The organism is Streptomyces sp. NPDC048269 (genome assembly GCF_040652395.1).
Taxonomy (GTDB): domain Bacteria; phylum Actinomycetota; class Actinomycetes; order Streptomycetales; family Streptomycetaceae; genus Streptomyces.
In genome coordinates this window covers 57,015-114,685 of record NZ_JBEZLW010000016.1, presented here as the reverse complement: position 1 = coordinate 114,685, position 57,671 = coordinate 57,015, and the positions used below count along the sequence as shown (strand labels likewise).

Here is a 57,671-nt window from a genome sequence, read left to right as displayed (position 1 = left end):
CGCGCTGACCGGCGTGCTCGTCGCCCTCTTCCGGCGCTTCGAGGCCCCGGCCCCGGTCCCGGCTCCGGCCGCGGGCCGCAGCCCCAGCACCGCCGGCCCCGGCAACGGCCCCCGCGCCGCCGCCGGCATCACCCTCTGCCTGCTCGGCGTCCTCGCACTGTCCATGACCGGCCTCGGGGGCCTGCTCGACGGTCACACCGCCACCCTCATCGCCGTCCCGGTCACCGCGCCCGCCGCGATCGTCATGGCACTGGGCGGCTGGCTCCTGGTGGAACGGTCGGCGTCCTCCCGGAGCGTTAGGCTGAGGGGCTGATCCATAAACCCTTACCTGGAGCGCGTCTGATGGCCGTCAATCTGGTCAATGTCGAGGCAGTCAGCAAGGTGTACGGCACACGTACCCTGCTCGACGGCATCTCCCTCGGCGTGTCCGAGGGGGACCGGATCGGTGTCGTCGGCCGCAACGGCGACGGGAAGACCACCCTCATCCGGATGCTCGCCAAGCTGGAGGAGCCCGACAGCGGCCGCGTCACCCAGAACAGCGGCCTGCGCATGGGCGTCCTCACCCAGCACGACTCCCTCGATCCCGCGGCCACGATCCGCCACGAGATCATCCGGGACATGGCCGACCACGAATGGGCCGGCAACGCCAAGATCCGTGACGTGCTGACCGGCCTGTTCGGCGGACTCGACCTGCCCGGCTTCGGGCAGGGCCTCGACACCGTCATCGGCCCGCTCTCCGGCGGCGAGCGCCGCCGCATCGCCCTCGCCAAGCTGCTCATCGCCGACCAGGACCTCCTGGTCCTCGACGAGCCCACCAACCACCTCGACGTCGAGGGCATCGCCTGGCTGGCCGGACACCTCCAGGAACGGCGCTCCGCCCTCGTCTGCGTCACCCACGACCGCTGGTTCCTCGACCAGGTCTGCACCCGCATGTGGGACGTGCAGCGCGGCGACGTGCACGAGTACGAGGGCGGCTACAGCGACTACGTCTTCGCCCGCGCCGAGCGCGAGCGGATCGCCGCCACCGAGGAGTCCAAGCGGCAGAACCTGATGCGCAAGGAACTGGCCTGGCTGCGCCGCGGCGCCCCGGCCCGGACCTCCAAGCCCCGCTACCGCATCGAGGCCGCCAACGAGCTCATCGCCGACGTGCCGCCGCCGCGCGACCGCTCCGAGCTGATGCGCTTCGCCAACGCCCGCCTCGGCAAGACCGTGTTCGAGCTGGAGGACGTGACCGTCCAGGCCGGCCCGAAGACGCTCCTGAAGCACCTCACCTGGCACCTGGGCCCCGGCGACCGCATCGGTCTCGTCGGCGTCAACGGCGCGGGCAAGACCTCCCTGTTGCGCGCCCTCGCAGAGGCCGCCCGCACCCAGGGCGAGACCCAGCCCGCCGCCGGCAAGGTCACCGTCGGCAAGACCGTCAAGCTGGCCTACCTCTCCCAGGAGGTCGGCGAACTCGACCCGTCCCTGCGCGTCCTGGAGGCCGTCCAGCGCGTCCGCGACCGCGTCGACCTCGGCAAGGGCCGCGAGATGACGGCGGGCCAGCTGTGCGAGCAGTTCGGCTTCACCAAGGAGAAGCAGTGGACGCCGGTCGGCGACCTCTCCGGCGGTGAGCGGCGCCGGCTGCAGATCCTGCGCCTGCTGATGGACGAGCCCAACGTCCTCTTCCTCGACGAGCCCACCAACGACCTCGACATCGAAACCCTGACCCAGCTGGAGGACCTCCTCGACGGCTGGCCCGGCTCGATGATCGTGATCTCCCACGACCGGTTCTTCATCGAGCGCACCACCGACACCGTGATGGCTCTGCTCGGCGACGCGAGCCTGCGGATGCTGCCGCGCGGCCTGGACGAGTACCTGGAGCGCCGCCGGCGGATGATCGAGGCGGCCGCCCCGGCGCCCGTCCCGGCCGCCGCCGCGGCGAAGTCCACCGCCTCCGGGGACTCCCGCGCCGCGAAGAAGGAGCTCCAGAAGATCGAGCGGCAGCTGAACAAGCTCTCCGACCGCGAGAGCAGCCTGCACGCCCAGATCGCCGAGAACTCCACCGACTACGACAAGGTGGCCAAGCTCGACGCGGAACTCCGGGAACTCCTCGCGGACCGCGACGATTTGGAGATGCGCTGGCTGGAGCTGGCCGAGGAGGCGTAGCCTCCGGCCGCCCCCGGGCGGCCAACTGGCCGGATAACGGCGGCGTCACGGGCCGGTCCTCCCTTGGGAACAGGGGGCGGACCGGCCCGGCGTCAGGCCTGCGTGAGTGATAGAAAGGTCATCCTCCCCGACTTCTGACACCGAAGGTACGCGCTGATGACCGAGCCGCCCCAGCCGCCGAACCAGCCGCCGACACCTTCCGGTTACGGACACCTGCCCGGCCCGCCGCCGCAGGCCGGATACGGATATCCGCAGCAGGGCGAGAACCCGTACGCGCAGCAGCCCCCCACCGTCCCGCAGCAGCCCTCCGCCGTCCCGCAGCAGCCGGCCCACTACCCGCCGCCGCCCGCCGGTATGCCGGGAATGCCGCCGCCCCCGGGCCTGCCGGGCATGCCGCAGCCCTCTTCCGGCATGACGCCGAAGAAGAAGCTGACCGTGCTGATCGCCGCCTCGGTCGCCGCCGTCCTCGTCGTAGGGACCGTCGCGTACGTCGGCTTCTTCAAGGACGACGAGCACCCCAAGCCGCCCGTCGCGCAGGAGTCCACGTCCCCCGACGCCAAGCCCTCCGGCTCCCCTTCCGTCGACGAGGGCGACGGCAGCGGCAACGGAGCCGCGGACGCCGACCTCAACTCCGCGCGCAAGCAGGGCGAGGACAGGGTCCTGTGGCTCAAGACCGCCAAGGTCGACGGGCCCGGCATCGGCGTCGACACCAAGGGCCAGTGGGTCGTCGGCGACACCGTGGCCAAAACCGTCTGGAAGAACCTCACCGGCTACGGCGCGGCCGACGGCAAGGAGAAGTGGACGATCTCCTTCCCCGGTGACATCTGCGCTGTCACGGACCAGATGACCGCCGACGCCAAGACCGTCGTCATGTTCAAGAACGGCGAGAGCGACAGCGCCGAGTGCAACCAGATGCGCATGGTCGACCTCAAGACGGGCAAGGAGGGCTGGACGAAGGAGGTGCCCAAGGAGGGCATGTTCGACCTCTCCGCCGGTCCCAGCCTGAGCCTCACCGCAGACTCCGTCTCCGTCAACCGGGTCACCCGCGCCAGCGTCTTCAAGGTCAGCACCGGGGACAAGCTCTTCGCGACCCCGGCCGAGGGCTGCATGATCAGCTCCTACCTCGGGGGCAACGGCAAGATGATCGGCATCGCCACCTGCCAGGACGCCGACCACACCGTCGAGGTCAAGGACGCCGACCCGGCCACCGGCAAGTCGACCTGGTCCTTCCGGCTCCCCAAGGACTTCACGGTCACCAGCGTCTACTCGGTGGACCCGCTCGTCCTCGACATCGGCAACGAGCAGAAGAAGGAGCGCTCCATCGTGGTCCTCGGACCCGACGGGAAGCAGCGTGCCACCGTCACCGGCGAAGGCAGCTTCGCGACCGGCTGCAAAAGCTTCCTCAGCCGCTCCTACCAGGGCTGCGCCGCCGGCCTGGTGGACTCCAACACGCTCTACCTGCCCACGTCGACGCAAGCCGGCACCGGCAACGAGATCGTCGCCTTCGACCTGGCCTCCGGCAAGGCCAAGTGGCGCACCCCGGCAGGGGACAAGCGCACCCTGACCCCGGTCAAGGCCGCGAACGGGCAGCTGATCGCCTACCGCAAGGCCGAGTACGACAAGGGCGGCGAGATCCTCTCGATCCCGGCCGCCGGCGGCGAGCCCACCGCGCTCCTGCGACACCCGTCCGGCCCGGCCGCTCCGGTCGAGAGCTCCTTCTACTCCCCGAAGGCCGACTACGTGGACGGGCGGTTCTTCCTCTCCGTCACACATCTGCTCGCCCGGGGCAAGGACGAGAAGTTCCTGATGGTCTTCGGCAAGTGAACGCGTCCACCGAGCCGCCCACCGAGAGGCAGTAGTAACGCATGAGTACCCCGCCGCCCCCCAGCCAGCCGCCGTCCGGCGGCTTCGGAGCGCCGCAGGATCCGCCCCCGGCCCCCGCCGGGGGAACCCCCACCCCTGGCGGGTTCGGTAAGCCGCCGTCGCCGCCCGTACCCCCGGCGCCCCCGCAGCAGCCGCCCGCGCCCCCGCAGCAGCCGCCGGCCGCGCCGCAGCAGCAGCAGCCGCCGGCCGCGCCGCCCGCCGCGCAGCCCGCGTACGGCTACCCGCAGCAGCCCGGCCCCGGCTACGGATACCCGCAGCAGCCCGGCACGCCGCCGCCCTTCGGGCCGCCCACCACGCCCATGTACTCCGCCCAGCCCCCGGCCGGCGGCGCGGGCGGCGGCGGCAACGACAAGCGCAACCAGCTGATGATCGTCGGCGCAGCCCTCCTGGCCATCGTCCTCATCGTCGGCGGCGGCTTCTGGTACGTCTCCGGCGACGGCGACGGCAAGAAGGACACCGCGAACAGCGGTCCCGCCAAACCGGGCGAGGACAAGGGCCAGGCCGGCCCGGGCGGCAGCGAGAAGGTGCCCGCCAACCCCAAGTCGAAGGTGCTGGTCAACCAGCCCAGCCCGACGCCGGAGGAGATGTTCCAGGTCCCCGGTTCCTGGCTGACCGACTCCACCTACGTCAAGTCCGATGTGTCGAAGATCGTCGGCTACAACCTCGTCGACGGCGGCAAGAAGTGGGAGGTGCCGCTCCCGGGCGAACTCTGCGGCGCCACCCCCCACGTCACCGCAAACAAGTCGGCGGTGCTCTTCAGGCCCGCGCAGAGCACGCCGGAGAACAAGTACCCGCCGTGCACCGAGGTCGGCGTCATCGACCTGGAAGCCGGCAAGCTCGTCTGGACCGGCAACGCCAAGAGCGCCGCCACCGGCGACAAGCCCGCCTCCTACTACGAGATCACCCTCAGCGGGCAGACCGTCGCCGCAGGCGGTGCCTCGGGCGGCGCCGCCTGGAACCTCGCCGACGGCAAGTCGCTGTGGGTGCCCAAGACGGACGGCGAAGGCTGCCGCGACGCCGGCTACGCCGGTGGCGAGGCCCTCGCCGTCATCCGCAAGTGCGGCCAGAGCCCCAACTACACCCTCTACGCACAGGTCCTCGACCCTGCGACCGGTGCGCCGCAGTCCACGTACAAGCTCTCCGCGGGCATCGAGAACGCCAGCATCGTCGCCACCAAGCCCCTGATCGTCGCCGCCGACGTCGGCAAGACCGCCAAGAACGCCAGCGGCGTCAGCGACCTCTTCGTCATCGACCCCGCCGGCCAGCTGAAGGCGCGCATCTCGCTCTCCTCCGGCAACTTCGGCGGTGAGTGCAACACCGAGGTCGAGAAGTGCTCCGGCTTCGTCGTCGGCAACGGCAAGCTCTACCTGCCGTCTTACGAGCACCAGGGCCAGGACCCCTACGGCAAGACCAACGAGCTGCTCTCCTTCGACCTGGAGACCGGCAAGCAGACCAGCGACCGCGCAGACGCGGGCGAGCGGTACCAGCTGTACCCGCTGCGCATGGACGGGTCGAACATCATCGTCTACAAGGACCCCCCGTACGACAAGGGCGGCCAGATCGTCAGCATCGACGGCAAGACGATGAAGGAAACCGTCCTGATGGAGAACCCTTCGGACAAGGCGACCCAGCGCATCGAGACGGCCTACCTGCCCGACCACCACGAGTACCGCTACCACAACGGCAAGCTCTTCATCGCCCGTACGTCGGTCAAGAAGCCGTACTCCGCCACGTCCGACCCGGAGTACATCTTCACCGCCTTCACCGCGAGCTGACCGCCGCGTCCAGGAAGCCCCCGGAAGGTCCGCCTTCCGGGGGCTTCTGCGCGGTATCCGCCTCGCACCGTCGAACAAGCGTGTAGCTTGCCGGGTCAGAAGGGTGGGGGGTGGGGGCCGCAATGGGCGTACGGGTCGTGGTGGTCGACGAGCACCGGCTGCTGGCCGAGGCGCTCGCCTCGGCGTTGAAACTGCGCGGCCACCGGGTGCTCGCCGCCGCCGCCCCGGCCGCGGGAGCCGCCGAGCTGGTCGTCGGACGCGCCCCGGAGGTCTGCCTCTTCGGCACCGCCACCCCCGCCGAGCCCGGCGTCTTCGAGCCCGTCGTCCGGATCAAGCGCGAGCGCCCCCAGATCGCCGTCGTCGTCCTGGGCCCGGTGCCCAGCCCGCGCGGGATCGCGGCCGCCTTCGCCGCCGGCGCCTCGGGGTACGTACGCCACGACGAGCGCATCGAGGGCGTGGAACGGGCGCTGGCCAAGGCCAGGGCGGGTGAGGTGGCGATCGCCCCGCAACTGCTGCAGGGCGCCTTCGCGGAGCTCCTCAACCCCTCCGCCCAGCCCGACGACGAGGGCAGCCGGCTGCTGCGGCTGCTCACGCCCCGCGAGGTGGAGGTGCTGGTCCGGGTTGCCGAAGGCGAGGACACCCGGCTCATCGCCGCGGGCATGGCCATCGCGCCGAGCACCGCCCGCACCCACGTGCAGCGGGTGCTGATGAAGCTGGGCGTGGGCTCCCGGCTGGAGGCGGCCGCGCTGGCCGCCCGTACCGGCCTGCTGGACCGGGCGGTGCCGGTGCAGCCGTCCGCCGCCGCCCAGGCCTGACGGGAGCCGATTTCCCCGCGGGCGCCGAATCGGGTAAGCCAGTGTCTGCATGCGCAGGCATCCGGCGCGTGGTCCCCCGCGAGAGGCAGTAGGCGAGTGAGCAAGACGCCAGTTCACAAATACCTGGTAACCGGCGGCGCCGGATACGTCGGCAGCGTGGTCGCGGCCCACCTCCTGGAGGCGGGTCACGAGGTCACCGTCCTCGACGACCTCAGCACCGGCTTCCGCGTCGGAGTCCCGGCGGGCGCCACCTTCATCGAGGGCCGGATCCAGGACGCCGCCTCGTACCTGGACTCCTCCTACGACGCGGTACTGCACTTCGCGGCCTCCTCGCAGGTCGGCGAGTCCGTGGTGGACCCGGGCAAGTACTGGGAGAACAACGTCGGCGGCACCCTCGCCCTGCTCGCCGCCATGCGCGGTGCGGGCGTGCGCAAGCTGGTGTTCTCCTCCACCGCCGCCACCTACGGGGAACCGACGGAGGGCCTGCTGACGGAGGCCTCGGTGACCGCGCCCACCAACCCGTACGGGGCCTCGAAGCTGGCCGTGGACCACATGATCGCGGGGGAGTGCGTGGCGCACGGCCTGGCCGCGGTGTCCCTGCGCTACTTCAACGTGGCGGGCGCGTACGGGGAGTTCGGCGAGCGGCACAGCCCCGAGACCCACCTGATCCCGCTGGTCCTCCAGGTCGCCCTGGGCGAGCGGGAGTCGATCTCGGTGTTCGGCGAGGACTACCCGACCCCGGACGGCACCTGCGTACGCGACTACATCCACGTCGCGGACCTGGCGGAAGCCCACCTGGCGGCGCTGGAGGCGGCCGTCGCCGGCGAGCACCTGATCTGCAACCTGGGCAACGGCGCCGGGTTCTCGGTCCGCGAGGTCGTCGAGACCGTCCGCAAGGTGACCGGACGGGAGATCCCCGAAGTGATCGCCCCGCGCCGGGCAGGCGACCCGGCCATGCTGGTCGCCTCCGCCCGCACCGCCCACGAGCGGCTGGGGTGGACCCCGAGCCGTTCGGACCTCACCGGCATCATCACGGACGCGTGGAACTTCGCCCGGACGCACACCTCCTGAACCACCGGTGTCCACCCGCACCACCGCTTTCCCCGCACGCCCTCCGACCCTCGGGTACGGGGGGCGTGCGCATCTGCGCCACGCGCTGGCGTCGGGCGCTCTGCGCGGGCGCCCGGCGTGCACACGCCGAGTGAAACGCGCACCGTGCAACTGCCCGTGGCACACACCGGTCCGGAGGCCGTCATCCGGACCATCGGGCCGGTGAAAACAAGCCACCAGAAAGGCTGTTCAGCACGCCTGCCCCGGAAAATCGCGGGAAAAACTTCTGCTATTCGGCCAACCCGCGAGCCCCCCGCCCCCTACGCTGATGCGTGACACCGGTGGGGGCCGGTGTTGATTCAGGGGTCGAGACAAGTCGGGTACGACGTCCGCTCCGGGGTAGTGCAGAGATGTCACGGCGGCGGCCGCGGCGGCTGCGGATCACCCGGTCCGGGCGCCGTACCCGCCGTCGTCCGTTCCCCGACCCTTGGGGGTTTTGTGGCTCGTATCCGGGTTCTCGTGGTCGACGATCACCGCATCTTCGCCGAATCGCTCGCGGCCGCGCTCGCGGCCGAGCCGGACGTGGACGTGTCCGCGGCCGGCAGCGGCCCCGCCGCGCTGCGCTGTCTCGAACGCGCGGCGGCCGAGGGCCGCCGCTTCGACGTCATGCTGGTCGACGCCGATCTCGGCGCCGTCGCCGGGGCCGTCGGCGGAGTGCCGGGCGGTGTGCCCGGCCAGCGGGAGCCCGGTGCCGGATCCGGGCCCCCGCCCGCGTCGGACGGGATCGCACTGGTCGCCGGGGTACGGGTGTCCCACCCCGGCGTGCGCACGGTCGTCCTCGCCGAACGCGACGACCCCCGCCGGGCGGCCCTCGCGCTGCAGGCGGGAGCCTCGGGCTGGGTGGCGAAGGACTGCTCGCTCTCGCGGCTGCTGGCCGTCATCCGCGGTGTCCTGCGCGAGGAGACCCACCTGCCGCCCGCGCTGCTCACCGGTGTCCTGCGCGAACTGACCGCGGCGCGCAAGCACCGCACGGACAGCGAACGGCTGGTCGAGTCGCTCACCCCGCGCGAGCACGAGGTGCTGCGCTGCATGGTGGCCGGGCTGGGCCGCAAGGACGTGGCGGCGCGGCTGTTCCTGTCCCCGCACACCGTCCGCACCCACATGCAGAACGTGCTGGGCAAGCTGGGGGTGCACTCCACCCTCGCCGCGGTCGCGCTGGCCCGGCGGGCGGGCGTGCGGCCCGCCGACCTAGCCGGGGATGTTGTCGAACGGAGCGGTCAACTGGCGTAGCAGCGCGGCGAGATCGCCGCGCTGGTTCCGCGAGAGCTGGGCCAGGATCGCCCGTTCCTGGGCCAGCAGGCCGGCGAGGGCCTGGTCGGCGCGGTCCCGGCCCTCGGGCGTCAGCCGCACCAGGACCCCGCGGCGGTCGCTGGGGTCGGGCAGCCGCTCGACGAGGCCCTTCTTGGCGAGCCGGTCGATGCGGTTGGTCATCGTGCCGGAGGTGACCAGGGTCTGCGTCAGCAACTGGCCCGGAGAGAGCTGGTAGGGCGCGCCCGCGCGCCGCAGCGAGGTCAGGACGTCGAACTCCCACGGCTCCAGGCCGTGCTCGGAGAAGGCCAGCCGACGCGCCCGGTCGAGGTGGCGCGCGAGCCTGCTGACGCGGCTCAGCACCTCGAGCGGTTCCACGTCGAGGTCAGGGCGCTCCCGCCGCCATGCCGCTACAAGTCGGTCGACCTCGTCCTCCATGCCGATCAGTGTAAGGGGTCTGTCGACATGAAGTCTCTTCACGTCATGTATCTCGTGATCAAGTATCTTGACATCGAGATATAAATGGCGCGACCATGGGGCATGGAGGGGCCGGAACTGATTCCGCTTCCGACCGACCCGCCAGCAGGGAGGCTCGAACATGTATTCCGACAGGGCACAGGCCGGCATCCCCACGGCCACCGCCCCCTCCGCCCCCACCTGGGATCCCCAGCAGTACCTCAGGCACGCCGGCCACCGCACCCGCCCCTTCCTGGACCTCCTGACCCGCATACCCGAACTCCCCACCCGGCCCGCCCGCATCGCCGACCTCGGCTGCGGCCCCGGCAATGCCACCGCCCTCCTCGCCGGACGCTGGCCCGAGGCCCGCATCACCGGCTTCGACCTGTCCCCGGAGATGCTCCACCGCGCCACCACGGAATACGCGGGCCCCACCACAGGCGGCGGCAGCCTCGACTTCCGCCACGGAGACCTCGCCACCTGGCTGCCCGACGAGCCCTACGACCTGATCGTTTCCAATGCCGCCCTCCAGTGGGTCCCCAGCCACCCCGGTTCCTTCGGCGCCTGGATCAACGGCCTGCGCCCCGGCGGCACCTTCGCCTTCCAGATTCCCGGCAACTTCACCGCGCCCAGCCACGCCCTGCTCGCCGAGCTCTGCGACACCCCGCGCTGGCGGGCCCGCCTCGCCGGGCACGGCGCCCGCTACGTCCATCTGCTCGAACCCGCCGAATACCTCGCCCGGTTCACCGAACTCGGCTGCGCCGTGGACGTCTGGGAAACCACTTACCACCAGCTGCTCCAAGGCCCCGACCCGGTGCTCGACTGGGTCAAGGGCACCGCCCTGCGCCCCGTCCTCACCGCCCTCGGCGAAGACCACGAAGCCGTGGACGCCTTCCTCGCCGAGTACCGCGACCGGCTGCGAGCGGCCTACCCGCCCGGGCCGCGCGGCACCGCCTTCCCGTTCCGCAGGATCTTCGCCGTCGCCCGCAAGGAGGCCTGACCGTGCTCACCGCCGTCGACCACGTCCAACTCGCCGCGCCACCCGGGTCGGAGGACCGGCTCCGCGCCTTCTACACGGACGTACTCGGCATGGAAGAGATCCCCAAACCGCCCGTCCTCGCCGCCCGGGGCGGCTGCTGGTTCGCCGCCGGCCCGGTGCAGCTGCACCTCGGTGTCGAAGAGGACTTCCGGCCCGCCCGCAAAGCCCACCCGGGACTGAGGGTGACCGGCATCGTCGCGTACGCGAGCAGACTGCAGGAGCGCGGTGCCGAGGTCGTCTGGGACGAGCACCTGCCGGGCCACCGCCGCTTCTACTCGCAGGACCCGGTGGGCAACCGGCTCGAATTCCTGGAGCCGCACAGCCCGGATCCGCACAGCCCGGATCCGCACAGCCCGGAACCGCACAGCCCGGAACCGACCGGCTGACGCCGACAGGCTGAGACGCGCCGGCTGACACGGACCACACGACGGCGCCCCGCCACCGGATCTCCGGCGGCGGGGCGCCGTCGTACGGACCGTACGCGTGCGGGGCTCAGCTCTTGCGGCGGCCCACCAGCTGCGGCTTCGACTCCAGCCCGTCCAGCCCGTGCCAGGCCAGATTCACCAGATGCGCCGCCACCTCCGCCTTCTTCGGGCGACGGACGTCCAGCCACCACTGCCCGGTCAGCGCCACCATCCCCACCAGCGCCTGCGCGTACAGCGGGGCCAGCTTCGGGTCGAAGCCCCGGGCCTTGAACTCCAGGCCCAGGATGTCCTCCACCTGCGTGGCGATGTCACTGATCAGCGAGGCGAACGTGCCCGTCGACTGGGCCACGGGGGAGTCCCGTACGAGGATCCGGAAGCCGTCCGTATAGGACTCGATGTAGTCCAGCAGCGCGAACGCCGCCTGCTCCAGCAGCTCCCGCGGATGCCCGGCCGTCAGCGCGCCCGTCACCCCGTCCAGCAGCTGGCGCATCTCCCGGTCCACGACGACCGCGTACAGGCCCTCCTTGCCCCCGAAGTGCTCGTACACCACCGGCTTGGACACCCCGGCCTTCGCCGCGATCTCCTCCACCGACGTGCCTTCGAAGCCCTTCTCGGCGAAAAGGGTCCGGCCGATGTCCAGCAGTTGCTGGCGCCGCTCCGCGCCCGTCATCCTCACCCGGCGGCCGCGCCTGGGCTTGTCGCTGCTGGAATTACCGCCGTCGATCGCCACACCCCCCATCATGCCGCGTTCGGCTCGTTTTCCCTGCGCCGGGCGTCGATGCGGTCGGCCGACGGCCAGCGCACGTCCGTGGCCCAGCCCAGCTGCTCGAACCAGCGGATCAGCCGCGCACTGGAGTCGATCTGGCCGCGCAGCACCCCGTGCCGGGCCGAGGTCGGATCGGCGTGGTGCAGGTTGTGCCAGGACTCCCCGCACGACAGCACCGCCAGCCACCACACGTTGCCCGAACGGTCCCGGGACTTGAACGGCCGCTTGCCCACCGCATGACAGATCGAGTTGATCGACCACGTCACGTGGTGCAGCAGCGAGACCCGCACCAGCGAGCCCCAGAAGAACGCCGTGAACGCCCCCCACCAGGACATCGTCACCAGACCGCCCACCAGCGGCGGGATCGCCAGCGACACCATCGTCCAGAAGACGAAGTCACGCGAGACGCGCCGGATCGCCGGATCCTTGATCAGGTCGGGGGCGTACTTCTGCTGATCGGTCTGCTCCTCGTCGAAGAGCCAGCCGATGTGCGCCCACCACAGACCCTTCAGCAGCGCCGGCAGCGTCTCGCCGAACCGCCACGGCGAATGCGGGTCACCCTCGTGATCCGAGAACTTGTGGTGCTTGCGGTGGTCCGCCACCCAGCGCACCAGCGGGCCCTCCACCGCCATCGAACCCACCACCGCGAGGGCGATCCGCAGCGGCCGCTTCGCCTTGAAGGAACCGTGCGTGAAATAGCGGTGGAAGCCGATGGTGATCCCGTGGCAGGCCAGGAAATACATGAAGACCATCAAACCGAGGTCCAGCCAGCTCACCCCCCAGCCCCAGGCCAGCGGAATCGCCGCCAGCAGCGCCAGGAACGGAACGGTGATGAACAGCAGGAGGGCGATCTGCTCGATGGACCGCTTCTGCTCGCCGCCGAGCGTCGCGGACGGCGTGGACGGAGTGGACGTGCCGGAGGACGCGGACGCGCCCTCGACCAGATCGGGACTGGTGTTCATGGGTGTCCCCTGAGGGGTGAGGAGGGTGGGGGTGAGGAGCGGACAGGTGCCTGATCACGGACCTACGGACCCGTAACCTACGGCATCGTAAGTATCGCAAAGCCCGGAGCCGGGGCAACAGGACCACGGCCGGGGCGGACGGGCGACGACGAGGCGACCGGACAACGGCGGCCCGATGACCCCGCACCGTGCGCCGCTAGCCGTTCACTAGCCGCCTGATGAGACATTTGCCCAGGCACGCGCCTCGGACACCTATCCTGGTCCCGTCGGACAGCGCGGTCCGCACGGGCAGCCCGAGCTGCGCACCAGGAACGGAGATCCCCCCGGAAGAGTCCGGGAGCGGCATCCCCGCGCACGGCCGGCAGCCCACCGCCCAGTAGCGCTCGAACACTGCAAGGAGCCGCACCTGTGAGCAGTGCTGACCAGGCCCCCCAGGGCCAGGCCCCCGTCACCCCGGCCGCCACCGCCAACGCGGAACTGCGGGCCGACATCCGCCGGCTCGGCGACCTCCTCGGGGAGACCCTCGTCCGCCAGGAGGGCCAGGACCTCCTCGACCTCGTCGAACGCGTCCGCGCCCTCACCCGCACCGACGGCGAGGCCGCCGCCGCCCTCCTCGGCGACACCGACCTGGAGACCGCCGCCAAGCTGGTGCGCGCCTTCTCCACCTACTTCCACCTCGCCAACGTCACCGAGCAGGTGCACCGCGGCAAGGAACTGCGCGCCCACCGCGCCGCCGAAGGCGGGCTCCTCGCCCGCACCGCCGACATGCTCAAGGACGCCGACCCCGAGCACCTGCGCGAGACGGTCAAGAACCTCAACGTCCGCCCCGTCTTCACCGCGCACCCCACCGAGGCGGCCCGCCGCAGCGTCCTCAACAAGCTGCGCCGCATCGCTGCCCTGCTGGAAGAGCCCGTCACCGGCGCCGGCGACCGCCGCCGCCACGACCTGCGCCTCGCCGAGAACATCGACCTCGTCTGGCAGACCGACGAACTGCGCGTGGTCCGCCCCGAGCCCGCCGACGAGGCCCGCAACGCCATCTACTACCTCGACGAGCTCCACGCAGGCGCCGTCGGCGACGTACTCGAAGACCTCGCCGCCGAACTCCAGCGCGTCGGCATCGAGCTCCCCGCCGGCACCCGCCCCCTGACCTTCGGCACCTGGATCGGCGGCGACCGCGACGGCAACCCCAACGTCACCCCCGACGTCACCCGCGACGTGCTCATCCTCCAGCACGAACACGGCATCACCGACGCCCTCGAACTCATCGACTTCCTGCGCGGGCTGCTGTCCAACTCCATCCGCTACACCGGCGCCACCGAAGAACTCCTCGCCTCCCTCCAGGCCGACCTCGAACGCCTCCCCGAGATCAGCCCGCGCTACAAGCGGCTGAACGCCGAAGAGCCGTACCGCCTCAAGGCCACCTGCATCCGGCAAAAGCTCCTCAACACCCGCGAACGCCTCGCCAAGGGCATCCCCCACGAGGAAGGCCGCGACTACCTCGGCACCGCCGAGCTGCTCACCGACCTCACCCTCATCCAGACCTCCCTGCGCGAACACCGCGGCGCACTCTTCGCCGACGGCCGCATGGACCGCACCATCCGCACCCTCGCCGCCTTCGGCCTCCAGCTCGCCACCATGGACGTACGCGAACACGCCGACGCCCACCACCACGCGCTCGGCCAGCTCTTCGACCGGCTCGGCGAGGAGTCCTGGCGCTACGCCGACATGCCCCGCGACTACCGCGGCAAGCTCCTCGCCAAGGAACTCCGCTCGCGCCGCCCGCTGGCCCCCACCCCCGCCCCCCTCGACGCCGCCGGACACAAGACCCTCGGCGTCTTCCTCGCCATCAAGGACGCCTTCGAAAAGTTCGGCCCCGAAGTCATCGAGTCCTACATCATCTCGATGTGCCAGGGAGCCGACGACGTCTTCGCCGCCGCAGTCCTCGCCCGCGAAGCCGGACTCATCGACCTCCACGGCGGCTGGGCCAAGATCGGCATCGTCCCGCTCCTGGAAACCACCGACGAACTGCGCGCCGCCGACGTCATCCTCGACGAGATGCTCGCCGACCCCTCCTACCGCCGCCTGGTCTCCCTGCGCGGAGACGTCCAGGAGGTCATGCTCGGCTACTCCGACTCCTCCAAGTTCGGCGGCATCACCACCAGCCAGTGGGAGATCCACCGCGCCCAGCGCCGGCTCCGCGACGTCGCCCACCGCTACGGCGTCCGGCTGCGCCTCTTCCACGGCCGCGGCGGCACCGTCGGCCGCGGCGGCGGCCCCTCGCACGACGCGATCCTCGCCCAGCCCTGGGGCACCCTGGAAGGCGAGATCAAGGTCACCGAACAGGGCGAGGTCATCTCCGACAAGTACCTCGTCCCCTCCCTGGCCCGCGAAAACCTCGAACTGACCGTTGCGGCCACCCTGCAGGCCTCCGCCCTGCACACCGCGCCCCGCCAGTCCGACGAGGCCCTCGCCCGCTGGGACGCGGCCATGGACACCGTCTCCGACGCCGCGCACGCCGCGTACCGCGCACTCGTCGAAGACCCCGACCTGCCCGCCTACTTCTTCGCCGCGACCCCCGTCGACCAGCTCGCCGACCTCCACCTCGGCTCCCGGCCCTCCCGCCGCCCCGACTCCGGCGCCGGCCTCGACGGCCTGCGCGCCATCCCGTGGGTCTTCGGCTGGACCCAGTCCCGCCAGATCGTCCCCGGCTGGTACGGAGTCGGCTCCGGCCTCAAGGCCCTGCGCGAAGCCGGCCAGGGAGACGTCCTCGCCGAAATGGGCGAACGCTGGCACTTCTTCCGCAACTTCCTGTCCAACGTCGAAATGACCCTGGCCAAGACCGACCTGCGGATCGCCCGCCACTACGTCGACACCCTCGTACCCGACCACCTCAAGCACGTCTTCACCCGCATCGAGGCCGAACACGAGCTCACCGTCCGCGAGGTCCTGCGCATCACCGGCGGCGAGGAACTCCTGGACTCCCACCCGGTGCTCCAGCAGACCTTCGCCGTACGCGACGCCTACCTGGACCCCATCTCCTACCTCCAGGTGTCCCTGCTCGCCCGCCAGCGCGCCGCAGCCGCCCGCGGCGAGGAACCGGACCCGCTGCTCGCCCGCGCCCTGCTGCTCACCGTCAACGGCGTCGCCGCGGGCCTGCGCAACACCGGCTGAATCCGCCACCGCCCGCAGACACGGCGAAGCCCCCGCACCGACCGACGGTGCGGGGGCTTCCCCGTACGGGCTACCCGGGTACGGCTACTGCTGAGCGCGACGGCGGCGGACCACCAGCACCCCACCGGCAGCGACCAGCGCGACGGCCAGCGCCGAGACCAGGGCGACCGGCAGGCTCGACCCGGTGTGGGCCAGGTCGCCGGTGACCGGAGCCGGAGAACTCGCCGTGGCGCTCGGCGCACCCGACGGCGTACCGCCGGCGCTCTGACCCGGAGTCACCGACCCCGAGGGCGAGACCGACTGCGACGGCGTCTTCGACGGCGTACCCGAGGCCGTGCTCGACGGCGTACCGGACGGAGTCTTCGAAGGCGTCCGCGAAGGGGTCCCGCTCGGCGTCACCGAAGCCGGGCACGTGTGCGACAGGTTGAACCACTGCACCGAACCGCCCTCGACCTCGGCGGAGGCGGCCGTCAGCTTGGCACCCGGCTCGGAGGCCACGTACGCGTGCTTGTCCGACGGCGGGCCGAACACGGTCACGACCTTCTGGCCGCCCGGCTCGAACGTCACCGTCAGCTTCTTGAAGGTGGTGGAGTTGCCCGGCAGCACGAAGTGCCAGCCGTCCTGGGAGGACGGGATGTCCGCACACTTGGCCTCGTTCTCGACACCCTGCGACGTGGCGGTGAGGGGGAGGGCCTGGTGCACCGGAATCGTGTACGAGTCCGTCGCGAAGGCGGGGGCGGCACCCGCCGCGAGGACGAGGGATGCCGCGACCGGAAGGGCGGTCGTTGCCCAACGGAGTCTGTTCATGGGCATGGTGGTACCTCTGATGACGCTGGGAGGAATGGGCCGGTTGGGGGGCGGCGGCTCAGCATGCTGAGAGCCACCCGGCCCGGTCAAGAGGCATCCGACAGTCTTCGTCCGGGCATGGCCCGCCGCGCATCGTTTGTCCGAAGTAACGATCCGCGTACGAGACCGACCGCTCAGGAGTTGTACGCCGACTGCGCGCGCTCCAGCCCCTCCTGGATCAGGCACTCCACCGCGTCGGCCGCCCGGTCCACGAACCAGTCCAGCTCCTTGCGCTCCGTGGAGGAGAAGTCCTTCAGCACGAAGTCCGCGACCTGCATCCGCCCCGGCGGCCGGCCGATCCCGCAGCGCACCCGGTGGTAGTCCGGACCCATCGACTTCGTCATCGACTTCAGACCGTTGTGACCGTTGTCCCCGCCACCCAGCTTCAGACGCAGCGTCGGGTAGTCGATGTCCAGCTCGTCGTGGATCGCGACGATCCGCTCCACCGGCACCTTGTAGAAGTCGCGCAGGGCCGTCACCGGCCCCCCCGACAGGTTCATGTACGTCATCGGCTTCGCCAGCACCACCCGGCGGTTCGCCGGCCCCGGCGCGCCGATACGGCCCTCGACCACCTGGGCCCGGGCCTTGTGCGCCTTGAACTTCCCGCGGATCCGCTCCGCGAGGAGGTCGGCCACCATGAAACCGATGTTGTGGCGGTTGCCCGCGTACTCGGGGCCCGGATTCCCGAGGCCGACGATCAGCCAGGGCGCCGCGTCGTCCGACATCAAAAGCTCCTTAGGTCCTGAGGTCCTGAACGAAGACGACCGCCGTCCCGCTCCAGTGGAGCCGGACGGCGGTCGCTCAGCAACTGCTGAGGGGAGAGGGTGAGGCTCAGGCCTCGGTGCCCTCGGCGGCCTCGGCGGCCGGCTCCTCGGCCTGCGGGGCGACGACCTGCAGGACGGCGATGTCACCGTCGACGGCCAGCGTGGTGCCGGACGGCAGGACCAGGTCCTTGGCGTGAATGGTGGCACCGGCCTCCAGGCCCTCGATCGAGACGGTGACCTCGGTCGGGATGTGGGTGGCCTCGGCCTCGACGGAAACGGTGTTCTGGAGGGTCTCCAGCATGTTGCCGCCGGCGGCCAGCTCGCCCTCGGTGACGATCGCGACGTCGACGGTGACCTTCTCGCCCTTCTTGACGATCAGGAAGTCGACGTGGGAGATCGAGCGCTTCAGCGGGTGCTTCTGCACGGCCTTCGGGATGACCAGCTCGGTGCCGCCGTCCTTGATGTCCAGGGAGATCAGGACGTTCGGGGTGCGCAGCGCCAGCTGAAGGGCGTGGGCGTCGACGTTGACGTGCTTCGGGTCGGTGCCGTGGCCGTAGATGACGGCGGGGGTCAGGGCGTCACGACGGGCCTGACGGGCAGCACCCTTGCCGAAGTCGGTGCGGGACTGGGCGGCAAGCTTGATCTCGGACATGCTCACTCCTCGTGGGGTGACGGAAATGGACGGAAGTCACCCGGCCGAAACGGCCTGCTACGAAGAGCGCGTCGATAACGGAGCATCCGTACCGGAAACAGGTACGGCCTCCCTCGCCGAGCAACTCATGGAGTGTACCCGGCGGGGGAGGCCGCACCAAAAGGATCTACCGCGGAGCGGTTACTGCTGCTCTTCGAACAGGCTGGTGACCGAGCCGTCCTCGAAGACCTCGCGCACCGCGCGCGCGATCATCGGGGCGATCGACAGCACCGTGATCTTGTCGAGCTCCAGGTCGGACGGGTCCGGCAGGGTGTTCGTGAAGACGAACTCGCTGACCTTGGAGTTCTTCAGACGGTCCGCCGCCGGCCCCGACAGGATGCCGTGCGTGGCCGTCACGATGACGTCCTCCGCGCCGTGCGCGAACAGCGCGTCAGCCGCGGCACAGATCGTGCCACCCGTGTCGATCATGTCGTCGACCAGGACGCAGACACGGCCCTTGACCTCACCGACGACCTCGTGGACGGTCACCTGATTGGCGACGTCCTTGTCACGGCGCTTGTGCACGATCGCCAGCGGCGCGTCCAGACGATCGCACCAGCGGTCGGCCACGCGCACGCGGCCGGCGTCCGGGGAGACGATCGTCAGCTTGGTGCGGTCCACCTTGGCGCCCACGTAGTCCGCGAGGACGTTCAGGGCCGACAGGTGGTCCACCGGGCCGTCGAAGAAGCCCTGGATCTGGTCCGTGTGCAGGTCGACCGTGAGGATGCGGTCCGCACCCGCAGTCTTCAGCAGGTCGGCGACCAGACGCGCCGAGATCGGCTCGCGGCCCTTGTGCTTCTTGTCCTGGCGGGCGTACCCGTAGGACGGGACGATCACGGTGATGGAGCGTGCCGACGCGCGCTTCAGCGCGTCGATCATGATCAGCTGCTCCATGATCCACTTGTTGATCGGAGCCGTGTGGCTCTGGATCAGGAAGCAGTCCGCGCCACGAGCCGACTCCTGGAAGCGGACGTAGATCTCACCGTTCGCGAAGTCGAAAGCCTTGGTCGGCACGAGGCCGACTCCCAGCTGGTGCGCGACCTCCTCGGCCAGCTCGGGGTGGGCGCGGCCGGAGAAGAGCATCAGCTTCTTCTCGCCGGTCGTCTTGATCCCGGTCACAGCACTGTCTCCTCAGACGTGTTGAAAGCTGCTCGCCCCCATGTGCGTCCGTCCCGCACACGGTGAGCCAGCCGAATTGCGTGCACCTATCACGGTACGCCGTCCCTGGCGTACCCGTTTCCGGTCAGTTCACCTCAACGGCCGTCGGAGTCCACCTGGACCGCCGACTGAGCCGCCGTCGCGGCAGCGCTTCCCGGACGCTTGCGGGCCACCCAGCCCTCGATATTCCGCTGCTGGCCACGGGCCACGGCCAGCGCACCGGGCGGTACGTCCTTCGTGATCACGGACCCGGCAGCCGTGTAGGCACCGTCCCCGATGGTGACCGGCGCCACAAACATGTTGTCCGAGCCCGTCTTGCAGTGCGAGCCGACAGTGGTGTGGTGCTTGTGCTCACCGTCGTAGTTCACGAAGACGCTCGCCGCGCCGATGTTGGTGTACTCGCCGATCGTCGCGTCACCCACGTACGACAGGTGCGGCACCTTGGTGCCCTCGCCGATCGTCGCGTTCTTCATCTCCACGTACGTGCCGGCCTTGGCCTTCGAACCGAGGCTCGTCCCGGGACGCAGGTACGCGAACGGCCCCACCGAGGCCAGCTCGCCGATGACGGCGCCGTCGGCCACCGTGTTGTCCACGCGCGCCCCCCGGCCCACCTGGGTGTCCTTCAGCCGCGTGTGCGGGCCGACCTCGGCCCCCTCGGCGATGTGGGTGGCGCCGAGGAGCTGCGTCCCCGGGTGGACCAGGGCGTCCTGCCCGAAGGTCACGGTGACGTCCACGAACGTGCTGGCGGGGTCGACGACCGTCACACCCGCGAGCATGGCCTGCTCCAGCAGCCGCGCGTTCAGCAGGGCGCGGGCCTCGGCGAGCTGCACCCGGTTGTTGATCCCGAGGATCTGACGGTGATCGCTGCCGACGGCCGCACCGACGCGGTGACCGGCCTCGCGGAGGATCCCCAGCACATCGGTGAGGTACTCCTCGCCCTGGCTGTTGTCGGTGCGCACCTTGCCGAGCGCGTCGGCGAGCAGGGCGCCGTCGAAGGCGAACACGCCGGAGTTGATCTCGCGGATCGCACGCTGGGCGGCGGTGGCGTCCTTGTGCTCGACGATGGCGGTCACGGCGCCGCCGGCGTCCCGGACGATCCGCCCGTAGCCCGTGGAGTCCGGCACCTCGGCGGTGAGCACGGTGACGGCGTTGCCGTCGGCCTCGTGGGTCGCCGCGAGCTGCCTGAGGGTCTCGCCGGTCAGCAGCGGGGTGTCGCCACAGACGACGATCACGGTGCCGTCGACGACCCCGCCGAGCTCTTCGAGGGCCATCCGGACGGCGTGCCCGGTCCCGTTCTGCTCGTACTGGACGGCCGTGCGGACGCCGGCGTCGATCGCGCCGAGGTGCGCGGTGACCTGCTCCCGGGCGTGCCCGACGACCACGACGAGGTGCGCGGGGTCCAGCTCACGGGAGGCGGCGACGACGTGACCGACGAGCGAGCGCCCGCAGATCTCGTGCAGGACCTTGGGAGTGGCCGACTTCATGCGGGTGCCTTCACCCGCTGCGAGTACGACGACGGCTGCCGGGCGGTTGGCGCTCACGGGGATGCCCTTCGGCTTCGGGGGTGGACCCGTGAAGGATACCGGGGGGCCACGGGCCGGAAACGAGGCCGGGTCCTGACTGGCAGGTCAGGACCCGAACATGCCGTGCTCCCGGGGGAGGACTCGAACCCCCATGATCAGAACCAAAATCTGACGTCTTGCCCTTAGACGACCCGGGATGGACCGCTATGTCCGATTTCTCGGATCGAAGTGCGATGCAGCCCCTACTATGCCGCACCACCAGCCTTCGATGCGACGGTAGAGATCGGCGCCTTGTCGCACGCGTACGGCGAGGCAACCGTGGTAGTCGGCCCCGGTGTTCTTCCGGCTCGTCTTCGGGTTGTGCCGCTTGAGTGTCGTCTTCTGGAGCCGGTTTACGTCAACGCCCACCAGGTTCGCCCAGAACTGCTCCGCGGCCGTGACGTTCGCATTCTCGTGGATCATCACGCTGTAGCAGAGATGCTCGGGTTCGATGCCCAGTAGCCCCAGCCACGCGAGGAACGTAAAGATCATGTCGGGGTCGCTGTTGACGAACTGCACCTTCTCGCGGCGGGCGTACGGCTTGTCCTTCCCCCCTTCGGCCCAATAAAGGCCGACCCCCAGGAGGAACAGCTCCCGCTCGGTCATGGCGCCGATCGCATCCCTCGCGATCTGCTTGGTCTCCCGCCGGTCCTTCTCGCGCAGGTCAAGAGTGCGTTCCCATCCGCGCTTGGCGATGGCGGACGCTTCTTCGGTGGTGCGACGGCGGTCCGGTTTCGGGAGGTCGCGGACCCACAGGGAGATCGAGCTCTTCGAGCAGCCGAGCTCGACCTGGATCTGGTCGTAGGTCATGCCCTGGAGGCGGAGTTCGCGGGCGCGGGCGCGGAGGTCGTCCTTCGCGTTCGGGCGCTTCGTCCACTCGGGCGGCGGTTCGCCCTCCAGGAGGCGGTTGAGGATGTCGTTGTTGTGGACGGCCAGGCGGTCGCGGATGTCCCGGCGGCTCAGGCCCTCCCGGCGGAGGGCGACGGCCTGCTCGCGGAGGGATTCGAAGGTCGCGGTTCCGGTGCGGAGGCCGCCGGTGCCGTCGCCGGGGCGACGTCGGATTTCGGTCATGTCGCCAATGTCGTCCGGAATGTGGGATTCAGGTCTCGATGGGCGGACGTTTCCGTCGTACGTGCGATTACTTGCGGTTCTCGGGATTTTCGTTCGGCCGTGTGCTGGGGGCGCTGCGTACGCTGGACCGCATGACCAGTACGGGGGAAGTGGAAGGCCGCGCTGGGCCGCCATTGTGGTGGGGGCGGCGGCGGGATGCCATGACGGATGTGGTGCTCGGCGTGGTTTCCGCCGCCGAGTGCGCGTGGGAGGGCGTGCCGTTCGCCCACGAGGCGGGGCTGCCGACGGCGCTAGGGGTGCTGTTCGGGGTGCTGTTCGGGGTGGTGGTGGGGGCCACGCTCGTGCTGCGGCGGCGGTGGCCGGTCGCCGTGGTGCTGGTGGGGATCGCGGTGGCGCCCGCCGCGATGGGGTTCCTGCTAGGCGTGGTGGGGCTGTACACGCTGGCCTCGTCCGAGGTGCCCCGGCGGATCATCGCCACGCTGGCCTCGATGTCGCTGGCCGCGACCTTCGTGGTGATGTACCTGCGGACCAGGGGTGATGTCGAGGCCGACAGTCTGCTCGTGGTCGCGCTGTCCGGGTTCGTGGCGGTGGCGCTGACCGTGCCGCCGGTGCTGTTCGGGCTGTACATCGGGGCGCGGCGGCGGCTGATGGAGAGCCTGCAGGAGCGGGCGGACTCGCTGGAGCGGGAGTTGTCGCTGTTGGCGGACCGGGCTGAGGAGCGGGCGGAGTGGGCCCGGACGGAGGAGCGGACCCGGATCGCGCGGGAGATGCACGACGTCGTGGCGCACCGGGTGTCGTTGATGGTGGTGCACGCGGCGGCGCTGGAGGCGATCGCGGCCAAGGATCCGGCGCGGGCCGCGAAGAACGCGGCGCTGGTGGGGGACATGGGCCGGCAGGCGTTGACGGAGTTGCGGGAGATGCTGGGGGTGCTGCGGGCGGCCGAGAAGCCGGTGCGGTCGGCGGTGGCGGCGGTGGCGGCTGTGCCGGTCGCGTTCGTGGGGAGTTTCGAGGACGGGCCCTCGCTCGGTGAGCTGGAGGTTCTGGTCGGGCAGTCGCGGGCGGCCGGGATGGCTGTGGAGATGGTGGTGCAGGGCGAGGGGGTGGCGTACGCGGCGGAGGTGGAGCAGACGGCGTACCGCGTGGTGCAGGAGGCGCTCACCAACTGCCACAAGCATGCTCCCGGGGCGCGGGTGACGGTACGGCTGGCGCATCGGGACGGGGAGGTGGCGATGCAGGTGGAGAACGGGCCCTGTGGCGGGGGGGTGGCGGAGCCGGGTCTGCCCAGTGGGGGCAACGGGCTGGTCGGGATGCGGGAGCGTGTGCTCGGTCTGGGCGGGGTTTTCGTGTCGGGTCCGACGGACGCGGGTGGTTTCAAGGTGTCGGCGGTGTTGCCGGGCCGCTGTTCCTAGGCCTGTGGTGGCTCGGTCTCGGTCTCGGTCTCGGTGTCAGTTCTGTGACTGGAGTGCTTTGGTCAGGACGCCGCCGGTCAGCATCAGGGCGATGCCGAGCCACCACGCGTTGTCGTCGAAGACGAGGACGGCGATGCCGATCGGGACGAGCAGCCCGGCCAGCGGCAGGAGCAGGCCGGCCAGGTGGGGTGGTTCGGGGCCGGTCGCGTCGTGGGTGGCGCGGGCCCGGACGACCTGGGGGTACCAGACGGTGAACCGGAGGGCTGCGACCATCGCCAGGATCTGGATGATCCAGCCGGTCCAGATGTTGTTCGGGTTGTGCAGGACCAGGTCTCCGTAGGCGCCCGCGAGGGCCGCCACCAGGAAGGCGAGCCCCCACACGGCCGTGATCAGGTAGTTGGTGCGGATGAAGCCGGGCGTGTGCCAGTAGGCGGGATCGACCTGTTCGCGGGCGTACTGGAGGGTGAAGGGCATTCCCACGGCCATGGAGCCGAAGGCGATCACGGTGAGGGTGATGTTCGCGACCTCGCCGGCGTAGGTTTCCAGCCAGCGCAGCGTGTCCGGGCTCGCCGTGGCGCCGATGGCGGCGAGCGCGGTGAAGAACACCACGTCGGCCAGTTCGAGCAGTTTCCAGGAGGTGCCCCGGTTGACCAGGCGGCTCAGCGCGATCAGTGCGAGGGCCGTCGCCAGGGCGATCCCGACCGCGATCTCGAACCGTCCTGGTCCGACCAGCAGGGAGAAGACGATCCAGGGCGCCATCCCGACGACCGGGTTCTCCAGGAATCCGGACACCGGGTTGCTGCCCGTGCTGTTCGCCTCGGTCCGCATCCTTCCATCGTGAGTGACGGGCGGGCGGCCGGCGATCCGGGGCAGCCGGGGGTCCGGGGGGCCCGGGGGATCGGGGGCTCCGGGGGGTCCGGGATCGGGTGGCCGTTACGAAGCGGGGTCCTGGCCGGTGGTGAGGCGGGTCGGCTGGAGGCCGGTGAGGAGGAGGGTGAGGGCCTCGTCGAGGCTGCCGCCGAGGTACCAGTCGCCGGTGTGGTCGATGCCGTAGACGCGGCCTTCGCGGTCTATGGCGAGGTGGGAGCCCCCGTCGGCCTCGACGCCGAGCGGGCAGAGCTGGGTGGACAGGGCGCGGCCGAGGTCGGCGAAGGTGCGGGCCAGGTGCAGGCCGGTGAGCGGGTCGAGGCGGATCGCGGCGGGGGCTATCTGGCGGCCGGGGCCGGGGGCGCTGATGGTGAGGCCGCCGAATTCGGCCCAGGCTTCGACGGCGGCGGGGAAGACCTCGTGCCGGTGTCCGGCGGGGGTGGTGTGGTCGCGGAGCGCGTCGGCCCAGAACTCGGCCTGTTTGATGTCCCAGCGGCCGGGCTCCCAGCCGGCGGTGCGCAGGGCGGCGTCCACGGCGACGGGGAAGCGGGTGGCCGAGGAGCGGCGGTCGTAGGAGGCTGAGGCGGTGGTCATGACTGCTCGGAGGGGGTGAGGTCGACGGGGCGTACGCCGAAGTGGGCGAGGAGTGCGTCGCAGGAGCGGCAGGGGGGTGCGTAGCTGCCGTGGAGGGGGTCGCCGTCCTCGCGGATGCGGCGGGCGGTGATCTTCGCGTGTTTGAGGGAGCGGCGTGCTTCGCTCGGGGAGAGGGGTTTGCGGGAGGCGCGTCGGGAGCGGGCGCCTTCGACGGCGGCCAGGTGGCGGGAGAGCAGGATCGCTTCGGGGCACCGGCCGGTGAAACGTTCGCGCTGGCCGCTGGTGAGGGTGTCGAGGAAGTCCTGTACGAGGGGGTGGAGTACGGGTGGGTGGTCGGCCTTGCCGGCGGTGCCGGTGAGGGTTTCGCCGCGTACGGAGAGGGCGGCGGCGATGGTGGGGAGGATGCCGTCGCGGCGGAATCGCAGGACGGGGGCGGCGGGGCGGTCGTCGGTGCTGCTCCAGCGCAGGCGGGGGTCGCCTGCGGGGCCGCCGGGTTCGGCGGTCGTGGCCGGTGGTGGCATGGGTAGGGGCGGTCCCACCGGTGCGGGTGGTCCCGGTGGTGCCGTTGGTGCGGGCGGTCCTGACGGTCCGGGGGTTCCCGGGGTGGCGTCGGCCGGATCTGTGCGTGTTGCCGTGTTGTGCATGGTCGCGCTTTCCCTCCCGTGGCGGCGGTGGTGGCCGCTGTCGCGCACGCCCCCGTGCTGCGGGGACAGCCTGCCAAATGTCACCTGTCATGCGGAAGCGGGGTCGAATATTCGTATCAATTCGGATGTTCCCGGCCGGTGACCGGGTGTGCCGGTCGTGCGCGGGTGAGCCCCTTGCCCCAGCGCATAGGCTGTGGTGAACCAGCCAGATCCAGCAGGGGGCTACCGCCATGACGACAGGTCGGCTCGGGCAGCAGGCCGCGCCACCCAACGCCGCTTATTCGGGGCAGGTCGTGCATTTCCCGGACCCGGTCCGGGCCGCTCGGCATCCCCACGGAGTGCGGATGGGCGGCAACGGGCATCCGGACTTCTCCGCGTACGCGCGTGCGGCGGTGGAGATCGCTGAGCCGCCGGAGGGCTTCGGCGTGGACGAGCTGCGGCTGACGGACTACGTGTCCGCGAACGCCGCGATGCGGGCGGCCGGGCACGAGTTGTGGGACACGGTCGGCCCGGTGGCCACCCCGCACGGCTGGACCTGGCACCACGTGTCGGGTTCGCGGCGCATGGAGCTGGTCCCGGTCGAGGTGAAGGCCCTGCTGCGGCATCACGCGGGGCTCGCGACGGCGCCGGTGGACCACACGAAGCGCGGGACGCGGCCGTTGCAGGAGCTGCGTCCGGCGCACCTGGGTCTGCCGAAGTCGGTGGTGTCGGTCTCCGAGCAGCAGGTGCAGGGAGTCGAGGAGGACCTCGGCTACCGGCTGCCGGAGGCGTACCGCTCGTTCCTGAAGGCCGCGGGTGGCTGCGCTCCGGTGGGTGCGGCGCTGGACGTGGACCTCGGCCTGCTGGTGGACCAGCCGTTCTTCACGGTCCGTGAGGAGGCTGCGGTCAACGATCTGGTGTACGTCAACAAGTGCCTGCGGGACCACCTGACGAAGGACTACCTGTGCGTGGCCTTCGTGCAGGGCGGTCTGCTCGCCCTGAAGGTGAAGGGCGAGGGCCTCGGTTCGGTGTGGTTCTCCCCGTACGACGATGCGCGCGACCAGGACGGCTGGTCGGTGCAGGAGCGCGTGGAGCGGCTGTTGCTGCCGTGCGGCGGTGATTTCGACGCCTTTCTGGAGCGGTTGGCGGGCAACCCGCCGGAGCTTGAGACGGTGGCCGGTCTGATGGTGGACGGCGGATTCGCGCGCTCGGTTCCCGTGGTGGGGCCGGTTCCGGTGGTGCGTGCCGGTTCGGATGAGGGGTGACGGCGCTGTGGTGACATTTGCGCAGGCGCAGGAGCGCGCCGAGGAGTGGATCAACGGTGAGGTGCCGGCGTACCAGCACCGTGAGGTGCGGGTACGGGAGTTCGGGCTCGGGTTCGTGGTGTGGGCGGAGGACCGCGCGGCCGGTCCGGTGTCCGGTGGCGGCCGGCAGCGGCTGGTCATCGCGCGGGACAGCGGTGAGGTGACGCTGTGGCCGGGGCTGCCGGTGGGTGAGGTGATCCGCCGGTACGAGGAGGAGTACGGGGCGGCTGCTGTCGCGGTGGCTTCGGAGGCTTCGGTTCCGCCGCCGCGGATCGACTCGGAGCAGACGTCGTTCATGCTGAGCCCGCCGGAGTGGCTGCAGGAGGCTGCGGACCGGGCGGGGATTCCGGCTGCCGCGTCGTCGTCGCTTTCGTCTGCGGCTTCGCTCTCTTCCTCGTCTTCGTCTTCGTCTTCGCCGGCGAAGGCTCCGGCTGACCCGGCACCGGCACCGGCACCGGCTCCCGATCCCGCCCCCGCTCTCGTCGAGGCCGTTGCCGCCGCTCCGGAGCCGGCTTCGGCTCCCGGGTCCTTGGACGCGGTGCCGTTGCGGCGCGGCGGCGAGGTCCCGTACGAGCCGACCGCGAACGACGGAGTTCCGGCTGCTGTTGCGGCGGTCGTCCCGACGGGGGCAACTCCGTGGGCCGGGACCGATGTGAACCCGGGTGCGGACGACGCGTCCGTGCCGCTGCCGGCGACCGTGTTCGCGCCGCCGCTGTCCGGGTCGGACCTGGACGAGGCGCCGTCCTCCGGGGTGGCCCCGGAGGCGAAGACCACGCTGATGCCGGGCGGCAGCCAGCTGCCGCGGACCGCCGTCGTGCCGGCGCTGGGGGCGGAGGCGGGTGACATCGCGGACGCGCCGACGAGCAAGGCGCAGATTTCCCGGCCGGTTGCCCGGCAGGGTGGCCCTGTCGCCGGTGCGGCGGGTTCGGGCGCGGGTCAGCCGCCGACGCCTCCTGGTCCGCCGGGGGTTCCCGGGGGTTCGAGCGGTCGTGGGCTCGATCATGCGGCGACGATGCTGGCCGGTCCTGCGGTGACGGGTCAGCCTCCGGCGCCTCCTGGTCCGCCCGGGGTTCCGGGTGCCGGTGCGCCTCAGCCGCCCGGTCCTCCTGGTCCGCCGGGGGTTCCCGGGGGTTCGAGCGGTCGTGGGCTCGATCATGCGGCGACGATGCTGGCCGGTCCTGCGGTGACGGGTCAGCCTCCGGCGCCTCCTGGTCCGCCCGGCGCTCCGGGTGCCGGTGCGCCTCAGCCGCCCGGTCCTCCTGGTCCGCCGGGGGTTCCCGGGGGTTCGAGCGGTCGTGGGCTCGATCATGCGGCGACGATGCTGGCCGGTCCTGCGGTGACGGGTCAGCCTCCGGCGCCGCCCGGTCCGCCCGGCGCTCCGGGTGCGCCCGGTGTTCCCGGCGCAGGGCTCGATCATGCGGCGACGATGCTGGCCGGTCCCGCCGTGACGGGTCAGCCCGCGCCGCCCGGTCCGCCGCCGGCCGGCCCCGTCGCGCAGCCGCCGGCGCCCACCGGTGCGCCGACGGTCGGCCCCGGCTACCAGGCCGTACTGCGCTACCGCGCGCCCGACGGGTCCGAGCAGCAGCTCATCCGCCGTTCCGCGCCCGGTACCCCGCACCCCGAGTGGCAGATCCTGCACGAGCTGCGCGCCATGAACGTGCCGCCGCAGCAGGTGCTGGAGCTGCACACCGAGCTGGAGTCCTGTGAGCTGCCCGGCGGTTACTGCGCCCGGATGATCCGGGAGACGTGGCCGCAGGTGCGGATCACCAGCGTGGCCCCGTACGGCAAGGACCACGCGGGCCGTCAGCAGGGCATGCGTCATCTGCTCACCCATCAGGGGGAGCTGCACCAGGTGGCGGACGGGCCGGCGCGCCCCGCGCCGGTACGGGTGCCGCTGCCGCAGGTCCCGCTGCAGCCGGCGATCCCGCTGGACGCGATCGCGCAGGAGCTGGCGGGGGCGTTCGGCCCGCAGGGCGTGTTCCGCTTCGACCAGCGGGCGGTGTCCCGTCAGGGTGTGCCGGAGATCGTGGCGCAGACGCTGATGTGGTCGGGCCTGCCCGTCGATTTCGGGCCGTTCTTCTGGGCGCAGGCGGTGCCGGGCCAGCCGGTGCCGACGCTGGCGGAGATGGCCGCGCAGCGGCAGGTGGCGCCAGCGTCGGACGCGGGCTCGTACCTCGTGGTCGGCAGCGACTTCGGCAAGGCGCTGTGCGTGCAGTACGGCACCGCGCACATAGTGGCGGTGCCGGTGGAGGGTGGTCCGGGCGGTGCTCCGGTGCCGCCGCAGTTCGTGAACTCCAGCCTGCCGCAGTTCGTACGCTCCCTCGCGATGCTGGGTCACATGTGGCGGCTGCGCCAGCATCTGACGCCGGAACAGGCGGGTCGCTGGACCGTCGATTTCCAGGCGAATCTGGCGGGGCTGGACAGCGCGGCGCTGGCCTCTCCGGAGAGCTGGTGGTCGGTGTTGCTGGAGCAGATGTGGGACGGACTGCTCTGATCGGATGATCAGTTGAGTGGCCGGGCCGAGACCCCTGAACGGGGTCTCGGCCCGGCCATTCCGGCTTCTGGGAGCAAATGGCGCATCCTTGACAGGAATCCCCGCGAGAGAGGCGCTTCCAGGATGAGTGCACCCATTGCCACTGTGCGCGGCCGCGGCTACCGCACGGATGAGGTCGACCGGTATCTCGCGCGGCTCTCCGGCAGCCGTGACGAGGCCTGGGAGCGGGTGGCCCGGCTGACCGTCCTGGCGCGGCAGATGGAGGCGGAGGCGGCGCGGCTGCGCGAGGCGGTGTCCGTGCTGGCTCCGCAGACGTACGAGGACCTGAGCGAGCGCGCCCGCCGGATCCTGCTGCTGGCGCAGGAGGAGGCGGACTGCGTACGGGCGGAGGCGCGGGCGGACGTGTCCGCGACGCTGGGTGCGGCCGAGGCGTATGCGGACCGGGCGGCGGAGCTGGCGCGGGCGGACGCGGAGGCGGTGCGCGAGCAGACGGAGGTCCGGGCCCGGCAGGGGCTGCTGCGGGCGCAGCAGGAGGCGGACGCCGCACGGGCGGAGGCGCGGGCGGACGCGGAGGGTCGGCGGGCGGAGGCGGGGGCCGTGCTGGCGGAGATGCGGCGGCGGTCGGACGTGTTGCTCGCGGAGCGCGAGCAGGAGCAGGCGGAGCGGTGGGAGGCGGCCGAGCGGGAGCTGGCGGCGCGGGAGGCGGAGTTCGAGGCGCGGGCGGCGGAGGCGGAGCAGTACGCGGAGGGGCGGCTGGCGGAGGCGCGGCGGGGGTTCGCGGAGGCCGAGGAGTCGGCGCGGCACGGTCAGGAGGACGCGGAGGCGCTGGCCGCCGAGCTGGTCGCGGAGGCGCGGGTGGCGGAGGAGCGGGCCGGCCGGGAGACGGAGCGGATCCTGCGGGAGCACGCGGAGTCGCAGGAGGAGATGCGGGCGCACATGAACCACGTCCGTTCGAGCCTGGCGGCTCTGACGGGCCGGGCTCCGGCTGAGGGCTGACCGGGGGGAGGCTCGGCTGCGCGCAGCCCGGTGCCGGGGCCCGGCTACGGGAGGTCGGTGAGGAAGGCGGCGATCAGGGGGGCGATGGCCGGGAGGTGGGTCTCCAGGGCGAAGTGGCCCGCGCCGTCGAAGACGTGGACGGCGGCGTCCGGGACGTCCCGGAGGTAGGCCTTCGCTCCCTCGGGGGTGAAGAAGGGGTCGCCCGCGCCCCAGACGACCAGGACCGGCGGCCTGGTGGTGCGCAGCCAGGCCTGCCAGGCCGGGTAGTGGGTGAAGTTCGAGGCGTAATCGAAGGCGAGGTCCGTCTGGGCGTCGCCGCGCCCCGGCAGGCCGAGGTAGTGGACGTCGAGCGTCCAGTTGTCCGGGGAGATCAGGGTGGGGTCCGCGACGCCGGTCTCGTACTGGAAGCGGGTGCCTTCCAGGGTCAACAGCCCCCGGACCTGCTCCTCGTTGCCCGGCACCTCGCGCCGTAGCCCGGCGAACTCGCGGGCCGCGTCGGAGAGTCCCTCTTCGTACGCGTTGCCGTTCTGGACGATCAGGCCCGTGACGCGGTCCGGGCGGCGGGTGGCGATCCGCAGGCCGACCGGGGCGCCGAAGTCGAAGACGTACAGGGCGAAGCGGTCGAGGCGCAGGGCGTCGGTGAAGCCCTCCACGACGTCGGCGAGCCGGTCGAAGGTATACGTGAATCCGTCCGGGGCCTCGGTGCGGCCGAAGCCGGGGTAGTCGGGGGCGATCAGGCGGTACGGGGTGTCGCCGAGGGCGTCCATCAGGCGGGCGAACTGGTGCGAGGCGGTGGGGAAGCCGTGGAGGAGCAGCAGGACGGGGCCGTCGGCGGGGCCGCTTTCGCGGTAGGCGACGCGCACGCCGTCCACGTCGACGGTTCGGTACTGGACGGACGCGATCATCACATGCCTCCTGGTGGCTTGGTCCCATTAGTCTTGCCTCTGGATCCCTAACGGGTCAAGTGATTCGAGTAGCATTAGTTGCGTGACGTCTTTTCCATTGACCGGCGAACCCCTCGCCCTGGACCTCCTCAACACCCTGACCGCCGCGGGCGACCTCGTCGCCGGGCCGACGGGTCTCGCGGAGTGGCTGGCCGAGCAGGCCGGCCGGCTGACGCCGGTCGGGGAAGTGGGTGCGGCCGAGGTGGCCGCCGTACGGGCCGTACGGGAGGCCGCGCGGCCGGCGCTCGCGGCCGTGCGGAGCGGGGAGCGGCCGCCGGACGGTGCGCTGCGCGCGCTGAACGAGGCCATGGCCGGGGCACCGGCCCGCCGTGAGCTGGCCTGGACCGCGGAGGCGGGCCTGACGGTGGCTCCGCACCGGGTGGCCGTTCCGGCGCGGCGGCTCGCGGCCGAGCTGGCCGAGGCGGTCGCGGAGTTCCTGACGGATCCGCGGGTGGGTTCGGTCCGCGGCTGTGAGGCGGAGGACTGCGTCCTGCTGTTCCTGCCCCTGCATCCGCGGCGGCGGTGGTGCGTGGCGTCGGCCTGCGGTAATCGGGCTCGGGTGGCCCGCTACTACGCCCGCCACAAGCTTCCGTAGGCGGGCGCGGGCCCGGGCGCGCTGCGGCCGGGCCCGCGGGCAGGGGTGCCGCTGCGCGGGCCGGTCCCCGCCCCGGCGCCCTCGAAGACCCGGGACTCCGCCCCGGACCCGGCGCCTCAATCGCCGGCGGGGCTGCATCGTGCCGGCCCGCGGCCCGGGCGCGCCTCGAAGACCCGGGGGCTCCGCCCCGGACCCCGCGCCTCGAACGCCGGCGGGGCTGGATCGCGCCGGGCCGCGCCCAGGGCGCGCCTCGAAGACCCGGGGGCTCCGCCCCGGACCCGGCGCCTCGGACGCCGGCGGGGCCGGATCGTGCCGGTCCTGGTCAGCGCTTGGCCGCCGGGCCCTGCTGCGCCAGGCCCTGTTGCGCCGGGATGGGCGGGGTCGCGGGGGCGTAGTGGTACGGGTCGCTGCGGAGGCCGCGGGAGGTGACCACCACCGTGAACGGGGGGTGGGCCGTGGCCGGCAGGGGCGTTGTCAGGGTGCCCGTCAGCTCGTCGCACGTGGTGGGGAACGGGGTGTCGTTCACCGTGAGGCGGGGGTCCGTGAAGCCGCCGCCCTCGACCCTGAGCAGACCGTCGGAAATCGTGACGTTCGTGATCACCGGGTTCGCACGGGTGGCCATCTTGTTCACCAGGTACGCCCCCGCCGGTGCGCCCGTCAGGGCCCAGATCTCCGTGGGGAGGTGGGGGAGCCCGGCGCCCACGTCCGAGAGGAAGAACAGGATGACGTAGAGCATCGTGACCGCGCTGAGCCCGACGTACTGGAGGTCGACGAGGTCGGTCCGGCCGCTGTCGTTCGCGATCAGCTCCCGCAGGGGGCGGCGGCCCGTGGCCGTCGGCTTCGGCGCGGGCTTGGCCATGGTGCCGTTCTCCACGCGGATGCCGACCACCGTCTTCGCGGCGATCAGGGCCGCGTACGGGCCCCCGAGCAGCGGCAGGTACACCGTCGTGAGTGAGGACAGCGGGCCGTGCTCCCCCTGGAACCAGCCGATGCCGCCGCCCGCGGTGAGTCCGAAGCCGAGGGTCGTGAGCAGCAGCCAGACCAGGATCACCGTCCAGGCCAGGGCGAGCGCCGTGGAGGTGGAGAGCCGGCCGTCGCGGCCGGTGATGAAGCCCGGATGGCGGTGGAGCCGCCGGGCGAGCGGCCCGGCCAGTGCGGCGAGTAACGCCAGTGCGAAGAGTGCGGATGCCATGTCGTCGTCCCCCCGGAAACGGTTGTGCCCCAGGCTTACCCGTTGCTGCGGAGCATGACAAGTCGCCTTCTTCTGCGGCCCGTTACTCCTCGCTCTGCTCCGGCAGCACCGGGAACCGCCGCGGCGCCACCAGCAGCAGGACCAGCAGCGAGGCCACGGCCGCGCCCGTCGCGCCGAGGAAGATGTGGTCCACGGCGGCGGCCACGGCCTCGCGCAGGTAGTCGGCGGCGGCCTGGGGGAGCAGCCCCGGCTCGGCCAGGGCCTTCGACACGTCGTCCAGGTTGTCCGGCAGCCCGGGCATGGGGGCGTGCACCAGCCGGGCGGCGATGGTGGCGTTGGCGACGGCCCCCAGCAGGGCCGCGCCGATGCTCTGGCCCACCTGGCGGGAGAACAGCACGGAAGCCGTCGCGGTCCCGCGCTCCGCCCAGCCGACGGTGGACTGGACCCCGACGACCAGCGGGAGCTGGAAGATGCCGAGGGCGCCGCCCAGCAGCAGCATGATCAGCGCGGGCTGCCAGGGCCGCGCGGGATAGGGGAGCAGGGTGAAGGAGTAAAGGATCACCGCGGCCAGCGCGATCCCGACGGCCGCGGTGTTCCGGAAGCCGATGCGCCGGTAGACGTGCTGGCTGAACGCGGCGGTGATGGGCCAGCTGAGGGTCATCACGGACATGACCAGCCCGGCGCTGATGGGCCCGAGGCCGAGTACGGACTGGGCGTACGTCGGCATGAAGACCATCGGGGCGACCATCAGCAGGCCGAGCGCCCCCATGGCCAGGTTGACGGCGGCGATGGTGCGCCGGCGCCACACCCAGCCGGGCAGGATCGGCTCCTCGGCCCGGCGTTCGATCCGGACCACCACCACGGCCAGCACGGCGCTCGCGCCCAGCAGCCCCAGCGAGGGCGCGGACAGCCAGGGCCAGGCGACCCCGCCCTGGACGAGCGCGAACAGCAGCAGCCCGCCGCAGGCGAAGATGCCCAGCGCCCCCGCCCAGTCGACCGGGCCCCGGCGCCCGGGGGACCGTACGGGCTCCGCCAGGTGACGGGCGATCATCCACAGGGCGAGGGCGGCCAGCGGCAGGTTGATCAGGAAGATCCAGCGCCAGTGCGCGTACGAGGCGAGCAGCCCGCCGAGGGCCGGGCCGGCCACGGCGGAGGTGGCCCAGACGGTGGACATCCGGGCCTGGATCTTCGGCCGGTCCTTCAGCGGGTAGAGGTCGCCGGCCAGGGTCTGGACCGTGCCCTGGAGGGCGCCGCCGCCCAGGCCCTGGATGATGCGGAAGGCGATGAGGGCGGCCATGTTCCAGGCGAGCGCGCACAGCAGCGAGCCGACGAGGAAGAGGCCGATGCCGAAGAGCAGCACGGGCTTGCGGCCGAAGGTGTCGGACAGCTTCCCGTACACGGGCAGGGTGACGGTGACGGACAGCAGGTAGCCGGAGAAGAGCCAGGAGAAGACGGAGAACCCGCCGATGTCGCCCACGATCTGGGGGACGGCGGTGGAGACGATGGTGCTGTCGAGGGCGACGAGCGCCATGCCGAGCATCAGGGAGGCGACCACGGGGGCGGGCGGCCGCCCCGGCGCCGCCGGTCCCGTGCCGTCCGCCGCCGTGCCGGACCCGGAGCCTTTGGCCGAAACCGTGCTTCCGGACGGGCCGTCGCTCCCCCCGGGTATGCCGTCGGGACTTCCGTCCGCTCTCTCCCCAGACCCCACGAAGATTCCTTCCCCCTGCACGTACCTGCGGGGACCACCTTCTCACCGCCGCCGTGCCCGGCGATATCCCCCAGAGCCGCTCCCCCGAAGGGTGGAGAACCCCTAGGGGACGCTCCCCCCAACGGGCCAGGGGCCTTTCGTCCCGGCGGATGAGGAGACGGGGCGCGGCGCGTCCTTAACTGGTTCACATGGGCCGGGAGCCCGGGGGTGGGGTTAACCCCCGGATGGATACGGCGATGAGCACCAGCGCGCCGGACCCCGCCGCACCACAGACTTCACGACGGCGACGTACGCAGAACGAGAAGGAGAAACACCGTGACAACGGCTATGACCGAAACCAGGCACGGGGACGCCGGAGGCCACGCAGCCGTCGCGGCCCGGGCGCGGAAGGTCGTCAAGGCCTACGGCTCCGGTGAGACGCGCGTCGTCGCCCTCGACGCGGTGGACGTGGACATCCACCGCGGCCAGTTCACCGCGATCATGGGCCCCTCGGGCTCCGGCAAGTCGACGCTGATGCACTGCCTCGCCGGTCTCGACACGGTGACCAGCGGGCAGATCCACCTCGACGACACCGAGATCACCGGGCTGAAGGACAAGAAGCTCACCCAGCTGCGCCGTGACCGTATCGGCTTCATCTTCCAGGCGTTCAACCTGCTGCCCACGCTGAACGCCCTGGAGAACATCACGCTCCCCATGGACATCGCGGGCCGCAAGCCCGATGCCCAGTGGCTCAACCGGGTCGTGGAGACCGTCGGCCTGGCCGGCCGCCTCAAGCACCGCCCGACCGAGCTCTCCGGCGGCCAGCAGCAGCGCGTGGCGGTCGCCCGCGCCCTCGCCGCCCGCCCGCAGATCATCTTCGGCGACGAGCCGACCGGAAACCTGGACTCGCGGGCCGGCGCCGAGGTCCTCGGCTTCCTGCGCCGCTCGGTGGACGAGCTCGGCCAGACCATCGTGATGGTCACGCACGACCCGGTCGCCGCCTCGTACGCGGACCGCGTCATCTTCCTCGCCGACGGCAGGATCGTGGACGAGATGTACGGGCCCACGGCCGACCAGGTCCTGGACCGCATGAAGGACTTCGACGCGCGCGGGCGGACCTCGTGAGCAACGCCGTCCTGAAGACCTCGCGGCGCAACTTCATCGCCCACAAGGGGCGGATGGCGCTGTCGGCCGTCGCCGTGATGCTGTCCGTCGCCTTCGTCTGCGGCACCACGGTTTTCACCGACACGATGAACGCGACGTTCGACAAGCTGTTCGCCGTCACCAGTTCCGACGTGACCGTCAGCCCCAAGGCCGCGAAGGACGGGGAGGAGACCCCGGACCGCGGCAAGCCCGAGATGCTGCCCGGCTCGGTGGTCGCGCAGGTGGCGAAGGCCGAGGGAGTCAAGAGCGCCGAGGGCGGCGTCGTCTCGATGTCCGTCACGGTGGTCAACGCCAAGAACGAGAACATGGGCTCGACCAGCGGCGCCCCGACCATCGCGGGCAACTGGACCGACAACGAGCTGAAGTCCATGAAGATCACCGCCGGTCACGCCCCGCGCGGGCCCACCGAGGTGATGATCGACGCCGACACCGCGGACAAGCACCACCTGGGGCTCGGTGACGCACTGCGCACCATCGCGGTCACCGGCGACGTCCGCGCCACCATCACCGGCATCGCCACCTTCACCGTGACCAACCCGGGCGCGGCCGTCGTCTACTTCGACACCCCGACCGCCCAGCGGCACCTGCTCGGGGCCCCCGACGCCTTCACGCACGTCAACGTCACCGCCAAGGACGGGGTGAGCGACGACCAGCTCAAGCGGAACGTCGCCACCGCCGTCGGCGCGGACACCTACAAGCTCCAGACCGCCAAGGAAGCCGCGGACGCCAACCGCAAGGACGTCGGCTCCTTCCTCAAGGTCATGAAGTACGCCATGTACGGCTTCGCGCTGATCGCCTTCCTCGTCGGTATCGTCCTCATCTTCAACACCTTCTCCATGCTCGTGGCCCAGCGCACCCGCGAGATCGGCCTGATGCGCGCCATCGGCGCCGACAGCGGGCAGGTCCTCAAGTCCGTCATCGTCGAGGCCTTCCTCCTCGGCGTCGTCGGCTCGGTCCTGGGCATCGCCGTGGGCGTGGGCCTGGCCGTCGGGCTGATGAAGCTCATGGGCCAGATGGGCATGCACCTGTCCACCGACGATCTGACGGTCGCCTGGTACACCCCGGTCAGCGGTCTCGTCCTCGGTGTCCTCGTCACCCTCGTCTCCGCCTTCATCCCGGCCCGCCGGGCCGGCAAGGTCTCCCCGATGGCCGCCCTGCGCGAATCCGGCACCCCCGGCGACAGGAAGGCCGGCGTCGTCCGCGCCGTCCTCGGCCTGGTCCTCACCGGCGTCGGCGGCGCGGGGCTCTACCTCGCCACCGCCGCCGAGGAGGCCGGACCCGGATCGCTGTGGCTTGGCCTGGGCGTCGTCTTCACCCTCATCGGCTTCATCGTGATCGGCCCGCTGCTCGCCGCGGGCGTGGTGCGGGTGCTCTCCGGAGCGGTGCTGCGGCCGTTCGGGTCCGTGGGCCGGCTCGCCGAGCGCAACGCCCTGCGCAACCCGCGCCGTACCGGCGCCACCGCCGCAGCGCTGATGATCGGCCTCGCGGTCGTGGCCTGCCTGTCGGTGGTCGGCTCCTCGATGGTGGCCTCCGCCACCGACGAGCTCGACAAGTCGGTCGGCGCGGACTACATCGTCAACTCCGAGACGGGCCAGCCCGTCATGCCCCAGGTCGAACAGGCGCTGCGCAGCGCCCCCGGCCTCGACCACGTCACCGCCTACCGCGAGGTGGACGCCAAGGTCACCGCACCCGACGGCGCCACGGAGACGGTGGGACTCGGCGCCACCGATCCGACGTACGCCAAGGACATCCGGCGCAAGATGGTCGCCGGCGAGCACGCGGCGGCGTACGGCAAGGACTCGATGTCGGTCGGCTCGCAGTACGCCACCGCCCACCACATCAAGCTCGGTGACGAGCTGACGGTCGCCTTCACGGGCGGCAACACCGTCAGGCTCAAGGTCGCGGCGATCACCAGCGACGAGGGCAACCTCGACAAGACCATGAAGTACGTCAGCACGGCGGTCGCCGAGGCGAACGTCCCGGCCGACCGGATGCCGCGCCCCTTCATGCTGCTGGCCAGCGCGAAGGACGGGCAGTCCGACGCGACCGCGTACACGGCGGTCAAGGCGGCGCTGGCGGAGTACCCGCAGTACAAGGTGCGCAACCAGGCCGACTACAAGCAGTCCCTGAAGGACCAGGTCGGCCAGCTGCTGAACATGGTCTACGGGCTCCTCGCCCTGGCCATCGTCATCGCGGTGCTGGGCGTCGTGAACACCCTCGCCCTGTCGGTGGTCGAGCGGACCCGCGAGATCGGCCTGATGCGCGCCATCGGCCTCTCCCGCCGTCAGCTGCGCCGCATGATCCGCCTGGAGTCGGTGGTCATCGCCCTCTTCGGCGCCCTGCTCGGCCTCGGGCTGGGCATGGGCTGGGGCGCCACCGCACAGCAACTGCTCGCCCTGGAGGGCCTGAAGGTGCTGGAGATCCCGTGGCCGACGATCCTCGGGGTGTTCGCCGCCTCGGCCTTCGTGGGCCTGTTCGCCGCGCTGGTGCCGGCCTTCCGGGCAGGGCGGATGAACGTACTGAACGCGATCGCGAGCGAGTAGGGGAACCTGCCGCCGCGTTCGTACGGGGGAAGACGGGGGAGCACGGGGGAGTACGGGGGAAGGCGCCGGTCCGGGACCTTGGGGTCCCGGACCGGCGTCGTGCCACCCGCGTCATTCGTGGCGCATCAGGACGACGCCCTCGGCCTCGCCCACGACGGCGAACCGTTCGCCGGGGTGCAGCTGGCGGGCATAGCCGGCCGGGTCCTCGCCGGCCCACTTGGAGGAGTTGTCGAGGGTGATCCAGTCGGGGACGACGCCCTTGCTGCCGCCGATCCACAGCACGCGGCAGCGGGAGGTCAGCCGGGTCAGCGGGCCGGTGTCGGCCTCCACCGTCGCTCCGTCGGGGATCCGGTCGAGGAGTTCCTCGATCGCGGTGACCCGGGCGGGCTTCTCGTACGTACGGGGCTGCGCGAGCTTCTCGGTCGGCAGGCTGGTCGCACTGAGGGCGAGCCCGGCGGCGAGGACGGCGGTGGGCAGCTGGAGGGCGTACGCGCGCAGCCAGGGCCGCGCGCCGCGGCGGGCGGTGTCGATGGCGTCGACGAGGGCGAGGGCCACGACGGGCATGAGGACGGCGCTGTAGTGCCAGTCGGTGGACCAGTAGTGGTCGTCGCCGGACAGGAACCGCCAGCCGAGGGTGGGGGCGGCGACCAGCAGCAGCGGCGAGCGCAGGGCCAGCAGCCCGGAGGTCGGGATCAGCACCCAGGCCAGGGTGGTGAGCTTGGTGCCGACGCCGTCGAGGGGACCCGCGCCGTCGATCTTGTCCCAGTAGCCGTAGCCCGCCGTGGCGAAGGCCGGTATGAAGACGGTGAACACCAGGACGGCGAGGACGGTGGCGGCGACGGCGACGGCGAGGGCGGCCACCGCGGCCCGCCGGTGGGTGGGCCGGGCCCGCCAGGCGACGACCACGGCCAGGGCGGCGAGGGTGAAACCGAGGTCCTCCTTGACGAGGAGCAGCGGCAGCCCCCACAGCAGGGCGGCCCGCCAGCGCCGGGCGAGCACCGCCTCCAGGGCGAAGGCCAGCACGGGCACGGCGAAGGCGATCTCGTGGAAGTCGAACTCGACGGCCCGCTGGATCCCCCAGGACAACCCGTACGCGATCCCGACGGCGAGCCCGCGGGGCCTGCCGAGGAGCCGCCCGGCCGCCCTGGTGACGGGGAGGGCGGAGAGCGCGAAGAGCGCGGCCTGCGCGACGAGCAGGGTGACGGGGCCCGGGAAGATCCGGTAAACGGGGGCGAGCAGGGCGATGACCGGGCTGAAGTGGTCCCCGAGGATGTTGGCCCCGGGCCCCTTCAGATCTGCGACGGGCTCCTGCAGGTGCGCGTACGCGCGGATCGCCTGTTCGAAGATGCCCAGGTCCCAGGAGGCCCACTCCATGCGCCGGAACCGCCCGACGGACAGCACGAGGTAGACGAGGAACAGCCCGCCGGCCACCACGTACGGCCCGGGCCACCACCCCCGTCCCGGCGCCACGGGCGCGCGGGGCGCGGGCACCGGGCGGGCTATCGCATCGCTCGTCACGGACTCGTGCTCCTAGGTCGTGTCGTCAAAGTCCCGTCTGGCTGGAGGGGCCCCGCCCTCCGGGCGGCCGACGCTACTTTGACGACTCCCTAGGCCGGCCGGCGTCTCCCTCTCCGGCGGAAAGCGACACGGCGAGCTCAGACGGTCAGTACCGGGACATCGTAGAGCGGGATGAACTTGTCACGGGTGACGAGGGTCAGCCCTTCGCTCTGAGCCTGGGCGATCAGTATCCGGTCGAAGGGGTCACGGTGGTGGAGGGGGAGCTGACCCGCCCGGATGCCGTGGAGCGCGGTGACCGGCAGCGGCCTGAGCTGACAGTCTCGGGCTCGCTCCGGCAGGTCCTCCGGGCCGTCGAGCTTGCCGAGAGCCTGCTTGACCGCCAGTTCCCAGGGGGTGACCGCGCTGACGTAGGCGAGGCGCTCGGTGTCGAGCAGGTCCTTGACCGCGTCCGACAGCTGCGGGGAGTCCGTGAGCCACCACACGATGACGTGGGTGTCGGCCAGGAGCTTCACTCGGAGGCCTCGGCGTGAGGGAGCAGCCCGAAGGCCTCGGCGAAGCCGGCGTCGTCGGACATGTCGTCGAAGTCATCGGCGAACACCACGGGCTCCCTGACTGATCCGCGTGAGGTCCGGAAGACCTTCCCCGCGAGCGGGATCACCTTGGCGACGGGCTCGCCCGCCTTGCTGATGATCACCTCCTCGCCGGTGGCGACCGCCTCCAGGATCTTGGAGAAGTTCGTCTTCGCCTCGTGGACGTTGTACTGCCGGGCGGTTTCCATGAGGTCTCCAGGGCAGATATGGACTAACTGCTGGACCAAGCGTAATCAGGTCGGCCCAGTGGGCGCCAGCTCCGTCACCCCTGCGGGTGACCCGAATCCCCCGCGCGTGGGGCCGGGGGCCGTCGTAGGGTGGGAACCCCCGGCCCGTGCGACGTGTCGGGTCCTTCGCGTTGCCCCTTCACGACCTTCACCGGATGGAAAGCCTCTACATGAGCCTGCACGGACTGCTCGACGCCGTCACCCGGGATCCCGCCCTCGCCGAGGCGGTCACCGCGGCCGGGGACGGCAACCGCATGCACGTGGACCTGGTCGGGCCCGCCGCCGCGCGGCCCTTCGCGATCGCCGCGCTGGCCCGGCAGACCGGGCGGACCGTCCTCGCGGTCACCGCGACCGGGCGCGAGGCCGAGGACCTGGCCGCCGCGCTGCGCTCGCTCATGCCCTCGCCCGACGAGGTGGTGGACTACCCGTCCTGGGAGACGCTTCCGCACGAACGGCTCAGCCCGCGCAGCGACACCGTCGGCCGCCGGATCGCCGTACTGCGCCGCCTCGTGCACCCGAGCAAGGACGACCCGGCCGCCGGGCCCGTCTCCGTGGTCGTCGCGCCGATCCGCTCCGTGCTCCAGCCGCAGGTCAAGGGGCTCGGGGAGCTGGTTCCCGTGGCCCTGCGGCAGGGGCAGAGCGTCGACCTCGGCGAGGTGACCCAGGCACTGGCGGCGGCCGCGTACGCGCGCGTGGAGCTCGTGGAGAAGCGCGGCGAGTTCGCGGTCCGCGGCGGCATCCTCGATGTGTTCCCGCCCACCGAGGAACACCCGCTGCGCGTCGAGTTCTGGGGCGACGAGGTCGAGGAGATCCGCTACTTCAAGGTCGCCGACCAGCGGTCGCTGGAGGTCGCGGAGCACGGTCTGTGGGCCCCGCCCTGCCGCGAGCTGCTGCTGACCGACGAGGTGCGGCAGCGGGCGGCGGCCCTCGCCGAGGCCCACCCCGAGCTCGGCGAGCTGCTGAACAAGATCGCCGAGGGGATCGCGGTGGAGGGCATGGAGTCCCTCGCCCCGGTCCTGGTCGACGACATGGAGCTGCTGATCGACGTCCTGCCCGCCGGGGCGATGGCCGTCGTCTGTGACCCCGAGCGGGTACGGACCCGGGCCGCGGACCTCGTCGCGACGAGCCAGGAGTTCCTGATGGCATCCTGGGCCGCCACCGCGGGCGGCGGCGAGGCCCCCATCGACGTCGGCGCGGCCTCGCTGCGCGGCATCGCCGACGTACGCGAGCACGCACGCGAGCTCGGCATGATGTGGTGGTCGGTCTCCCCCTTCGCCGCCGACGAGGAGGCCGCCGGAGGGGACACGCTCAAGCTCGGCATGCGCGCCCCCGAGGCCTACCGCGGCGACACCGCCCGCGCGCTCGCCGACACCAAGGGCTGGATCGCCGACGGCTGGCACACCGTCTACCTCACCGAGGGCCACGGCCCGGCCGCCCGTACCGTCGAGGTGCTCGGCGGCGAGGGCATCGCGGCCCGCCTGGAGGCCGATCTGCGGGCGCTGGAGCCGAGCATCGTCCACGTCGCCTGCGGCTCGATCGACAACGGCTTCGTCGACCCGGCCCTCAAACTGGCCGTCCTCACCGAGACCGACCTCACCGGGCAGCGCTCCGCCACCAAGGACCTCGGGCGGATGCCGACCCGGCGGCGCAAGACGATCGACCCGCTGACCCTGGAGGCGGGCGACTACATCGTCCACGAGCAGCACGGCGTCGGCCGCTACATCGAGATGGTGCAGCGCACCGTGCAGGGCGCGACCCGCGAGTACCTCCTCGTCGAGTACGCCCCCGCCAAGCGCGGCCAGCCCGGCGACCGCCTCTACATCCCCACCGACCAGCTGGAGCAGGTCACCAAGTACGTCGGCGGCGAGGCCCCGACCCTGCACCGGCTCGGGGGCGCCGACTGGACCAAGACCAAGGCGCGCGCGAAGAAGGCGGTCAAGGAGATCGCCGCCGACCTCATCAAGCTGTACAGCGCGCGCATGGCGGCGCCCGGCCACACCTTCGGTCCGGACACCCCCTGGCAGCGCGAACTGGAGGACGCCTTCCCGTACGCGGAGACGCCCGACCAGCTCACCACCATCGCCGAGGTCAAGGAGGACATGGAGAAGTCCGTCCCCATGGACCGGCTGATCTGCGGCGACGTCGGCTACGGCAAGACCGAGATCGCCGTGCGCGCCGCCTTCAAGGCGGTCCAGGACGGCAAGCAGGTCGCCGTCCTCGTCCCCACGACCCTCCTCGTGCAGCAGCACTTCGGTACCTTCTCCGAGCGCTACAGCCAGTTCCCGGTCAAGGTGAAGGCGCTGTCGCGCTTCCAGGGCGAGGCCGAGTCCAAGGCCACCCTGGAGGGCCTGCGCGAGGGCTCGGTGGACGTGGTCATCGGCACCCACCGGCTCTTCTCGCAGGAGACGAAGTTCAAGGACCTGGGCCTGGTCATCGTCGACGAGGAACAGCGGTTCGGTGTCGAGCACAAGGAGCAGCTGAAGAAGCTCCGCGCCAACGTCGACGTGCTCACCATGTCCGCGACGCCGATCCCGCGCACCCTGGAGATGGCGGTGACCGGCATCCGCGAGATGTCGACGATCACCACCCCGCCCGAGGAGCGGCACCCGGTGCTCACCTTCGTCGGCCCTTACGAGGAGAAGCAGATCGGCGCGGCCGTCCGCCGTGAACTGCTGCGCGAGGGCCAGTGCTTCTACATCCACAACCGGGTCGAGTCGATCGACCGGGCGGCCGCCAAGCTGCGCGAGATCGTGCCCGAGGCGCGGATCGCGACGGCGCACGGGCAGATGTCCGAACAGGCCCTGGAGCAGGTCGTCGTGGACTTCTGGGAGAAGAAGTTCGACGTGCTGGTGTCGACCACGATCGTCGAGTCCGGTATCGACATCTCCAACGCGAACACCCTGATCGTGGAGCGCGGCGACAACTTCGGCCTCAGCCAGCTGCACCAGCTGCGCGGGCGCGTGGGCCGCGGCCGCGAGCGCGGGTACGCGTACTTCCTGTACCCGCCGGAGAAGCCGCTGACCGAGACCGCGCACGAGCGGCTCGCGACGATCGCCCAGCACACCGAGATGGGCGCCGGCATGTACGTGGCGATGAAGGACCTGGAGATCCGCGGCGCGGGCAACCTGCTCGGCGGCGAGCAGTCCGGGCACATCGCGGGCGTCGGCTTCGACCTGTACATCCGCATGGTCGGCGAGGCCGTGGCCGACTACCGGGCCGCCGTCGAGGGCGGGGCGGAGGAGGAACCGCCGCTGGACGTCAAGATCGAGCTGCCGGTCGACGCACACGTCCCGCACGACTACGCGCCCGGCGAGCGGCTGCGCCTGCAGGCGTACCGGTCCATCGCCTCGGCGAACTCCGAGGCGGACGTCAAGGCCGTGCGCGAGGAACTCACCGACCGCTACGGCAAGCTGCCGGAGCCGGTGGAGAACCTGCTGCTGGTGGCCGGGCTGCGGATGCTCGCCCGCGCCTGCGGCGTCGCCGACATCACCCTCCAGGGCCCCAACATCCGCTTCGGGCCGGTGGAACTGCGCGAGTCGCAGGAGCTGCGCCTGAAGCGGCTCTACCCGGGGGCGGTGCTCAAGCCCGCCACCTCCCAGGTGCTCATCCCGCGCCCGAAGACCGGCAAGATCGGCGGGAAGCCGCTGGTCGGGCGGGAACTGCTGGCCTGGACGGGGGAGTTCCTCGCCACCGTCCTCGGTTCCTGACAGCCGTGGCGGCCGGGAGCCCGCACTGCGGACTCCCGACCGCCACGTATCCCGTTTGCGACGGTAAGCCCGTTTGGGGTGGTCTGCTCGCCGGGGTCCGGAAGCCGCTGCTCAGACGGCCTGTGCGGCGACCGTGCAACGGTTGGGCACATCCCCTCACCATGGCCGGAAACGCTGTATACGCTCAGACCCTGCAATCCTTTCCGCACGGCCCGTCAGGAGCACCGATGCACGGCCCCGGCTACCCGCCGCAGCATGGTCACCAGCCCAGTACCGGGGGCGTGGTGACCCTGCGCGTGCTGTTCACGCTGCTGCCGATCCTGAGCTGTGGCTTCCTGGCCTGGGCCACGATGCTGAGACTCGCCATCGTGACCCGCGCGGCCCGCGACTGGACGCTGCTCGCCGTCAGTTGTGTGCTCTCCGTCAGCTGGGTCGTGCTCATCGGCCTCGACCCGACCCCCGACACCGACGGCTGGCAGGGCAACACCGGAGCCTTCGGCACCCTCCTCACCGGCTTCGCGACCTGTGTCTACTTCCTCGTCGCCGACATCCGGCACTACGAGAAGCGGGCCGCCGTCCCCTCCGCGCAGTGGTACCCGGCGCAGCCCGCGCGCCCCGCCTACGGCTACCCGCCCGCCCAGGTTCCCGCCCAGACGCCCGTGCCCCCGCAGGTTCCGCCGCAGCCGACCCCGCCCCCGCGCATCGGGCAGGTCCGCGCCGAACTCGACGAGCTCAGCGAACTGCTGCGCAAGCAGACCCCGCCGCCCGGCGGCCCCTACCGGGACCCGAACACGACCGCGATCCAGGACCCGAATCAGTGACCGACCGGCTCATCGGAGACCGCTACCGTCTGGCGAGCATCCTGGGACAGGGCGGCATGGGCCAGGTCTGGACGGCGTACGACAAGCGCCTGGACCGCCGTGTCGCCGTCAAACTGCTGCGCCCCGACAAGGTCGCCGGCCCCGGCACCGTCGCCGAGGAGCTGCGCCGCCGTTTCGTGCGCGAGTGCCGGGTCACGGCGCAGGTCGACCACCCCGGCCTGGTCACCGTGCACGACGCGGGCAGCGACGGTGACGAGCTGTTCCTCGTCATGGGATACGTCGAGGGCACCGACCTCGCCGACCACCTCGCCCAGCACGACCCGTACCCCTGGCCGTGGGCGGTCTCCGTCGCCGCGCAGCTGTGCTCGGTCCTCTCGGCCGTGCACGCGGTGCCGATCGTCCACCGCGACCTGAAGCCGCGCAACGTGATGGTCCGCCCGGACGGCACCGTCCTGGTCCTGGACCTCGGCGTGGCCTCGGTGATGGACACCGACACCACCCGTCTCACCAGCACCGGCACGCCGATCGGCAGTCCCGCGTACATGGCGCCCGAGCAGGCGATGAGCGGCGCGGTGGGCCCGTACACCGACCTCTACGCGCTGGGCGTGCTTCTGTACGAACTCCTCAGCGGCAACGTCCCCTTCGCCGGCTCCACCGCCCTGGGCGTGCTCCACCGCCACCTGTACGAGCCGCCGGCTCCGATCCGTCCGAAGCGCCCGGAGATTCCCGCCGAGCTGGAGGCGGTCCTGCTCCGCCTGCTGGCCAAGGACCCGCAGGACCGCCCGGCGTCCGCGCAGGAGGTCTACGAAGCCCTCGCACCGCTGCTGCCCGCCCGTGGCGGCCGCGCCCCCTCCGGCCCGCTCGACCCCACCCGCCCCTTCCTGCGTCCGCACGCACCCTGGCCGGACCGGGCCACGGTGATCCCGCCCCAGCCGACCTCCCCGCCGAAGCAGCAGCCCGACATCCCCGCCGCCGTGGACGAGGCGCGCAAACTGCTGGACCAAGGACAGCTGACCCAGGCCGGTGACATCCTCGGCGGCATCCTCCCGGCCGCAGCCGCCCAGCACGGCGAGCACTCACCGGTGGTCCGCTCGCTGCGCAAGCAGTACGCCGCCACGCTGATGGACGACGGCCAGTACCGCCGTGCCCTGCCGGAACTGCGCCGTCTCGCCGACGAGTTCCCGGCCGGTGACCCGCAGTCGCTGCGCTTCCGCTACGACTCGGCGCAGTGCCTGGAACAGCTCGGCGAACCGGCCGCGGCCCTGGCCGAGTACCGCTCGCTGCTGCCGTTCTTCGAGAACCACTACGCCAACCCGGACCCGGGCCTCCCCCTGGAGGTCCGCCGCCGGATAGCCCACCTGCTGCTCTCCCTCGGCGACCGGCAGGCGGCCCACGACACCCTGGCCCGCCTGCTGTTCGACGCGGAACGCCTGCACGGCCCGAACCACCCCTTCCCGGGCGAGGTCCGCCGCACCCTGCACTGGCTCGGTCAGGTCCGCTGACGCCGTTGCCCGAGGCCCAGGCCCAGGACGACCGCCAGGGCCAGCGCGGCCACGGCCGTGCCCGGGACGAGACCAGGGGGACGGAAGACGCAGTCCAGACGGGTGGTCCCGGGCTCCAGGGGGACCGCGACCAGGCCCAGATACGCCGACGCCGGGCGGCCGTTGCAGGTCCACCCCGCGATCGCGGGGACCGACACGACCGCCGTGCCCGTGCTGCCCGCCGGAAGCGTGGCCCGGACCTCCGCGGAGCCGACCGCGACCGAGGTGGCGGCCGTGGCGCGCAGCCGGTCCACGGCCGCGGCCAGCCGGCCCCGGTCCAGGCAGGACAGCGCCCACCGGGAGGGCGCGGCCTGGTCGAACACCAGCGGTGAGGACCCGCCCCGCGAGACGCCCAGCGGCTGGACGGCCGCCCGGTTGCGCGGGGCGTTGCCGTTCAGCCGCAGCGGCGGTCCGCCGGCGAGGCGGGCCGTCGCGTTGTACTCCGGCGCCCACAGGTAGGCCTCCGTGCCCGCGCGGCAGATTCCCGGCGCGAGCGGATCCTCGTACACGCGCGCGCCCAGCAGCAGTTCCTGGTTGGCGAACGGGGAGTCGCCGTAGGCGCCGGGAGCGCCCGGCGGCCGGGTCGTGACCAGCGGGGGCACCTCGGCGCGGGCGATCGTGCCGTCCGGCCGCAGCCGGGCGCCGACCGCGAAGACGGCGTCCGTGACCGGGCTGTCGATGCTCTGGACGCTGCGCCCGCGCGAGGTCCAGCCCGCGCCCAGCGCCACCATGGTCCGGGTGAACACCGCCGGGGTGTGGCTGCTGTAGTACGAGCCGCCCTCCCCGCCCAGCAGCATCGGGTCGTTGCCCGTCAGGGCCGGCCGGCCAGGGTCTGTCCGGTACGCCGGCCAGCCCTCGGCGCCGGCCAGCGTCCCTGCGCGTGCGGTGTGCGCCGCGGACCAGGACGGGTAGTCGTCGAGACCGCCCAGCTTGCCCTTGTGCCCGTACGCGGTCGTGGCCGCGGCCTGCCCCACCAGTACGGCCGCCAGCAGCGCGGCCGCGGGGAGCGCCAGGCGGCGTGGGCGCAGGTGCAGCGCCCACCAGCCCGCGGCCGCCAGTGCCAGCCCGCCGCAGAAGAGCGCGTACCCCCAGACCGTCACCAGCGTGCTCCCGCGCGCCCACAGCGCCGCGGCCGCCAGCACGCCCGCTCCGGCCGCCAGCGCCCGCGGCCCCGGCGGTCCCGCCGCCAGCCCGGTCCAGGCGGCGATCACGGCGATCCCGGCCAGCACGAAGGTCTGCCGGTACGGGCTTCCGTTCGGGGTCGCGAACAGGTGCCAGGCCAGGTGCGTCGGCGCCCACTGGAGGGAGAGCGCCACGGCCGCCGTCAGTCCCGCCCACGCCAGCCGGGTGCGCGGCGGCACGGCCCGGTGGAAGGGCAGCGCGGCCACCAGCAGCAGCGTCCCGGTGCCGACGAAGACGGCGGGGGAGGAGAAGGAGTACGTCGCGGGCAGCAGCCGGGCGAACAGGTCCGCCCAGGACACCGGCCTGAACTCCTTGACCCAGCCCGGATGGGCCTGCCCGGAGCTGAGGAACAGGGGCGCCAGGACCGGCGCCGCGAGCGCGATCCCCAGCACGGTCGTCCCGGCCGCCCGCCCGACCACTGCCGGCCGGGTCCTCGCACCCCCACGCGTCAGCACCACCCGTACCAGCAGCACCAGCGCCGCACCCAGCGTCGCCATGTAGCCGGTGTAGAAGTTCGCCGTCCAGCAGACGGCCACGACCAGCGGTGCGAGCACGATCCGCCGCCCGCGCAGGGCCCATTCACCGGTCAGGCACAGCAGGGGGAAGGCGATCAGCCCGTCCAGCCACATCGGGTTGTAGGAGGCCTCGATCACCGACCAGCCGCACAGCGCGTACGAGGCCCCGAGCAGCCCCGCCGCCCACCAGGCCCCGCGGCGGTGCGTGCGCAGCAGCCAGGTCATCGCCGCCGCCGCGGCCGCCGTCTTGAGCACGGTGACCACGTACACGGCGAGATCTGTGTCCGCGCGCGGGAAGAGCCCGACCAGCAGCGATAACGGGCTGGTCAGGTAGGTCCCCAGATCGGGCAGGAAGCTCGTGCCGTACCCGGACTGCCAGTTGAACAGCAGCCCGCCTTCCGCACGCCCGTGCAGGAGGTCCCACAGGTGCGCGTGGAAGGGGACGAACTGATTGCCGAGATCGTTGATGCTCCGGTGGCGCGGTCCGTACGGGAAGACGCGGGCCACGGCGTCGCCCGCGCACACGGCCAGCGCCGTGAGCAGGGCGGCAAGGGACGAGCCGAGCAGGCTCGTGCGGCGCGGTGAGTTGTACGGCGAGCGGTGCGGTGTCGACATGGTGCGCCGACCTTGGCAGCGCCGCAGGGCCGGGGGATGGCCGTGGAGTGACCCCGGCACGAACAACGGCGCACCCCGACAGCTCGGGAATCGTTGGTCGAACAGGTGGCCCGGACCACCGCGACCTCATACCATCGATCACCGCACGGCCCTTGTGCACCGACGCACAATCTCCCGGCCCTGGAGGCTCCTTTGCACCGTCGCACAGCGCTCTCCGTCTCCGCCGCCCTGCTCCTGGCGGCCCCCCTGCTGGCCGCCTGCTCGGGCGAAGCCCGCCCCGGCACCGCGGCCGTCGTCGGCGGCGAACGCATCACCACCTCCGCGCTCCAGGCCCAGGTCAACGACGTGCGCGCGGCGCAGAACCGGACGGGGCAGGCCGCCGCCGAGCTCATCGCGAGGACCCCCAACCTGGAGCGCGAGCAGCTCGACTCGATCCTCCAGAACCGGATCATCGACAAGATGGCCGCGACCGCCGGCATCACGGTCTCGCCCAAGGAGATCGAGGACGAGCACAAGGCGTACGTCGAGGACAACAAGGGAGCGGAGCAGTTCGAGGCGCTGCTCCTGCAGAAGGGCCACATGGCCCCCGCCCAGATCGACCGGTTCCTCCGGGACCGCGTGCTGCTCACCAAGCTGGCCGCCAAGTACGGCAACGGGAAGCTGGAGGAGCCGGCCCGGGCCGCCGCGAAGGCGCTGCGCATCGAGGTCAACCCGCGCTACGGCTCCTGGGACACCCAGCAGATCAAGCTCGGCACCGGGGAGACCCCCTGGATCACCCAGCGGACCCGGCCCGAGCAGGCACCCGCCGGAGCCTGAGACCGCCCGGGGGCCCCTCCCGGCCGGAGGCCGGCGGACGGAGGTAGGTTCGGAGGGTGACCGACCACGTACCAGCCGAGCCCACCGGCCGCATCGTCCTGCTGACCACCAGCCACCGGGTCGCCCCCGGCGTGCTCTCCTGGCCCGCGTGGCAGACCCTGCACGCCGCGGACCGGGTGGTCTGCGCCGACCCCGGCCACCCGCAGCTCCCGTACCTGCGGGAGGCGGGCGTGGAGGTGGTCCACGAGAACCCGGAGGCGCAGGCGCTGGTCGAGGCCTGCGCCGGCGGCCGCACCGTCGTGGTGCTCCCGGGCGGCGAGGGCGACCAGCGGCTCACCGACGGGCTGGCGCGCCTGGCCGGCTCGGGCCGGGTCTCCATGCCCGACCTGGAACTGCTGCCCGGCTCGTACGACCTGCCGGGGGCCCGCCTGCTCGACCTGGTCCAAGTGATGGACCGGGTCCGGCGCGAGTGCCCGTGGACCTCGCGGCAGACCCACCGGGGGCTCGCCAAGTACGCGATCGAGGAAGCGTACGAGCTGGTCGAGGCGATCGAGGACGGGGACCGGGAGGAACTGCGCGAGGAGCTCGGTGACGTGCTGCTCCAGGTGGTCTTCCACGCACGGATCGCGCAGGAGTACGAGGATCCCGACGAGGCGTTCTCCATCGACGACGTGGCCGGGTCCCTCGTGGCGAAGCTGATCCACCGCCACCCGCACGTCTTCGGCGACGAGAAGGCCGAGACCCCGGAGGACGTCAGCGCCCACTGGCAGCGCACCAAGGCGGCCGAGAAGCGGCGTGCGTCCGTCACGGACGGGATTCCGGTGGGCCAGCCGGGGCTCGCGCTCGCGGCCAAGCTCGCGGGCCGGGTCCGTACGGGCGGGCTGGCCGTGGAACTGCCCCGCGGCGAGGGCATCGGGTACGAGCTGCTGGAGCTGGCGGCGCGCGCCGAGGCGGCGGGGATCGACCCCGAGACCGCGCTGCGCGCGGCGGCCCGCGTCTACCGGGACTCGATCCGGGCCGCCGAGGGCGTCGGCGAGTAGCCCTCAGCAGCGGTGAGCGTTCTCAGTACTCCTCCGGCGCACGGCCGGAGGGGTTGTGCCAGTGCGGCGACGGACGGGCCAGGAACCACTCCCCGAAACCCAGCGGGCGGCCGTGGGGACCGTGGCCCGTGCCGGTGGCGGGTACGGAGTCGTGGAAGATCCGGCCGGGGCGGGCGCCCAGTTCCTCCAGGAGGTTCGAGGTCTCCTCGACGAACTGCGGCGGCCCGCTGAGGTAGACGTCCTGGTCGGGCCACAGGCCCCGGTTGCAGAGCGCGGTGGCCAGCCGGTCGGTGGCCTGGTTGCGGTGCTGCCCGGGCGCGGGCGTGATGTAGGTGACGCCGAGCCAGTCGCAGGCGGCGGCGTACTCGTCGATGAGCGGGCGGTCGTAGAGGTGGGCGGGATCCCGCGCCACCACGAAGAGCCGTATGTCCTGATCGGGAGGGTGTTTCCCGAGATCCTCCAGCATGGCCCGGACCGGCGCCCAGCCGGTCCCGGCGGCGATGAGGCTGGCCGGGCGGTCCTCTCGGCGGAAGGTCAGCCGCCCGCCGGCGGAGGCGAGCCGCAGCCTGTCGCCCGGCTGGACGTCGCGGACCAGGGCGGTGCTGACCCGTCCCCCCTCGATCCGGCTGACGTGAAGGTCCAGAGTGCCCTCGGGACGGGGGGCGTTGCCGATGGAGTACGTGCGCCAGGTCCTCGGGACCCGCTCGCTGCTCACGCTCGTGTACTGGCCGGGTAGATAGGGGAAGGGGGCGTGCGGCTCCAGGGTCAGCACGCCGATGTCCTCCCCGTACCGGAGGTGGCGCACGACCTCCGCGTCCCACCACGGCGGGTCCTCGGCTTGCGCGGCGCCGGCCGTCATCGCGTCGGCGATCACCTGGTACGCCTCGGTCCAGGCCTTCTCCACCGGCGGGGTCCACGCCGCTCCGGACGTCTCCGCGAGGGCGGCGAGCAGGCTCGCGCCCACGGCCGCGTAGTGCTCGGGACCGGCCTGGAACTTGCGGTGGTCGCGGCCCAGCTCGCGGAGATAGGGGACGAGGGTCTCGACGTCCTCCAGGCGGGCGATCACGTGGGTGAGCGCGGCGAACAGCCGGTCCCGCTGCCGCTCCATGTCCTCGAAGGAGGCCGGGAAGAGTTCACGGACTTCGGGGTTGTGCCAGAACAGGTGGGAGTAGAAGAACTTGACCGCGTGCTCGGCCCGTCTCTCCACCACCGCGAAGCTGCTTTTCAAGATCCTCACATCCACAGGACCGAAGGTAGGAACACCGGGGAACGTGAGGTCAAGCGATGGCTGATCTGCGGACAGCCGCGACGAACCACCCATATGGGATCTGGGCCGGGTGCCGGGATACGGTCAGCAGGTGCATGAGCAGACCCCCGCAGACCCCGCCGACGCCCCTTCGGCCTCCCCTTCCCGCCAGGGACCGACCCTGTTCGACTGGGAGTTCGCGACCGATCCGTACCCGGCCTACGCCTGGCTGCGCGAACACTCGCCGGTGCACCGCACCAAGCTCCCCAGTGGGGTCGAGGCCTGGCTGGTCACCCGGTACGCGGACGCCCGTCAGGCCCTCGCCGACCAGCGGCTCAGCAAGAACCCGGCGCACCACGCGGAGCCCGCGCACGCGAAGGGCAAGACCGGGATCCCGGGGGAGCGCAAGGCGGAGCTGATGACGCACCTGCTCAACATCGACCCCCCGGACCACACCAGGCTGCGGCGGCTGGTGTCGAAGGCCTTCACCCCGCGCCGGGTCGCCGAGTTCACCCCCCGCGTGCAGGAGCTCACCGACCACCTCATCGACGGGTTCTCGGAGAAGGGGGAGGCGGACCTCATCCACGAGTTCGCCTTCCCGCTCCCCATCTACGCCATCTGCGAGATGCTCGGTGTACCGCGCGAGGACCAGGACGACTTCCGGGACTGGGCCGGGATGATGATCCGGCACGGCGGCGGTCCGCGCGGCGGGGTCGCCCGCTCCGTCAAGCAGATGCGGACCTACCTCGGGGAACTCATCCATCGCAAAAGGGATGATCTGGGCAATGATCTGATCTCGGACCTGATCCGGGCGAGCGACCACGGCGACCACCTCACGGAGGCCGAGGCCACCGCCATGGCTTTCATCCTGCTTTTCGCCGGTTTCGAGACGACCGTGAACCTCATCGGAAACGGCGTCCACTCCCTCTTCATGAACCCCGGGGAGCGCGAGCGCCTCCAGCTCTCCCTCGCCGCGGGCGAGCGGGACCTGCTGGAGACCGGGATCGAGGAACTCCTGCGCTACGACGGCCCGGTGGAGCTTGCCACCTGGCGGTTCGCCACCGAGCCGCTGACCCTCGGCGGGCAGTCGATCGCGGCCGGCGATCCGGTCCTGGTCGTCCTCGCGGCCGCCGACCGCGACCCCGGGCGGTTCGCCGAACCGGACACCCTCGACCTCTCCCGCACCGACAACCAGCACCTCGGATACGGCCACGGCATCCACTACTGCCTGGGCGCTCCGCTCGCGCGACTTGAAGGACAGACGGCGCTTGCGACTTTGCTCACGCGTCTGCCGGATCTGGAACTCGCCGTTCCGCCGGAAGACCTGCGCTGGCGCGGCGGGTTGATCATGCGTGGCCTGCGCACCCTTCCCGTGCGCTTCACACCCCGAAACATCTGAACACCGCCTGATCAACAGTCAGTTTTCGACCGGAGTTGTGACAATCGTTCGAAGGCCGCTAGGTTCTGCCGTTACCCAGCCGTTATGCGAAAGGTGCAGCCTCATGCGTTCCGGGAACGGCCGTCACAGACGCCCCCGTCAGGTGCCCGCGATAGTCGTCACCGCAGGAGTCACAGGCTCCGCGCTGGCCCTGCCGCTCCTCGCCGCCACCAACGCCTCCGCGGCCGACACCTCCACGTGGGACAAGGTCGCCGAATGCGAGAGCGGCGGCAGCTGGAGCGCGAACTACGGCAGCGGCCAGTACGGCGGCCTCCAGTTCACCCAGGACCAGTGGCAGAGCGCGGGCGGTCTCGACTTCGCCGAGCGGGCCGACCTGGCGAGCCGTTCCCAGCAGATCGCCGTGGCCGAGCGCGTGCTGGCCTCCCAGGGCCCGCAGGCCTGGCCGCTGTGCGCGGCCTCGGCCGGTCTGGACGGGCAGAGCCCCGCCGCGGCCGTCGACCCGGGCCTGCCCGGCGGCTCCGGGGTGACCGCCCCTACGCCGTCCCGGCCGGACACCACCGTGCCCTCGACGGGGACCGGCAAGCCGTCCACGGACTTCGGCGCCCCCACGCAGCCCGCCCCGAGCCCGTCGGACAGCCCGTCGTTCGTGCTCCCCGACGGCCCGCTCGCGCCGTCCCTCGGACTGCCCGTCATGCCCGCGCCGGACGAGCCGACGACCCCGGCCCCCACCCCGGCGGACCCGGGTGCGCCGACCGCCCCCGTGGACCCGAGCGCGCCCACCACGCCGCCCGCCACCCCGGGCCTGCCCCCGGCCGATCCCACGGCCCCCACGAGTCCGGGCGCCACGACGGACCCCGTGGACCCGACGGCACCGGCCACCCCCGGGACCCCGGACGCCTCCACCGACCCCACCGCACCGCCCACCACGGTCGCCGAGGGCAGCGGCAAGCACCGCGGAGCGCCCGCGCCCGAGGCGCCGGTCACATCTGATGCCGCGTCGGACCCCACGTACACCGTGAAGGCGGGCGACAGCCTGGCGGCCATCGCGGATGCCAAGGGCGTCAAGGGCGGCTGGAACGCGCTCTACGAGGCCAATGAGCAGGTCATCGGCGGGGATGCCGATCTGATCAAGCCCGGTCAGAACCTGGATCTAACCGCGCAATAAGGGCACTTCAGCCATCCGGTAAGAGTTGATTGTCCCTTTTCTGCAAGTGAGACATGTGTCTCTTCCGGTCAACTGGCGTGTCCCGTCCGGGGCCTTCCACGAATCCCGCCCTCACCTGCGCAAACACCCGTACAAGGGACGCAAGTAGGGGCCGTTTCTCCCCGATGGCGGTCGTTGAACATCGGGGAGAGACCTGTCTACCTTCTGAACCGCTCGCCACCGCGAGCTCCTTCGACCGCATCGCCGAATCCTGCCGGCGGACGGAGGGAACAGTCGTCGCGTCAAGCGCCGAAGGCAGGAGCGGGGGAACCAAGGTAGGCGCCGGGAGCGGCCGTTGAGAGACGGTCACGCCACCGGCTAGGGGTTAAGACGTGCGCTAGGTCGCACGGCCGGGCAACTCACTCGCCCGAACCCGACAGCTCACCTCGTAGGCGTCGGTGAGGAGAAACTCCATGCTGCTTTCCGGCAAGGGCAAGCACCGCCGCGGTTCCAAGGCCGTCCGCATCGTCACGCTCGCCGGTGTCGCCGGTGTGGCCGTCGCCGCCCCCCTGATGGCCGCGGGCTCCGCCAGCGCCGCCACCGCTTCCGAGTGGGACCGCGTCGCGCAGTGCGAGTCCGGCGGCAACTGGGCCATCAACACGGGCAACGGCTACTACGGCGGCCTGCAGTTCTCGTCCTCCACCTGGGCCGCGTACGGCGGCAAGTCGTACGCCGCGCAGGCCAACCAGGCCTCGAAGTCCCAGCAGATAGCCATCGCCGAGAAGGTCCTCAAGGGCCAGGGCAAGGGCGCCTGGCCGTCCTGCGGCGTGGGTCTGTCGAACTCCTCCTACACCGGCGGTGGCACGACCGACACCCCGAAGCAGACGGAGAAGAAGACCGAGACCAAGAAGACCCAGCCGAAGAAGACCGAGCCGAAGAAGGAGACGAAGCGCTCCGAGGCCCCGGCTCCGACCACCCGCTCCGAGCGCTCCGAGGCGCCGGCCCCGAAGACCGGCAACGGCTCGTACGAGGTCAAGTCCGGCGACACCCTGGGCAGCATCGCCGAGGCCAACGGCGTCAAGGGCGGCTGGGAGAAGCTCTTCGAGCTGAACAAGGACATCGTCTCGGACGCCGACCTGATCTTCCCGGGTCAGAAGCTGAAGCTCAGCTGAACACTGCGGCAATAGCCGCAGCAGTCACGGCACACGCACCATCCCCACCGCCCGGCGCGTCTCCCTCCACGCGCCGGGCGGCGGCGCGTGCGCCGTCAGAACCGCGGTGATCCGGCGCAGACCGAGAGTCCTATGTCATGGAAGAGGGGTATTCGGGCCCTTTTTCGTCCCAGGACCCGGGCGGTCGGCCGGCCCAGTGCCCGGAGCCGGTTAGGCTCTAGTCGGCAAGGCCATCCCACGGCCTGACGCCACCGCACACCCAGCGTCACATCCCAGAAGGAGATGCTCGTGCCGTCCATCGACGTCGTCGTAGCCCGGGAAATCCTGGACTCCCGAGGCAACCCCACGGTCGAGGTCGAGGTGGGCCTCGACGATGGCAGCACCGGCCGTGCTGCAGTTCCGTCCGGCGCCTCCACCGGTGCATTCGAGGCCATCGAGCTGCGTGACGGTGACCCCAACCGTTACTTCGGCAAGGGCGTCGAGAAGGCCGTCCTGGCCGTCATCGAGCAGATCGGCCCGGAGCTCGTCGGCTACGACGCCACCGAGCAGCGGCTGATCGACCAGGCCATGTTCGACCTGGACGCCACCGACAACAAGGGCTCGCTCGGTGCCAACGCCATCCTCGGCGTCTCCCTCGCCGTCGCGCACGCCGCGTCCGAGGCCTCGGACCTTCCGCTCTTCCGCTACCTCGGCGGCCCGAACGCGCACCTGCTGCCCGTTCCGATGATGAACATCCTCAACGGTGGGTCGCACGCCGACTCCAACGTCGACATCCAGGAGTTCATGATCGCCCCGATCGGCGCGGAGTCCTTCTCCGAGGCGCTGCGCTGGGGTGCCGAGGTCTACCACACCCTCAAGAAGGTCCTGCACACCAAGGGCCTCTCCACCGGCCTGGGCGACGAGGGCGGCTTCGCGCCGAACCTGGAGTCCAACCGTGCCGCGCTCGACCTCATCGTCGAGGCCATCAAGCAGGCCGGCTACACCCCGGGCAAGGACATCGCGCTCGCGCTCGACGTCGCCGCGTCCGAGTTCTACAAGGACGGCAAGTACGAGTTCGAGGGCCAGTCCCGCTCGGCCGCCGAGATGACCGACTACTACGCCGAGCTCGTCGAGGCGTACCCGCTGGTCTCCATCGAGGACCCGCTGTTCGAGGACGACTGGGCCGGCTGGAAGACCATCACCGACCGCCTGGGCACCAAGGTCCAGATCGTCGGCGACGACCTCTTCGTCACCAACCCCGAGCGCCTGGCCCGCGGCATCGAGGAGGGCTCCGCGAACGCCCTGCTCGTGAAGGTGAACCAGATCGGTTCGCTGACCGAGACCCTGGACGCCGTCGAGATGGCCCAGCGCAACGGCTTCAAGTGCATGATGTCGCACCGCTCCGGTGAGACCGAGGACGTCACCATCGCCGACCTCGCCGTCGCCGTGAACTGCGGCCAGATCAAGACCGGTGCCCCGGCCCGCTCGGACCGCGTCGCCAAGTACAACCAGCTGCTGCGCATCGAGGAGATCCTCGACGACGCGGCGGTGTACGCGGGCCGCAGCGCGTTCCCCCGCTTCAAGGGCTGACGCCCTGAAGCTCGGCGTCCCGCGCTTCAAGGGCTAATCACGCTCTTGCTTCCGTACGTCCCCGCACTCGGTCCCGTACCGTGTGCGGGGACGTATTGCGTAGTGCGTACATAGGGGAGGCGGGATCAATGGCCGGGAACCGGGATCGGTTCTCCACCTTCTCGACCGCGACCAGGCTCAAGCAGCTCGGCGAGCGGACCGCCGCCCATGTCTACCGCTCGCAGTCGCGCCGCCAGGTCCGCCGCAGCCGGCTCACCGGCCGCGCGGCC

At 71.6% G+C, this 57,671-nt stretch carries 47 protein-coding genes, 1 tRNA gene and 1 riboswitch (2 of these 49 cut by a window edge); of the genes, 27 read left to right on the top strand and 21 right to left on the bottom strand.

Annotation, left to right across the window (positions count from 1 at the left end):
• From AB0D48_RS19835 to AB0D48_RS19805, 7 genes are all read left to right on the top strand, one after another.
• On the top strand, positions 1-313 hold the 3' end of the coding sequence (locus AB0D48_RS19835; protein WP_362398101.1) for an acyltransferase. The gene continues 1,037 nt to the left of window position 1, outside the view; only the last 313 of its 1,350 coding nucleotides appear in the window; the start codon falls outside the window, past its left edge; the stop codon is at positions 311-313.
• 29 nt (positions 314-342) lie between these two features.
• The gene (locus tag AB0D48_RS19830; protein WP_362398099.1) at positions 343-2,145 is read left to right on the top strand and encodes an ABC-F family ATP-binding cassette domain-containing protein; all 1,803 of its coding nucleotides are present in this window, start codon (positions 343-345) and stop codon (positions 2,143-2,145) included.
• A 156-nt stretch (positions 2,146-2,301) separates the two neighbouring features.
• On the top strand, positions 2,302-3,969 hold the full coding sequence (locus AB0D48_RS19825; RefSeq protein ID WP_362398096.1) for a PQQ-binding-like beta-propeller repeat protein: 1,668 nt from the start codon (positions 2,302-2,304) through the stop codon (positions 3,967-3,969).
• 41 nt (positions 3,970-4,010) lie between these two features.
• Entirely contained in the window at positions 4,011-5,804 is a 1,794-nt protein-coding gene (locus tag AB0D48_RS19820; protein WP_362398093.1) for a PQQ-binding-like beta-propeller repeat protein, read from the top strand.
• A gap of 122 nt (positions 5,805-5,926) precedes the next feature.
• Entirely contained in the window at positions 5,927-6,619 is a 693-nt protein-coding gene (locus tag AB0D48_RS19815) for a LuxR C-terminal-related transcriptional regulator (protein WP_362398225.1), read from the top strand.
• Positions 6,620-6,715: 96 nt separating this feature from the next.
• Positions 6,716-7,690: a UDP-glucose 4-epimerase GalE gene (galE, locus tag AB0D48_RS19810; protein ID WP_362398091.1), complete on the top strand. Its 975-nt coding sequence runs from the start codon at positions 6,716-6,718 to the stop codon at positions 7,688-7,690.
• A 477-nt stretch (positions 7,691-8,167) separates the two neighbouring features.
• Positions 8,168-8,959 (top strand): response regulator transcription factor, encoded by a 792-nt coding sequence (locus AB0D48_RS19805; protein ID WP_362398088.1) that lies wholly within the window; start codon positions 8,168-8,170, stop codon positions 8,957-8,959.
• On the opposite strand, the gene AB0D48_RS19800 is transcribed toward AB0D48_RS19805, so the two are convergent.
• Positions 8,918-9,415: a MarR family transcriptional regulator gene (locus tag AB0D48_RS19800; protein ID WP_362398085.1), complete on the bottom strand. Its 498-nt coding sequence runs from the start codon at positions 9,413-9,415 to the stop codon at positions 8,918-8,920. The two genes, AB0D48_RS19805 and AB0D48_RS19800, sit on opposite strands and share 42 nt — an antisense overlap.
• A gap of 160 nt (positions 9,416-9,575) precedes the next feature.
• Here AB0D48_RS19800 and AB0D48_RS19795 point away from each other — a divergent pair, with 160 nt between their 5' ends.
• Both AB0D48_RS19795 and AB0D48_RS19790 read left to right on the top strand, forming a co-directional pair.
• A complete protein-coding gene (locus AB0D48_RS19795) occupies positions 9,576-10,433 on the top strand; it encodes a trans-aconitate 2-methyltransferase (RefSeq protein ID WP_362398082.1) in 858 nt (285 codons plus the stop codon).
• A gap of 2 nt (positions 10,434-10,435) precedes the next feature.
• A complete protein-coding gene (locus AB0D48_RS19790) occupies positions 10,436-10,858 on the top strand; it encodes a VOC family protein (protein ID WP_362398080.1) in 423 nt (140 codons plus the stop codon).
• Between the two features lie 106 nt (positions 10,859-10,964).
• Here the strand turns inward: AB0D48_RS19790 and AB0D48_RS19785 are convergent, their stop codons facing one another.
• Both AB0D48_RS19785 and AB0D48_RS19780 read right to left on the bottom strand, forming a co-directional pair.
• On the bottom strand, positions 10,965-11,636 hold the full coding sequence (locus tag AB0D48_RS19785) for a TetR/AcrR family transcriptional regulator (protein ID WP_257559415.1): 672 nt from the start codon (positions 11,634-11,636) through the stop codon (positions 10,965-10,967).
• The gene (locus AB0D48_RS19780; RefSeq protein WP_362398077.1) at positions 11,636-12,625 is read right to left on the bottom strand and encodes an acyl-CoA desaturase; all 990 of its coding nucleotides are present in this window, start codon (positions 12,623-12,625) and stop codon (positions 11,636-11,638) included. The genes AB0D48_RS19785 and AB0D48_RS19780 overlap by 1 nt, the downstream gene beginning before the upstream one ends.
• 408 nt (positions 12,626-13,033) lie before the next feature.
• On the opposite strand from AB0D48_RS19780, the gene ppc reads away from it, so the two are divergent.
• Entirely contained in the window at positions 13,034-15,796 is a 2,763-nt protein-coding gene (gene ppc / locus AB0D48_RS19775) for a phosphoenolpyruvate carboxylase (RefSeq protein WP_362398074.1), read from the top strand.
• Between the two features lie 84 nt (positions 15,797-15,880).
• Here ppc and AB0D48_RS19770 read toward each other — a convergent pair whose 3' ends face one another.
• The 7 genes from AB0D48_RS19770 to AB0D48_RS19740 all read right to left on the bottom strand — a co-directional run bounded on the left by AB0D48_RS19770 (position 15,881) and on the right by AB0D48_RS19740 (position 21,888).
• Complete coding sequence (locus AB0D48_RS19770) at positions 15,881-16,603, bottom strand: LPXTG cell wall anchor domain-containing protein (protein WP_362398071.1); 723 nt, start codon at positions 16,601-16,603, stop codon at positions 15,881-15,883.
• Positions 16,604-16,776: 173 nt separating this feature from the next.
• Positions 16,777-17,367 (bottom strand): aminoacyl-tRNA hydrolase, encoded by a 591-nt coding sequence (gene pth, locus AB0D48_RS19765; protein WP_362398068.1) that lies wholly within the window; start codon positions 17,365-17,367, stop codon positions 16,777-16,779.
• 106 nt (positions 17,368-17,473) lie between these two features.
• Entirely contained in the window at positions 17,474-18,058 is a 585-nt protein-coding gene (locus AB0D48_RS19760; protein ID WP_362398065.1) for a 50S ribosomal protein L25/general stress protein Ctc, read from the bottom strand.
• Between the two features lie 180 nt (positions 18,059-18,238).
• Positions 18,239-19,216, bottom strand: a complete 978-nt coding sequence (locus tag AB0D48_RS19755; RefSeq protein WP_030716976.1) for a ribose-phosphate diphosphokinase — start codon at positions 19,214-19,216, stop codon at positions 18,239-18,241.
• Between the two features lie 134 nt (positions 19,217-19,350).
• Positions 19,351-20,796: a bifunctional UDP-N-acetylglucosamine diphosphorylase/glucosamine-1-phosphate N-acetyltransferase GlmU gene (gene glmU, locus AB0D48_RS19750; protein WP_362398062.1), complete on the bottom strand. Its 1,446-nt coding sequence runs from the start codon at positions 20,794-20,796 to the stop codon at positions 19,351-19,353.
• A gap of 108 nt (positions 20,797-20,904) precedes the next feature.
• Positions 20,905-20,975, bottom strand: a tRNA-Gln gene (locus AB0D48_RS19745).
• A gap of 7 nt (positions 20,976-20,982) precedes the next feature.
• A complete protein-coding gene (locus tag AB0D48_RS19740; protein ID WP_362398060.1) occupies positions 20,983-21,888 on the bottom strand; it encodes a hypothetical protein in 906 nt (301 codons plus the stop codon).
• A gap of 131 nt (positions 21,889-22,019) precedes the next feature.
• On the opposite strand from AB0D48_RS19740, the gene AB0D48_RS19735 reads away from it, so the two are divergent.
• Positions 22,020-23,297, top strand: coding sequence for a histidine kinase (locus AB0D48_RS19735; RefSeq protein WP_362398057.1), 1,278 nt, complete (start codon positions 22,020-22,022; stop codon positions 23,295-23,297).
• A gap of 36 nt (positions 23,298-23,333) precedes the next feature.
• Here AB0D48_RS19735 and AB0D48_RS19730 read toward each other — a convergent pair whose 3' ends face one another.
• The 3 genes from AB0D48_RS19730 to AB0D48_RS19720 all read right to left on the bottom strand — a co-directional run bounded on the left by AB0D48_RS19730 (position 23,334) and on the right by AB0D48_RS19720 (position 25,279).
• On the bottom strand, positions 23,334-24,125 hold the full coding sequence (locus AB0D48_RS19730) for a hypothetical protein (protein WP_362398055.1): 792 nt from the start codon (positions 24,123-24,125) through the stop codon (positions 23,334-23,336).
• 105 nt (positions 24,126-24,230) lie between these two features.
• Positions 24,231-24,758 carry an SUKH-3 domain-containing protein gene (locus AB0D48_RS19725; protein WP_362398052.1) on the bottom strand — a complete coding sequence of 176 codons (528 nt, stop codon included), beginning with the start codon at positions 24,756-24,758 and terminating at the stop codon, positions 24,231-24,233.
• Positions 24,755-25,279, bottom strand: a complete 525-nt coding sequence (locus AB0D48_RS19720; protein ID WP_362398049.1) for a YwqJ-related putative deaminase — start codon at positions 25,277-25,279, stop codon at positions 24,755-24,757. The genes AB0D48_RS19725 and AB0D48_RS19720 overlap by 4 nt, the downstream gene beginning before the upstream one ends.
• 353 nt (positions 25,280-25,632) lie before the next feature.
• Between AB0D48_RS19720 and AB0D48_RS19715 the strand changes: the two genes are divergently transcribed.
• The 3 genes from AB0D48_RS19715 (at position 25,633) to AB0D48_RS19705 (ending at position 30,175) form a co-directional block, all read left to right on the top strand.
• On the top strand, positions 25,633-26,646 hold the full coding sequence (locus tag AB0D48_RS19715) for an SMI1/KNR4 family protein (RefSeq protein ID WP_362398046.1): 1,014 nt from the start codon (positions 25,633-25,635) through the stop codon (positions 26,644-26,646).
• On the top strand, positions 26,636-29,179 hold the full coding sequence (locus AB0D48_RS19710) for an SUKH-4 family immunity protein (RefSeq protein ID WP_362398043.1): 2,544 nt from the start codon (positions 26,636-26,638) through the stop codon (positions 29,177-29,179). Before AB0D48_RS19715 ends, AB0D48_RS19710 begins: the two co-directional genes overlap by 11 nt.
• 123 nt (positions 29,180-29,302) lie before the next feature.
• Entirely contained in the window at positions 29,303-30,175 is an 873-nt protein-coding gene (locus AB0D48_RS19705) for a cellulose-binding protein (RefSeq protein WP_362398040.1), read from the top strand.
• A 44-nt stretch (positions 30,176-30,219) separates the two neighbouring features.
• On the opposite strand, the gene AB0D48_RS19700 is transcribed toward AB0D48_RS19705, so the two are convergent.
• The gene (locus AB0D48_RS19700) at positions 30,220-31,080 is read right to left on the bottom strand and encodes an alpha/beta hydrolase (protein WP_362398037.1); all 861 of its coding nucleotides are present in this window, start codon (positions 31,078-31,080) and stop codon (positions 30,220-30,222) included.
• Between the two features lie 82 nt (positions 31,081-31,162).
• Between AB0D48_RS19700 and AB0D48_RS19695 the strand changes: the two genes are divergently transcribed.
• Positions 31,163-31,714 (top strand): CGNR zinc finger domain-containing protein, encoded by a 552-nt coding sequence (locus AB0D48_RS19695; RefSeq protein ID WP_362398034.1) that lies wholly within the window; start codon positions 31,163-31,165, stop codon positions 31,712-31,714.
• Between the two features lie 322 nt (positions 31,715-32,036).
• Here AB0D48_RS19695 and AB0D48_RS19690 read toward each other — a convergent pair whose 3' ends face one another.
• Both AB0D48_RS19690 and AB0D48_RS19685 read right to left on the bottom strand, forming a co-directional pair.
• Positions 32,037-32,906, bottom strand: coding sequence for a hypothetical protein (locus AB0D48_RS19690; RefSeq protein WP_362398031.1), 870 nt, complete (start codon positions 32,904-32,906; stop codon positions 32,037-32,039).
• 82 nt (positions 32,907-32,988) lie between these two features.
• Positions 32,989-34,446, bottom strand: a complete 1,458-nt coding sequence (locus tag AB0D48_RS19685) for an MFS transporter (protein ID WP_362398221.1) — start codon at positions 34,444-34,446, stop codon at positions 32,989-32,991.
• A 483-nt stretch (positions 34,447-34,929) separates the two neighbouring features.
• On the opposite strand from AB0D48_RS19685, the gene AB0D48_RS19680 reads away from it, so the two are divergent.
• Both AB0D48_RS19680 and AB0D48_RS19675 read left to right on the top strand, forming a co-directional pair.
• Positions 34,930-35,718, top strand: coding sequence for an ABC transporter ATP-binding protein (locus AB0D48_RS19680; RefSeq protein WP_362398028.1), 789 nt, complete (start codon positions 34,930-34,932; stop codon positions 35,716-35,718).
• 53 nt (positions 35,719-35,771) lie between these two features.
• Positions 35,772-38,300, top strand: a complete 2,529-nt coding sequence (locus tag AB0D48_RS19675) for an FtsX-like permease family protein (protein ID WP_362398218.1) — start codon at positions 35,772-35,774, stop codon at positions 38,298-38,300.
• 111 nt (positions 38,301-38,411) lie between these two features.
• Here AB0D48_RS19675 and AB0D48_RS19670 read toward each other — a convergent pair whose 3' ends face one another.
• From AB0D48_RS19670 to AB0D48_RS19660, 3 genes are all read right to left on the bottom strand, one after another.
• Positions 38,412-39,818 (bottom strand): DUF2079 domain-containing protein, encoded by a 1,407-nt coding sequence (locus tag AB0D48_RS19670; protein ID WP_362398025.1) that lies wholly within the window; start codon positions 39,816-39,818, stop codon positions 38,412-38,414.
• 137 nt (positions 39,819-39,955) lie between these two features.
• Positions 39,956-40,330, bottom strand: a complete 375-nt coding sequence (locus AB0D48_RS19665) for a type II toxin-antitoxin system VapC family toxin (RefSeq protein ID WP_362398022.1) — start codon at positions 40,328-40,330, stop codon at positions 39,956-39,958.
• Positions 40,327-40,596, bottom strand: coding sequence for a type II toxin-antitoxin system prevent-host-death family antitoxin (locus tag AB0D48_RS19660; RefSeq protein WP_362398019.1), 270 nt, complete (start codon positions 40,594-40,596; stop codon positions 40,327-40,329). The genes AB0D48_RS19665 and AB0D48_RS19660 overlap by 4 nt, the downstream gene beginning before the upstream one ends.
• A gap of 209 nt (positions 40,597-40,805) precedes the next feature.
• On the opposite strand from AB0D48_RS19660, the gene mfd reads away from it, so the two are divergent.
• The 3 genes from mfd to AB0D48_RS19645 all read left to right on the top strand — a co-directional run bounded on the left by mfd (position 40,806) and on the right by AB0D48_RS19645 (position 46,665).
• Positions 40,806-44,342, top strand: coding sequence for a transcription-repair coupling factor (gene mfd, locus AB0D48_RS19655; protein WP_362398215.1), 3,537 nt, complete (start codon positions 40,806-40,808; stop codon positions 44,340-44,342).
• A gap of 227 nt (positions 44,343-44,569) precedes the next feature.
• Positions 44,570-45,163 carry a hypothetical protein gene (locus AB0D48_RS19650; RefSeq protein WP_362398016.1) on the top strand — a complete coding sequence of 198 codons (594 nt, stop codon included), beginning with the start codon at positions 44,570-44,572 and terminating at the stop codon, positions 45,161-45,163.
• The gene (locus AB0D48_RS19645; RefSeq protein ID WP_362398013.1) at positions 45,160-46,665 is read left to right on the top strand and encodes a serine/threonine-protein kinase; all 1,506 of its coding nucleotides are present in this window, start codon (positions 45,160-45,162) and stop codon (positions 46,663-46,665) included. Before AB0D48_RS19650 ends, AB0D48_RS19645 begins: the two co-directional genes overlap by 4 nt.
• Here AB0D48_RS19645 and AB0D48_RS19640 read toward each other — a convergent pair.
• Positions 46,653-49,016: a YfhO family protein gene (locus tag AB0D48_RS19640; RefSeq protein ID WP_362398010.1), complete on the bottom strand. Its 2,364-nt coding sequence runs from the start codon at positions 49,014-49,016 to the stop codon at positions 46,653-46,655. The genes AB0D48_RS19645 and AB0D48_RS19640 overlap by 13 nt on opposite strands.
• Before the next feature lie 192 nt (positions 49,017-49,208).
• On the opposite strand from AB0D48_RS19640, the gene AB0D48_RS19635 reads away from it, so the two are divergent.
• Both AB0D48_RS19635 and AB0D48_RS19630 read left to right on the top strand, forming a co-directional pair.
• Positions 49,209-49,832 (top strand): SurA N-terminal domain-containing protein, encoded by a 624-nt coding sequence (locus AB0D48_RS19635; RefSeq protein WP_362398007.1) that lies wholly within the window; start codon positions 49,209-49,211, stop codon positions 49,830-49,832.
• A gap of 56 nt (positions 49,833-49,888) precedes the next feature.
• Positions 49,889-50,872, top strand: a complete 984-nt coding sequence (locus tag AB0D48_RS19630; RefSeq protein WP_362398004.1) for a nucleoside triphosphate pyrophosphohydrolase — start codon at positions 49,889-49,891, stop codon at positions 50,870-50,872.
• Between the two features lie 22 nt (positions 50,873-50,894).
• On the opposite strand, the gene AB0D48_RS19625 is transcribed toward AB0D48_RS19630, so the two are convergent.
• Complete coding sequence (locus AB0D48_RS19625) at positions 50,895-52,109, bottom strand: globin domain-containing protein (RefSeq protein ID WP_362398001.1); 1,215 nt, start codon at positions 52,107-52,109, stop codon at positions 50,895-50,897.
• Between the two features lie 121 nt (positions 52,110-52,230).
• On the opposite strand from AB0D48_RS19625, the gene AB0D48_RS19620 reads away from it, so the two are divergent.
• The 5 genes from AB0D48_RS19620 to AB0D48_RS19600 all read left to right on the top strand — a co-directional run.
• On the top strand, positions 52,231-53,517 hold the full coding sequence (locus AB0D48_RS19620; RefSeq protein ID WP_362397998.1) for a cytochrome P450: 1,287 nt from the start codon (positions 52,231-52,233) through the stop codon (positions 53,515-53,517).
• 103 nt (positions 53,518-53,620) lie between these two features.
• Positions 53,621-54,682, top strand: coding sequence for a transglycosylase family protein (locus tag AB0D48_RS19615; RefSeq protein ID WP_362397995.1), 1,062 nt, complete (start codon positions 53,621-53,623; stop codon positions 54,680-54,682).
• A 276-nt stretch (positions 54,683-54,958) separates the two neighbouring features.
• A riboswitch (cyclic di-AMP (ydaO/yuaA leader) is annotated at positions 54,959-55,131 on the top strand.
• Positions 55,132-55,134: 3 nt separating this feature from the next.
• Complete coding sequence (locus AB0D48_RS19610) at positions 55,135-55,833, top strand: transglycosylase family protein (RefSeq protein WP_362397992.1); 699 nt, start codon at positions 55,135-55,137, stop codon at positions 55,831-55,833.
• A gap of 282 nt (positions 55,834-56,115) precedes the next feature.
• Complete coding sequence (gene eno, locus AB0D48_RS19605) at positions 56,116-57,402, top strand: phosphopyruvate hydratase (protein WP_266787795.1); 1,287 nt, start codon at positions 56,116-56,118, stop codon at positions 57,400-57,402.
• Positions 57,403-57,530: 128 nt separating this feature from the next.
• Positions 57,531-57,671, top strand: partial view of a septum formation initiator family protein gene (locus AB0D48_RS19600; protein ID WP_362397989.1) — the 5' end (the start) only. 348 nt of this gene lie beyond the right edge of the window; 141 of the gene's 489 nt are visible here — the first part of the coding sequence; it begins with the start codon at positions 57,531-57,533; its stop codon lies beyond the right edge, outside the window.

Bases quoted from the DNA above. Each gene is read 5' to 3' on its own strand.
- AB0D48_RS19830 (WP_362398099.1), top strand. From the start codon at position 343: ATGGCCGTCAATCTGGTCAATGTCGAGGCAGTCAGCAAGGTGTACGGC.
- AB0D48_RS19825 (WP_362398096.1), top strand. From the start codon at position 2,302: ATGACCGAGCCGCCCCAGCCGCCGAACCAGCCGCCGACACCTTCCGGT.
- AB0D48_RS19820 (WP_362398093.1), top strand. From the start codon at position 4,011: ATGAGTACCCCGCCGCCCCCCAGCCAGCCGCCGTCCGGCGGCTTCGGA.
- AB0D48_RS19815 (WP_362398225.1), top strand. From the start codon at position 5,927: ATGGGCGTACGGGTCGTGGTGGTCGACGAGCACCGGCTGCTGGCCGAG.
- AB0D48_RS19800 (WP_362398085.1), bottom strand. From the start codon at position 9,415: ATGGAGGACGAGGTCGACCGACTTGTAGCGGCATGGCGGCGGGAGCGC.
- AB0D48_RS19795 (WP_362398082.1), top strand. From the start codon at position 9,576: ATGTATTCCGACAGGGCACAGGCCGGCATCCCCACGGCCACCGCCCCC.
- AB0D48_RS19785 (WP_257559415.1), bottom strand. From the start codon at position 11,636: ATGGGGGGTGTGGCGATCGACGGCGGTAATTCCAGCAGCGACAAGCCC.
- AB0D48_RS19780 (WP_362398077.1), bottom strand. From the start codon at position 12,625: ATGAACACCAGTCCCGATCTGGTCGAGGGCGCGTCCGCGTCCTCCGGC.
- AB0D48_RS19770 (WP_362398071.1), bottom strand. From the start codon at position 16,603: ATGAACAGACTCCGTTGGGCAACGACCGCCCTTCCGGTCGCGGCATCC.
- pth (WP_362398068.1), bottom strand. From the start codon at position 17,367: ATGTCGGACGACGCGGCGCCCTGGCTGATCGTCGGCCTCGGGAATCCG.
- AB0D48_RS19760 (WP_362398065.1), bottom strand. From the start codon at position 18,058: ATGTCCGAGATCAAGCTTGCCGCCCAGTCCCGCACCGACTTCGGCAAG.
- AB0D48_RS19740 (WP_362398060.1), bottom strand. From the start codon at position 21,888: ATGACCGAAATCCGACGTCGCCCCGGCGACGGCACCGGCGGCCTCCGC.
- AB0D48_RS19735 (WP_362398057.1), top strand. From the start codon at position 22,020: ATGACCAGTACGGGGGAAGTGGAAGGCCGCGCTGGGCCGCCATTGTGG.
- AB0D48_RS19730 (WP_362398055.1), bottom strand. From the start codon at position 24,125: ATGCGGACCGAGGCGAACAGCACGGGCAGCAACCCGGTGTCCGGATTC.
- AB0D48_RS19725 (WP_362398052.1), bottom strand. From the start codon at position 24,758: ATGACCACCGCCTCAGCCTCCTACGACCGCCGCTCCTCGGCCACCCGC.
- AB0D48_RS19720 (WP_362398049.1), bottom strand. From the start codon at position 25,279: ATGCCACCACCGGCCACGACCGCCGAACCCGGCGGCCCCGCAGGCGAC.
- AB0D48_RS19715 (WP_362398046.1), top strand. From the start codon at position 25,633: ATGACGACAGGTCGGCTCGGGCAGCAGGCCGCGCCACCCAACGCCGCT.
- AB0D48_RS19710 (WP_362398043.1), top strand. From the start codon at position 26,636: ATGAGGGGTGACGGCGCTGTGGTGACATTTGCGCAGGCGCAGGAGCGC.
- AB0D48_RS19705 (WP_362398040.1), top strand. From the start codon at position 29,303: ATGAGTGCACCCATTGCCACTGTGCGCGGCCGCGGCTACCGCACGGAT.
- AB0D48_RS19700 (WP_362398037.1), bottom strand. From the start codon at position 31,080: ATGATCGCGTCCGTCCAGTACCGAACCGTCGACGTGGACGGCGTGCGC.
- AB0D48_RS19690 (WP_362398031.1), bottom strand. From the start codon at position 32,906: ATGGCATCCGCACTCTTCGCACTGGCGTTACTCGCCGCACTGGCCGGG.
- AB0D48_RS19685 (WP_362398221.1), bottom strand. From the start codon at position 34,446: ATGCTCGGCATGGCGCTCGTCGCCCTCGACAGCACCATCGTCTCCACC.
- AB0D48_RS19675 (WP_362398218.1), top strand. From the start codon at position 35,772: ATGGCGCTGTCGGCCGTCGCCGTGATGCTGTCCGTCGCCTTCGTCTGC.
- AB0D48_RS19660 (WP_362398019.1), bottom strand. From the start codon at position 40,596: ATGGAAACCGCCCGGCAGTACAACGTCCACGAGGCGAAGACGAACTTC.
- mfd (WP_362398215.1), top strand. From the start codon at position 40,806: ATGAGCCTGCACGGACTGCTCGACGCCGTCACCCGGGATCCCGCCCTC.
- AB0D48_RS19650 (WP_362398016.1), top strand. From the start codon at position 44,570: ATGCACGGCCCCGGCTACCCGCCGCAGCATGGTCACCAGCCCAGTACC.
- AB0D48_RS19640 (WP_362398010.1), bottom strand. From the start codon at position 49,016: ATGTCGACACCGCACCGCTCGCCGTACAACTCACCGCGCCGCACGAGC.
- AB0D48_RS19615 (WP_362397995.1), top strand. From the start codon at position 53,621: ATGCGTTCCGGGAACGGCCGTCACAGACGCCCCCGTCAGGTGCCCGCG.
- AB0D48_RS19610 (WP_362397992.1), top strand. From the start codon at position 55,135: ATGCTGCTTTCCGGCAAGGGCAAGCACCGCCGCGGTTCCAAGGCCGTC.
- eno (WP_266787795.1), top strand. From the start codon at position 56,116: ATGCTCGTGCCGTCCATCGACGTCGTCGTAGCCCGGGAAATCCTGGAC.